51 protein-coding genes, 1 tRNA gene and 1 pseudogene (2 of these 53 running past the window's edge) are annotated in these 57671 nt (G+C 71.3%); 20 read left to right on the top strand and 33 right to left on the bottom strand.

The features are described from left to right. The 3 genes in view from ACQEUX_RS33320 to ACQEUX_RS33310 are tightly spaced (each overlapping or abutting the next) and all read left to right on the top strand, a layout consistent with a single transcriptional unit that may run on beyond the window. Window positions 1-105, top strand: the 3' end of a protein-coding gene (locus ACQEUX_RS33320; protein WP_433056864.1) for a MauE/DoxX family redox-associated membrane protein. 420 nt of this gene lie to the left of the window's left edge; only the last 105 of its 525 coding nucleotides appear in the window; the start codon falls outside the window, past its left edge; its stop codon occupies window positions 103-105. Then, window positions 98-814 carry a DsbA family protein gene (locus tag ACQEUX_RS33315; protein ID WP_433056862.1) on the top strand — a complete coding sequence of 239 codons (717 nt, stop codon included), beginning with the start codon at window positions 98-100 and terminating at the stop codon, window positions 812-814. The genes ACQEUX_RS33320 and ACQEUX_RS33315 overlap by 8 nt, the downstream gene beginning before the upstream one ends. Next, window positions 811-1890, top strand: a complete 1080-nt coding sequence (locus ACQEUX_RS33310; RefSeq protein WP_433056860.1) for a hypothetical protein — start codon at window positions 811-813, stop codon at window positions 1888-1890. Before ACQEUX_RS33315 ends, ACQEUX_RS33310 begins: the two co-directional genes overlap by 4 nt. An 88-nt stretch (window positions 1891-1978) precedes the next feature. Here the strand turns inward: ACQEUX_RS33310 and ACQEUX_RS33305 are convergent. The 4 genes and pseudogenes from ACQEUX_RS33305 to ACQEUX_RS33290 form a co-directional block, all read right to left on the bottom strand. Then, a pseudogene (locus ACQEUX_RS33305) lies at window positions 1979-2744 on the bottom strand (energy-coupling factor ABC transporter ATP-binding protein); the annotation flags it as partial. Continuing rightward, on the bottom strand, window positions 2741-3511 hold the full coding sequence (gene cbiQ / locus ACQEUX_RS33300) for a cobalt ECF transporter T component CbiQ (protein ID WP_433056858.1): 771 nt from the start codon (window positions 3509-3511) through the stop codon (window positions 2741-2743). The pseudogene ACQEUX_RS33305 and the gene cbiQ, both read right to left, overlap by 4 nt. A 16-nt stretch (window positions 3512-3527) precedes the next feature. Then, entirely contained in the window at window positions 3528-3971 is a 444-nt protein-coding gene (locus ACQEUX_RS33295) for a PDGLE domain-containing protein (protein ID WP_433056856.1), read from the bottom strand. Continuing rightward, window positions 3968-4684, bottom strand: coding sequence for an energy-coupling factor ABC transporter permease (locus tag ACQEUX_RS33290; protein WP_433056854.1), 717 nt, complete (start codon window positions 4682-4684; stop codon window positions 3968-3970). The genes ACQEUX_RS33295 and ACQEUX_RS33290 overlap by 4 nt, the downstream gene beginning before the upstream one ends. 204 nt (window positions 4685-4888) lie before the next feature. On the opposite strand from ACQEUX_RS33290, the gene bcp reads away from it, so the two are divergent. From bcp to ACQEUX_RS33275, 3 genes are all read left to right on the top strand, one after another. After that, entirely contained in the window at window positions 4889-5365 is a 477-nt protein-coding gene (gene bcp / locus ACQEUX_RS33285; protein WP_433056852.1) for a thioredoxin-dependent thiol peroxidase, read from the top strand. 87 nt (window positions 5366-5452) lie between these two features. Then, window positions 5453-5535, top strand: a tRNA-Leu gene (locus tag ACQEUX_RS33280). Between the two features lie 91 nt (window positions 5536-5626). Continuing rightward, window positions 5627-6154, top strand: coding sequence for an N-acetyltransferase family protein (locus ACQEUX_RS33275; RefSeq protein WP_433056850.1), 528 nt, complete (start codon window positions 5627-5629; stop codon window positions 6152-6154). A gap of 4 nt (window positions 6155-6158) precedes the next feature. Here ACQEUX_RS33275 and ACQEUX_RS33270 read toward each other — a convergent pair whose 3' ends face one another. The 3 genes from ACQEUX_RS33270 to ACQEUX_RS33260 form a co-directional block, all read right to left on the bottom strand. After that, window positions 6159-7148, bottom strand: a complete 990-nt coding sequence (locus ACQEUX_RS33270) for an expansin EXLX1 family cellulose-binding protein (RefSeq protein WP_433056848.1) — start codon at window positions 7146-7148, stop codon at window positions 6159-6161. 103 nt (window positions 7149-7251) lie between these two features. Beyond that, entirely contained in the window at window positions 7252-8070 is an 819-nt protein-coding gene (locus tag ACQEUX_RS33265) for an MOSC domain-containing protein (protein ID WP_433056846.1), read from the bottom strand. A 4-nt stretch (window positions 8071-8074) separates the two neighbouring features. Then, window positions 8075-8908 carry an O-methyltransferase gene (locus ACQEUX_RS33260; protein ID WP_433056844.1) on the bottom strand — a complete coding sequence of 278 codons (834 nt, stop codon included), beginning with the start codon at window positions 8906-8908 and terminating at the stop codon, window positions 8075-8077. Window positions 8909-9046: 138 nt separating this feature from the next. Between ACQEUX_RS33260 and ACQEUX_RS33255 the strand changes: the two genes are divergently transcribed. Continuing rightward, window positions 9047-10132, top strand: coding sequence for an LCP family protein (locus ACQEUX_RS33255; RefSeq protein ID WP_433056842.1), 1086 nt, complete (start codon window positions 9047-9049; stop codon window positions 10130-10132). Between the two features lie 138 nt (window positions 10133-10270). Here ACQEUX_RS33255 and ACQEUX_RS33250 read toward each other — a convergent pair whose 3' ends face one another. From ACQEUX_RS33250 to ACQEUX_RS33235, 4 genes are all read right to left on the bottom strand, one after another. Beyond that, the gene (locus tag ACQEUX_RS33250; protein WP_433056840.1) at window positions 10271-11725 is read right to left on the bottom strand and encodes a sugar transferase; all 1455 of its coding nucleotides are present in this window, start codon (window positions 11723-11725) and stop codon (window positions 10271-10273) included. Between the two features lie 202 nt (window positions 11726-11927). Then, on the bottom strand, window positions 11928-13094 hold the full coding sequence (locus ACQEUX_RS33245) for an endo-1,4-beta-xylanase (protein ID WP_433056838.1): 1167 nt from the start codon (window positions 13092-13094) through the stop codon (window positions 11928-11930). Beyond that, a complete protein-coding gene (locus ACQEUX_RS33240) occupies window positions 13091-14050 on the bottom strand; it encodes a glycosyltransferase family 2 protein (RefSeq protein ID WP_433056836.1) in 960 nt (319 codons plus the stop codon). The genes ACQEUX_RS33245 and ACQEUX_RS33240 overlap by 4 nt, the downstream gene beginning before the upstream one ends. 525 nt (window positions 14051-14575) lie before the next feature. Beyond that, a complete protein-coding gene (locus ACQEUX_RS33235) occupies window positions 14576-16576 on the bottom strand; it encodes a trypsin-like peptidase domain-containing protein (protein ID WP_433056834.1) in 2001 nt (666 codons plus the stop codon). Between the two features lie 130 nt (window positions 16577-16706). Between ACQEUX_RS33235 and ACQEUX_RS33230 the strand changes: the two genes are divergently transcribed. The 6 genes from ACQEUX_RS33230 to hutH are packed head-to-tail and all read left to right on the top strand — an operon-like array spanning window position 16707 to window position 24568. Then, window positions 16707-17558: a MurR/RpiR family transcriptional regulator gene (locus ACQEUX_RS33230; protein WP_433056832.1), complete on the top strand. Its 852-nt coding sequence runs from the start codon at window positions 16707-16709 to the stop codon at window positions 17556-17558. A 16-nt stretch (window positions 17559-17574) separates the two neighbouring features. Continuing rightward, the gene (gene hutU, locus ACQEUX_RS33225) at window positions 17575-19230 is read left to right on the top strand and encodes a urocanate hydratase (protein WP_433056830.1); all 1656 of its coding nucleotides are present in this window, start codon (window positions 17575-17577) and stop codon (window positions 19228-19230) included. 55 nt (window positions 19231-19285) lie between these two features. Continuing rightward, entirely contained in the window at window positions 19286-20488 is a 1203-nt protein-coding gene (locus tag ACQEUX_RS33220) for an allantoate amidohydrolase (RefSeq protein ID WP_433056828.1), read from the top strand. Next, on the top strand, window positions 20479-21846 hold the full coding sequence (locus ACQEUX_RS33215) for a formimidoylglutamate deiminase (RefSeq protein ID WP_433056826.1): 1368 nt from the start codon (window positions 20479-20481) through the stop codon (window positions 21844-21846). Before ACQEUX_RS33220 ends, ACQEUX_RS33215 begins: the two co-directional genes overlap by 10 nt. Before the next feature lie 2 nt (window positions 21847-21848). Further along, a complete protein-coding gene (gene hutI / locus ACQEUX_RS33210; RefSeq protein WP_433057315.1) occupies window positions 21849-23033 on the top strand; it encodes an imidazolonepropionase in 1185 nt (394 codons plus the stop codon). After that, entirely contained in the window at window positions 23030-24568 is a 1539-nt protein-coding gene (gene hutH, locus ACQEUX_RS33205; RefSeq protein WP_433056824.1) for a histidine ammonia-lyase, read from the top strand. Before hutI ends, hutH begins: the two co-directional genes overlap by 4 nt. Before the next feature lie 83 nt (window positions 24569-24651). Here hutH and ACQEUX_RS33200 read toward each other — a convergent pair whose 3' ends face one another. From ACQEUX_RS33200 to ACQEUX_RS33120, 17 genes are all read right to left on the bottom strand, one after another. Continuing rightward, a complete protein-coding gene (locus tag ACQEUX_RS33200) occupies window positions 24652-25806 on the bottom strand; it encodes a polysaccharide pyruvyl transferase family protein (RefSeq protein WP_433056822.1) in 1155 nt (384 codons plus the stop codon). Window positions 25807-25810: 4 nt separating this feature from the next. Continuing rightward, complete coding sequence (locus ACQEUX_RS33195) at window positions 25811-27166, bottom strand: oligosaccharide flippase family protein (RefSeq protein WP_433056820.1); 1356 nt, start codon at window positions 27164-27166, stop codon at window positions 25811-25813. 37 nt (window positions 27167-27203) lie between these two features. Further along, entirely contained in the window at window positions 27204-28160 is a 957-nt protein-coding gene (locus ACQEUX_RS33190; RefSeq protein ID WP_433056818.1) for a hypothetical protein, read from the bottom strand. Next, complete coding sequence (locus tag ACQEUX_RS33185; protein ID WP_433056816.1) at window positions 28157-29728, bottom strand: hypothetical protein; 1572 nt, start codon at window positions 29726-29728, stop codon at window positions 28157-28159. Before ACQEUX_RS33185 ends, ACQEUX_RS33190 begins: the two co-directional genes overlap by 4 nt. Window positions 29729-29775: 47 nt before the next feature. Continuing rightward, entirely contained in the window at window positions 29776-31836 is a 2061-nt protein-coding gene (locus ACQEUX_RS33180) for an acyltransferase family protein (RefSeq protein WP_433056814.1), read from the bottom strand. A gap of 119 nt (window positions 31837-31955) precedes the next feature. Beyond that, window positions 31956-33167: an alginate lyase family protein gene (locus ACQEUX_RS33175; RefSeq protein ID WP_433056812.1), complete on the bottom strand. Its 1212-nt coding sequence runs from the start codon at window positions 33165-33167 to the stop codon at window positions 31956-31958. 177 nt (window positions 33168-33344) lie between these two features. Next, window positions 33345-33965, bottom strand: a complete 621-nt coding sequence (gene rdgB / locus ACQEUX_RS33170; RefSeq protein ID WP_433056810.1) for an RdgB/HAM1 family non-canonical purine NTP pyrophosphatase — start codon at window positions 33963-33965, stop codon at window positions 33345-33347. Further along, the gene (rph, locus tag ACQEUX_RS33165; protein WP_433056808.1) at window positions 33962-34687 is read right to left on the bottom strand and encodes a ribonuclease PH; all 726 of its coding nucleotides are present in this window, start codon (window positions 34685-34687) and stop codon (window positions 33962-33964) included. Before rph ends, rdgB begins: the two co-directional genes overlap by 4 nt. 9 nt (window positions 34688-34696) lie before the next feature. After that, the gene (locus ACQEUX_RS33160; protein WP_433056806.1) at window positions 34697-35866 is read right to left on the bottom strand and encodes a glycosyltransferase; all 1170 of its coding nucleotides are present in this window, start codon (window positions 35864-35866) and stop codon (window positions 34697-34699) included. Next, window positions 35863-37008: a glycosyltransferase family 4 protein gene (locus ACQEUX_RS33155; protein ID WP_433056804.1), complete on the bottom strand. Its 1146-nt coding sequence runs from the start codon at window positions 37006-37008 to the stop codon at window positions 35863-35865. Before ACQEUX_RS33155 ends, ACQEUX_RS33160 begins: the two co-directional genes overlap by 4 nt. Window positions 37009-37119: 111 nt before the next feature. Then, window positions 37120-37863 (bottom strand): MBL fold metallo-hydrolase, encoded by a 744-nt coding sequence (locus ACQEUX_RS33150; protein ID WP_433056802.1) that lies wholly within the window; start codon window positions 37861-37863, stop codon window positions 37120-37122. A gap of 223 nt (window positions 37864-38086) precedes the next feature. Beyond that, complete coding sequence (locus tag ACQEUX_RS33145) at window positions 38087-39052, bottom strand: PLP-dependent cysteine synthase family protein (protein WP_433056800.1); 966 nt, start codon at window positions 39050-39052, stop codon at window positions 38087-38089. An 11-nt stretch (window positions 39053-39063) separates the two neighbouring features. Next, a complete protein-coding gene (locus tag ACQEUX_RS33140; protein ID WP_433056798.1) occupies window positions 39064-39399 on the bottom strand; it encodes a MoaD family protein in 336 nt (111 codons plus the stop codon). Window positions 39400-39465: 66 nt separating this feature from the next. Beyond that, window positions 39466-39954 carry a Mov34/MPN/PAD-1 family protein gene (locus tag ACQEUX_RS33135; protein ID WP_433056796.1) on the bottom strand — a complete coding sequence of 163 codons (489 nt, stop codon included), beginning with the start codon at window positions 39952-39954 and terminating at the stop codon, window positions 39466-39468. 52 nt (window positions 39955-40006) lie between these two features. Continuing rightward, window positions 40007-40501 carry a DUF2017 domain-containing protein gene (locus ACQEUX_RS33130; protein ID WP_433057313.1) on the bottom strand — a complete coding sequence of 165 codons (495 nt, stop codon included), beginning with the start codon at window positions 40499-40501 and terminating at the stop codon, window positions 40007-40009. A 61-nt stretch (window positions 40502-40562) separates the two neighbouring features. Next, window positions 40563-40853, bottom strand: coding sequence for an ATP-dependent Clp protease adapter ClpS (gene clpS, locus ACQEUX_RS33125; RefSeq protein ID WP_179782374.1), 291 nt, complete (start codon window positions 40851-40853; stop codon window positions 40563-40565). Between the two features lie 148 nt (window positions 40854-41001). After that, a complete protein-coding gene (locus ACQEUX_RS33120; protein ID WP_433056794.1) occupies window positions 41002-42552 on the bottom strand; it encodes a hypothetical protein in 1551 nt (516 codons plus the stop codon). Between the two features lie 197 nt (window positions 42553-42749). Between ACQEUX_RS33120 and ACQEUX_RS33115 the strand changes: the two genes are divergently transcribed. From ACQEUX_RS33115 to ACQEUX_RS33100, 4 genes are read left to right on the top strand one after another with little or no spacing between them, the layout of a single operon-like run. Further along, a complete protein-coding gene (locus tag ACQEUX_RS33115; RefSeq protein ID WP_433056792.1) occupies window positions 42750-45428 on the top strand; it encodes a LuxR C-terminal-related transcriptional regulator in 2679 nt (892 codons plus the stop codon). Window positions 45429-45444: 16 nt separating this feature from the next. Continuing rightward, on the top strand, window positions 45445-46731 hold the full coding sequence (locus ACQEUX_RS33110) for a nicotinate phosphoribosyltransferase (protein ID WP_433056790.1): 1287 nt from the start codon (window positions 45445-45447) through the stop codon (window positions 46729-46731). Window positions 46732-46777: 46 nt separating this feature from the next. Beyond that, the gene (locus ACQEUX_RS33105; protein WP_433056788.1) at window positions 46778-47359 is read left to right on the top strand and encodes an isochorismatase family protein; all 582 of its coding nucleotides are present in this window, start codon (window positions 46778-46780) and stop codon (window positions 47357-47359) included. A 40-nt stretch (window positions 47360-47399) separates the two neighbouring features. Continuing rightward, window positions 47400-48650 carry an MFS transporter gene (locus ACQEUX_RS33100; RefSeq protein ID WP_433056786.1) on the top strand — a complete coding sequence of 417 codons (1251 nt, stop codon included), beginning with the start codon at window positions 47400-47402 and terminating at the stop codon, window positions 48648-48650. Between the two features lie 349 nt (window positions 48651-48999). On the opposite strand, the gene ctaD is transcribed toward ACQEUX_RS33100, so the two are convergent. Both ctaD and ACQEUX_RS33090 read right to left on the bottom strand, forming a co-directional pair. Then, window positions 49000-50760, bottom strand: a complete 1761-nt coding sequence (ctaD, locus tag ACQEUX_RS33095; protein WP_433056784.1) for an aa3-type cytochrome oxidase subunit I — start codon at window positions 50758-50760, stop codon at window positions 49000-49002. A 130-nt stretch (window positions 50761-50890) separates the two neighbouring features. Beyond that, window positions 50891-51997, bottom strand: coding sequence for an FAD-dependent monooxygenase (locus ACQEUX_RS33090; RefSeq protein ID WP_433056782.1), 1107 nt, complete (start codon window positions 51995-51997; stop codon window positions 50891-50893). 304 nt (window positions 51998-52301) lie between these two features. Between ACQEUX_RS33090 and ACQEUX_RS33085 the strand changes: the two genes are divergently transcribed. Then, window positions 52302-53441, top strand: a complete 1140-nt coding sequence (locus ACQEUX_RS33085) for a GH12 family glycosyl hydrolase domain-containing protein (protein WP_433056780.1) — start codon at window positions 52302-52304, stop codon at window positions 53439-53441. Window positions 53442-53577: 136 nt separating this feature from the next. On the opposite strand, the gene ACQEUX_RS33080 is transcribed toward ACQEUX_RS33085, so the two are convergent. The 3 genes from ACQEUX_RS33080 to ACQEUX_RS33070 form a co-directional block, all read right to left on the bottom strand. After that, window positions 53578-54543 carry an N-acetylmuramoyl-L-alanine amidase gene (locus ACQEUX_RS33080; RefSeq protein WP_433056778.1) on the bottom strand — a complete coding sequence of 322 codons (966 nt, stop codon included), beginning with the start codon at window positions 54541-54543 and terminating at the stop codon, window positions 53578-53580. Then, a complete protein-coding gene (locus ACQEUX_RS33075; RefSeq protein WP_204943577.1) occupies window positions 54543-54695 on the bottom strand; it encodes a hypothetical protein in 153 nt (50 codons plus the stop codon). The genes ACQEUX_RS33080 and ACQEUX_RS33075 overlap by 1 nt, the downstream gene beginning before the upstream one ends. Before the next feature lie 126 nt (window positions 54696-54821). Continuing rightward, window positions 54822-55610, bottom strand: a complete 789-nt coding sequence (locus tag ACQEUX_RS33070; protein WP_433056776.1) for an aldo/keto reductase — start codon at window positions 55608-55610, stop codon at window positions 54822-54824. 95 nt (window positions 55611-55705) lie between these two features. On the opposite strand from ACQEUX_RS33070, the gene ACQEUX_RS33065 reads away from it, so the two are divergent. Together ACQEUX_RS33065 and ACQEUX_RS33060 are read left to right on the top strand one after the other, a co-directional pair. After that, window positions 55706-56755 carry a DNA polymerase ligase N-terminal domain-containing protein gene (locus tag ACQEUX_RS33065; RefSeq protein WP_433056774.1) on the top strand — a complete coding sequence of 350 codons (1050 nt, stop codon included), beginning with the start codon at window positions 55706-55708 and terminating at the stop codon, window positions 56753-56755. A 14-nt stretch (window positions 56756-56769) separates the two neighbouring features. Next, window positions 56770-57671, top strand: the 5' portion of a protein-coding gene (locus ACQEUX_RS33060) for a threonine synthase (RefSeq protein WP_433056772.1). The gene runs 289 nt beyond the window's last position; only the first 902 of its 1191 coding nucleotides appear in the window; the start codon lies at window positions 56770-56772; its stop codon lies off the right edge, out of view.

Below are 57671 nucleotides of genomic sequence, written 5' to 3'. Positions count from 1 at the left end.
GGATTCTTGGTACTGGCCGGATTTCTGCTGATCTGGCCCCGTACGCCCGTATCGGTGGACGGGTGGCTGTCCGGCGAACCCGCTGTGGAGGACGAGGATGAGTAGTCGCAAGGGGCAGCGGGACGCCGCCCGGGTGGTTCGCGAGCAGCTCGCCCGCGAGCGGCGGCGCAGACGCACGATCGGGGTCTCCGCCGCCGCGGTCGCCGTCCTGGTCATCGCCGGTGTGATCGGCTGGGTCGTCTGGTCCAACCAGCGGTCCGACGACTTCATCACCCCGCCCGGCGCGAACGCCGACGGCACCGGCATCGTCACCGGCGGCGGCCCGGTCACCGTCGACGTCTACGAGGACTTCATCTGCCCGGCCTGCAACCAGTTCGAGCAGACCAGCGGAGCGACCCTGGAGCAGCTGGCGGCCGAGAACAAGGCGAAGGTGGTCTACCACCCGGTGGCGTACCTCAACCGCTTCTCCACCACCGAGTACTCGACCCGGTCCTCGGCAGCCTCCGGCTGCGCCGCGGCGGAAGGCAAGTTCCGGGAGTACGCCAAGGCGCTCTTCGAGAAGCAGCCACCGGAGGGCAGCGCCGGGCTCAGCAACGACGAGCTGATCGACATCGGCGCCGGGGTGGGGCTCGACCGGGCCTCGTTCGGCGGCTGCGTCAAGGACGGCACGTACCAGACGTGGACCGAACACGTCACCGACGAGGCCAGCCGGAGCAACGTCACCGGCACGCCGACCATCCTGGTCAACGGCCAGCCCCTCGCCAACCCCACCCCGGAAGGTCTCACCGCGGCCGTGGCGGCGGCCGGAAAGTGATCCGTACCCTGCTGGCCCGTGCCGGCCTGGTCGCCGCCGCAGCCTGCGCGGCCACCCTGCTCACCGCGGCGCCCGCCGCCGCGCACGGCGCGGACGCACCGGACGGCACCGACTACCGCACCCGGACCACCGGGGTGGCACCGGCGCGACCGGGGCTGGAGGTACGCGTCGTCGAGGCGGGCGCCCGGCTGGAGTTGACCAACCGCACCGGCCGCGCCATCGAGGTGATCGGCTACTCCGGCGAGCCGTACCTGCGGGTCGGCCCGGACGGGGTCTTCGAGAACAGCCGTTCCCCCGCCACGTACCTGAACCGCACCCTCGCCGGGGACACCGCGCTCCCGGCCGAGGCCGACCCGGCAGCCCCGCCGTCCTGGCGGCGGATCGACGACGGGCCCACCGTGCGCTGGCACGACCAGCGCGCGCTGTGGCAGGAGTCGGCACCACCGGCGGAGGTACGCGCAGCGCCGGACCGCGAGCACCGGGTCCGGGACTGGACGGTCCCGCTGCGCGACGGCGCCGACCCGGTGGCGATCGGCGGCACGCTGGACTGGGTGCCGCCGCCGGACGCGTACACCTGGTGGGCGGTGACCATCGTGGGGCTCCTCGCGGTGGGCGCGCTCGGCCTGGTCGCCGCGGGCGCACCGGCCGGCGGTCGCGCGCTCGGTGCGCTGGGTGCGCTGCTGGTCGTCGGCGGCGCGGTCGCCGTGGTCTACCCGCTGGGGCGGGAGCTGGACGCCGGCGCCCAGGGCGTGGGCGGGGTGGTGGTCGGGCTGCTGTCCGGGCAGGTCTGGTCCCTGCTCACCGGCCTGGGCGCGATCGCCGCCGGTTGGTACGCGCTGACCCGCCGCCGCCCGGCCGCCGACTTCGTGGTGGCGCTGGCCGGAGCCTGTCTGGCGCTCTTCGCCGGTGCGGCGAACGCCGCCGTGTTCGCCCGGTCCATCGCCCCGGTGCCCTGGTCGCCCGGGGTCGCCCGCGTCATGGTGGCGTTGGTGCTGATCACCGGCACCGGCGCAACAGCCGCCGGGATCCTCCGCCTACACGCCGCCTCCCGGCTCGCGGCAGCACCAACCCCCTGACCCCCCCCCCCCCGCGATCTTGGACTTTACGCTGGAGAGATGCGGCTTTCGCGACAAAAGCGGGGACAGAAAGTGCAAGATCGCGAAGAGTGGGGCTAGGACGGCGGGGTGAAGCCGTAGGGGAGTTCCAGGCGGTGGCGGGCCAGCAGGTCTGCGTCGCGCAGGAGGGTGGGGGTGGGGGCGTCGGCGACGATCCGGCCACCGTCCAGGATCACCGAGCGTTCGCACAGCTCCGCCGCGTACGGCAGGTCGTGCGTGACCATCAGCAGAGTCACCGGCAGCTGGCGCAGGATCTCGGCCAGCTCACGGCGGGCCGCCGGGTCCAGGTTCGACGAGGGCTCGTCGAGCACCAGGATCTCCGGGTGCATGGCGAGTACGGTGGCCACCGCCACCCGACGGCGCTGCCCGAACGAGAGGTGCTGCGGCGCCCGATCACGGTGCTCGCTCATCCCCACCGCGGCGAGCGCCTCGTCCACCCGGGCCGCCAACTCCGCCCCGCGCAGACCCAGGTTCGCCGGCCCGAACGCCACGTCCTCCGCGACCGTGGGCAGGAACAGCTGGTCGTCCGGGTCCTGAAAGACGATGCCCACCCGGCGACGCACCTCGCCCAGCGTGGCCCGATCCGGCGTGACCGTCAGCCCACCGACGCTCACGCTGCCCTCGGTCGGGGTGAGGATGCCGTTGAGGTGCAGCACCAGCGTGGTCTTGCCGGCACCGTTGGGCCCGAGCAGCGCCACCCGATCGCCGCGCGGCACGTTCAGGTCCACCCCGTGCAGGGCGACGTGCCCATCCGGGTACGCGTACCGAACGCCACGAACGTCCAGCGAGACAGCGGTCTGCACGACACCGATCATGACAGCACGACGGCGGTGGCGGCGATGGAGGCCGCCAACACCGGCACGGTCGCCGCGACCAGCCACTGACCGACGGTCGCCGCACCGTCGCCCTGCCACACCGCGGGCATCCTCCCGGTGTAACCCCGGGACAGCATCGCCAGGTAGACCCGTTCGCCGCGTTCGAACGCGCGCAGGAACAGCGCCCCGATCCCGCCGGCGAAGCCGCGCACCTGCCACAGGAAGCGCGGGTCGTCACCCCGGGAGATCCGGGCCACCCGCATCCGCCGCGCCTCGCCGACCAGCACATCGAGGTAGCGCAGCATGAACGTGGCGATCTGGGTGAGCACCTGCGGGCAGTGCAGCCGGTCCAGCCCCACGATCAGATCCCGGGTGGTGGTGGTCGCCGCGAGCAGCAGCGAGGCGAGCACGCCCAGGGTGCCCTTGGCCAGGATGTTCCACGCGCCGTGCAGCCCGTCCTCGGACAGCCGCAGGCCCAGCACCTCGACCCGGTCGCCGCTGCCGAGGAACGGCAGCGCGACGGCGAACAGCACGAACGGCAGCTCGATCAGCGCCCGGCTGAGCAACCACCGTGGCCCCACCCGGGCCAGCGCCGCCACCGCGGCCACCAGCAGGGCGTACGCGCCGAAGGCCCAGAACGCCGTGCGGGGGGTGGCCACCACGGCGATGGTGAAGACCACCATCGCCACGATCTTGACCTCGGGCGGGAGCCGGTGCACCGGCGAGTCCGACTCGCGGTACAGCACATGCCCGTGACCGACACCCATTCCGCGTACCCCCTGCTCAGCTGGCCGCGTCGGCGCGGCGCCGGACGTCGTCGGACGGCGCGGGGTCGCCCCCGGCGGGCGTCGTCGCGTCACCGTCGGTCGGCACGTCACCGTCGGTCGGCGTGGTGCTCCGGCGGCGCAGCAGCCAGAAACCGCCGGCGCCGATCGCGAAGGTGACCAGCACCCCGAGCACCCCGGAGAGGCCGGTCGAGATGAAGCTGTTCCGCACCCCGCGCACCCCGTAGTCGGCGAGCGGGCTGTCGGCCAGCTCGTGATCCTGGGCCTGCTGCGCCGGGCAGCTGCCGCCGGTGATGGCGTGGTCGGCGTCGACGGTGCAGCCCTTGAGCAGGGAGGAGTCCAGCCCGTCCGGGTGTGACGAGGCGTAGTTGCTCACCACACCGGCGAGCAGCAGGGCGACCAGCAGGCCGCCGGCCAGGAAGGCCCAGGTGCGGTTCCTCATCGGACACCTCCGGCGACCGGGACGGCGGGGTTGGTGGGGGTGCGCAGTGAGCGCAGCGCGTACACCAGGTCGGGGCGCACCTTTGCGACGGTCAGCACGGTGGTCGCGGTGATCAGGCCCTCGCCGATGCCGATCAGCAGGTGGACAGCGGCCATCGTCCCGGCCAGGCCACCCAGGTTGTTACCCAGGTCGGTGGTGCCACCCAGCCAGTACTGCAGGACGAAGCCCTGCGACGCGACCACCACGCTGAGCATGGCCGCGACGAACGCGGTCACCGCCAGCCCGGCCGGCGTGCGGGGCAGCACCCGCAGCAGGATCGCGATCAGCAGGTACGCCGCAGCGGTGCCGAGCAGCGCCATGTTCGTGATGTTGAGGCCGAGCATCGCCACGCCGCCGTCACCGAAGATCAGTGCCTGCACGACCAGCACCACGGCCACACAGAGCGCGCCCACCCACGGGCCGACCAGCATGGCGGCGAGCGCGCCACCGAGCAGGTGGCCACTCACGCCGGCCGTGAAGATCGGAAAGTTGAGCATCTGCACGGCGAAGATGAACGCCGCCACCAGGCCCGCCATCGGGGCCAGCCGGTCGTCCAGGTCACGCCGGGCGCGCAGGACGCAGGCGGTGAGCGCGGCAAGAGCGAGCGCGGCGAAGATCGCCGCGACGGGACCATCGATGATCCCGTTCGAGATGTGCATCGCCAGTGTCTCCACGCGACCTCCCACGCGTCAGCGGGCCCGACCGGGCCGGCGTGGGTCAGCCTATTTCCCAGACCTCGTTATTGCCAGAGCTTGGCAACAAGGCATGGTCTTGATCACCTTCGCAGGTCGGACTCGGTGTCGACGCGGCTCTGCTGATCGACTCGCCTTGCGCGCCGCCAACGTTGGCATCGGCGCGCCCGGCGGTATCGTCGGGCCATGACCGCGCCCGACCGTCTCTCCCCCGGTGACCCCGCGCCCGAGTTCACCCTCACCACCGACACCGGCGACCAGCTCTCCCTCGCCGACCTGCGAGGCCGCAAGGTGGTCCTGTACGCCTACCCGGCCGCGATGACCCCTGGCTGCACGAAGCAGGCCTGCGACTTCCGCGACTCGCTCGCCTCCCTCCAGGCCGCCGGCTACGAGGTCGTCGGCATCTCGCCCGACAAGCCGGAGAAGCTGGCGAAGTTCCGCGAGCGCGACGCGATCACCTTCCCGCTGGTGTCGGACCTGGACAAGACGGTGCTGACCGCCTACGGCGCGTACGGCGAGAAGCAGCTGTACGGCAAGACCGTCACCGGCGTGATCCGCTCGACGTTCGTCATCGACGCCGACGGCAAGATCGAACGAGCGCTCTACAACGTCAAGGCCACCGGGCACGTCGCCAAGCTCCGCCGCGACCTCGGCCTGGACTGACTGTCGTACCGGGCGCACGATCTCGACCATCCTCAAGGGGCCGGGCTCAACAGCGTCGAAGCCGGACGCTCTAGACTCAGCGAGTTGGCGGGAGTGGCGTAACGGCAGCCGCGATAGGTTTAGGTCCTATTGTCCGAAAGGGCGTAGGGGTTCGAATCCCCTCTCCCGCACACGTCAACGGGAACCACGTGCCGGCGACCGACTGTCGGGCGCGTCACGGTCGCGGGTCGTTCGCCTGGTCGCCGGGTCAGGATGGCGAGCGTGAGTCTGCGCTTCGTCCTCGACCCCGACCTGACCCCGCAGCTGCGCGCCGAGATCGTCGACCTCTGGGCGGACGTCAGCAACGCGGGCGGCGCGGTCGGCTTCGTGCCGCCGGTCACCGCCGCCGACGTCCACGTCATCGCCGACCCGACGTTCGCCGGCATCGCCGACGGACCGGACCGGCTGCTGGTCGGATACTCCGGGGACCGGCTGGTGGCCCTGCTGATCTTCAGTGACAACCGTTTCCCGCTCAAGGCGCACTGGTGTGTGTTGAAGCGGGTGATGGTCCACCCGGACACCCAGGGCGCCGGCTACGGCGCGGCGCTGATGGGTGAGGCCGCCCGGTTGGGCCGGGAGTTCGGCCACGAGGCGCTGCACGTCACGGTGCGGGACGGGCTGGGGTTGGACAGGTTCTACCGCCGCCTCGGGTACCGGGAGATCGGCCGGTTGCCGGGCGCGTTGCGGGTGGCGCCCGATGACGACCGGGACGAGATCCTGATGTGGCTCGACCTGACGCCGGTCGACTGAGCGGTCAGCCCGCGCACCAACGGGCGTTCACCGCGGCCGTGCGGGCGGCCGGCGTGTCGGTGGCCGGCGCGCTCGCCCTCGCCACCTCGACCGGGCGGCGGGCCGGCGTCGGCGTACCGCTGGGTCGGTTGCCGGGCGGCCGGGCCGACGCGGACGGGCGCGGGACGGCCGCCACGGCGGTGCGCGCGTACATCCGGACCGCGCTGTTCTGCACCCGGCCGGGTGCCATCCGGATGCCGCCGACGGTGGCCCGGTTCCCGTACACGTCGCTGACCCGGACGCTGAAGGGGCCGGGCCCGGCGCCGGAGGCGATCAGCCAGTAGTTGTAGTCCTGCCGGGTGGCCGACCGCCACGGACCGCTGTCACCCTGCCGGACCTCGACGGAACGCAGCGGGTTGCCGTGGTTGCCGACGCGGACGGCGAACCACCACTGCGACGCGCCCTCCTTGATCCGGAAGGTGAGCGGACCGGGCAGGGGTGGGTTGACCACCGCGCGGTAGGTGACCGCGACGAGGCCCTGGACCGGGTCGGCGATCCGGGCGAACGCCTCGCGGGACAGATCGAGGTGCCCGGGCGCGCACTCGGGGCACTGATCCATGATCAGGACTCGGACGGTGCCCTTCGGGCCGGTCACGTCGAGGAATCCACCGCAGGCGGCACCGGCGGAGTACTCCGTCGGGCCCAGCGCGACGTAGAGCCGGTTGGCCGGGGCGGCCGGGTTCGAGCAGTTGCCGCCGGCGCCCTTCGAATCGTAGAAGGTCGCCTTGCCGCTGTGCGTGGTGTTGCCAACGGGCGGTGCGGCGGCGAGCGTCCGGCCCGCGGCGCAGGCCGGGGCGGAGCCGGACCGCAGGGTCAGCGTGAGCCCGAGCGCCGCCGCGAGGACGGTGACGCCGGTGGCGACCAGCCAGGGCATCGGGCCGGACGACGACGCCGGCCTGCCCTCGGGCACCTGGTCCAGGTCGATGTCGATGTCGACAGCGCTTCCGTCCGTCACGACGGCGATGCTGCCGGAACCGGGCGTGGGCGGACAAGCCGGCTAAGCCAAAGCTAAGACAGCATCGACGGACGGTGATCGGCGCGTCCCCGCAGCAGACCGGTCAGGGCTCGACGATGACCGCATCGCCCACGGCGATCGGTCCACTGTCGGCCGGCACCAGGTTCAGTCCGAAGAGGAGCTTCCGGTTGACGTTGCGATACCGCCCGAGGGTGCGCAGGGGCTCCTTCGTGCGTACCCCGGTTTCCTGGTCCGTTGTGGTCACCACGCAGCGGTCGCACGGCCCGGCGGCACGGAACAACAGGTCGCCGATGCGCAGCACCCGGCCGACCCAGTCGTCCTCGGCCCAGGCCGGCGCCCCGTCGACGACCAGATTGGGTCGGAACCGGGTCATCGGCACCGGCTCCTCACCCGCCTCGGCCAGCCAGTCGTTGAGGGCGTCGAGGGAGGCGGTGTTCGCCAGCAGCAGCGGATAGGCGTCGGCGAAGCTGACCTGGTCGCCGGTGTCGTACTCGCGGGACCCGGCGGCCAGGTGGCGGGCCGGCCGGGCCAGCCACACCAGTCGGACCGGCCGGCCGAGCAGCGCGCCGAGCCAGTCGTCGGCCGCGGGACCGGCCGGCAGCGCGGGGACCGGGAGCTTGCGGTTGCGGAAGGTGCGCACCGCGACCGGGGCGCCAACGGTCGGCTCGGCGACGTCGAGGTCGGGCCGCCCGTCGGCGCGCAGCGACAGGCCCCCGGGGCGCACGGTGGCGCGCAGGCCGACCAGCCGGGTGGTCTCCCGCTGGGTGACGCCGACACCGTCGGCGTCCACGACCATCCAGCGCCGGTCGCCGGCCAGGCCCCACGGCTGCACGAACGCGCCGTCGTGGTCGAGCCGGTGACAACCCTTGACCGGGTACGTGTGGATCGATGTCAGCCGCACCCGGCTACCATGCCACGCCGATGCCGTCCCCGGGGTACCAGTGGTTGGCGGGGCTCTCCCGGTAGGCGAGGAACCGCCGGCCGGTGCGCTCGGCGTGCTCGGCGAGCACGTTGGTGCTGGTGACGTTGTCGGTCAGCAGGATCGCGCCGGGGGCGAGCTTCGACTCGACGGCGTCGAACTCGCGCTTCTCGTGCGCGCGGCTGTGGTCGCTGTCGTGCAGGAACAGGTCGACCGGGCGGTCCAGTGCGCCGATCGAGGCGATCGAGTCGCCGATCACCAGGTCGACGACCTCCGACCAGGGTGCGACCCGGGCGAGGTAGCCGGCTTCGGGGTTGATGTCCAGCGAGGTGACCCGGCCCGGGTGCCCCTCCTGAGCGTTACGCAGCAGGGCGGCAGCCAGGACGACACTGCCAAGTCCCTTGTCGACACCGGTCTCGACTATGTGCTTCGGGCGGGTGGCGCGGACGATCGCGTACCAGCCGATCCGCCGCGCGTAGTGGACCTGCCTGTCGGCGAGACCACGGCGGGCGGCTCTTGCGGTGGCCCGCTCGATGTGCTGACGCAGCACCTGGTCGGACTCGATCTCGTCGAGCCACCCCCGGACCTGCTTGACCGGCCGGTCGCAGACCACACTGACAAACCAGGCCAGGTGATGACGACTGAGCTTGGTCAGCTCGTACGTGTAGTTGTGGTGTTCTCGGGAGGTGACCAGCCACCGGGCCGAGACGCGCAGCACCTTGGCGTCGTGGCGGGCGACCCGGGCGAGCCGCTTGGGAAATGCGGCGACGGGGGCGAGTGGGGTGCGGGCGATCGCCCGTCGGAGCTTCGTTGCGTCCACCGGAGCTTCTTATCAGGCCGACGCCCGTTGCGGCAGGGGAAGTTGCCGTCAATCTTCCTCGACCGATCAACCCGACGGCGGGCGACGCCGACCGGACGAGGGTATTCGGACCGAAAGCCGAGTCAGTAACATCGCGCCATGCCACGTCACAATGAGACCGCGCAACCCGGCGCGTACTACTCGACCGGGACCGCCGGCCAGCCACAGCGGGTGGACGACGGCGAGCCGGTCGACCCGCAGCCACCCCGACGACGCCGATGGCGGAGGATCCTGCTGATCAGCTTGCTCGTGGTGACCCTGGTAGGGGGCGGAGCGGCGATCGCCGGCGGCCTCTACCTGCGCTCCGTCGAGGGCGGCATCGAGCGCGTGGACGCGTTCGATGGCGTGCCGGAGGAGGGTCGCCCGCAGGCGGCGGTCGAGGGCGCGATGAACATCATGATCCTGGGCAGCGACTCGCGCGACCCCGAGAAGACCTCCGGCTCGCGGACCGACACGATCATCCTCGCCCACCTGCCGAAGGACCGGTCGAGCGCCCAACTGATCTCCATCCCCCGGGACACCTGGGTATCGGTGCCCCGATCCGCAGACGGCAACAACGGCGGCCGGGACGCCAAGATCAACGCTGCTTACGCCTGGGGCGGCGTGCCGCTGATGGTGCAGACCGTGGAGGGGTTCACCGGGGTGCGCGTGGACCACGTGGCGCTGATCGACTTCGCCGGGTTCAAGGAGATCATCGACGCACTGGGCGGCATCAGCATCAACTCGGAGAAGGAGTTCACCTCGATCCACCCGCCGTTCCGCACCTTCAGCAAGGGAATGCAACAGATGGACGGCGAGGCGGCGCTCGACTACTCGCGCCAGCGCAAGCAGTTCGCGGACGGTGACTTCGCCCGGATCCGGCACCAGCAGCAGGTGATCAAGGCGATCATCGACAAGGCCTCCTCGGGTGGTCTCCTCACCAATCCCGGCAAGCTGAACTCGTTCCTCAAGGCCACCTCGAACTCGGTATCGGTGGACAAGGAATTGTCGCTGCTGGAGACGGCCAACCAGATGCGTGGCGTCCGCGGCAGCAACCTGACCTTCGTCACCAGCCCCACCAAGGGCACCGGCCGGATCGGTTCGGAGAGTGTCGTCCTGGCCGACACGAACCGGGTCAAGTCGTTCTACGACGCGGTGCGCCGGGACGCGGTCCCAGATATCATCGCGGGCGCGAAGAAGCCGTAGGTCCCCCTCGCCCGCATAAACACCGTCCCCGGTCGCTCTGGCTGGCGACCGGGGACCAGGGCCGCACAGAGCGGCACCAGGAACGCCGACGGGCGGCGCCAGAAGGCGACCGCCCGTCGGCGTTTCAAGGTTTCAGGATCAGTACGCACCCCGGCGGGCCAGCACCACGCTAACCGTCTTCCACAGGATGCCGAGGTCGTACGCGAGCGACCAGTGATCCACGTAGTGCAGGTCCAGCCGAACCGCGTCGTCCCAGGTGAGATCCGAGCGGCCGGAAACCTGCCAGAGGCCAGTGATGCCCGGTCGTACCAGCAGCCGCCGGCGCACATCGCCGCGGTAGTCATCGTCCTCGGTGGGCAGCGGGCGCGGGCCCACCAGCGACATCTGCCCACGCAGCACGTTGATCAGCTGGGGCAGCTCATCCAGGGAAAGCGCCCGCAGGTGCCGGCCGATCGGAGTGACCCGAGGGTCGTCCTTCATCTTGAAGAGCAGGCCGTCGCTCTCGTTCTGATGCTGCAGGGCGGCCAGCCGCTGCTCGGCGTCAGTGTACATGGTCCGGAACTTCCAGACCTTGAACGCGCGGCCCTCGTGGCCGATCCGGGTCTGCCGGAACATCACTGGACCCGGGTCGCTGAACTTGATGGCCAGGGCGATGGCGAGCAGCACCGGACTCAGCAGCACCAGCCCGATCAGCGCGGTCACCCGGTCCAGAACACTCTTGACCAGCAGCGAAAGACCGGAGATGGTCGGCTCATCCACGTTGAGGAGCGGCAGCCCCTCGATCGGGCGGACGTGGATGCGCGGGCCGGTGACGTCGGTGACCTGCGGAACCACCACCAGATCCAGGCCAGTGCCCTCCAACTGCCAGGCCAGCTTACGCAGCTCGTACGACTCCAGACCGGCCGGGCCGCACACCGCGATGGTGTCCGCACCCAACTGGTGGACCAGCGGTACCAGGTCCCAGCCGACGTAGACCGGGAGCGGCGCGGTGACCCGCTCCCCCGGCCGCGGATGGTGTGGCAGATGAATGGCGACCGGACGCAACCCGGCACCCGGATTGCGCGTCACCACCTCGTGCAACGCGAGAGCGTCCGGCAGTCGGCCGACAAGCAGCACCTTCTGCGAGGCCCGCTGGCCGACGCGCCGGAGTCGACGAAGGACCGCCCGGGCCACGAACCGGGCCAGCAGCGTGTAGACCAACAGGCCGATGATGACGGCGGCGACCGTCGCCCGGGACAAGTCCTTCTTGAACCCGAGCGCCAGGAACGAGACCGTGGCGGCCATGACGACGTTGGCCCGGACCACCCGCTTGAGTTCGTCGGTGCCGTGCCCCAGCACGCGCCGATCGTAGGCACCGGCGGCGACGAGCAGAAGCAGCCAGCCGAGCGGTACGCCGACATTCGCCACCAGGGCGAACGAGCTGACACCTAGCACCCGTTGGTCCCAGAAGCCGGCGTCGGCCTCGTCCACCAGGGCGACGACGGTACGGCTGGCCGCCAACGCCGCGAGGACGTCGAGCAGGACCAGCCAGGCGACGTACCGTCGGCGCCACGCGGCCCGCGGCACCGAACGCCCGAAGGCCGACCGAGGCATGCCGTTCGAGGGTGGTGTGATGACTCCGAGATCGGCGTCGAATCGTGGTGCCCTCTGCGACGTGACGGCACTGAGGATCTGAGTGTTGGCGGACACGACCTTCCTTTCCACATGGCCCCCGTCGGGAGATCGCGACGATGCACCCTATGCGCCGACGCACTCTCCTGCCTAGTGGCGGTTTGGTCGCACCTGGAACGACTGATCAGCCTGTCGACGATTGGCCGTTTGCTTGAAGTTCCTGCATCAGCGCCTGATGGGCCGGCTTCGGCCTGAGGTTCTGATCAAACAGACAGGCGGCTCCGTAGCCGGGGAAGTGGGCGGCGATCCAGCTGCTGCCGTCGGAGAACCCCCAGAGCGTGAACGACTCACAGGTGGAGACTGCGAGGCACGCCTTGAGCACGTGCTGGTACAGCAGTGCCTGGGTGACCAACTTCTGCGGCGTCTCCGGCAGCTCGATCCGAACGTCGAGTTCGGTGATCGCGACCGAGACGCCGAGAGCGGCGAAGCGCCGCAGGTTACCGGTAATGTCGGTGGGCGGCCGGCCGGAGCGCAGGTGGGTCTGGAATCCCACACCGTGCACCGGCACCCCGTGCGCCCGGAGGTCGCGGACCAGGCGCAGCAGCGCGTCGGCTTTCCTGGCCCGGCTCTCCGTCCCATAGTCATTGATGAACAGCCGGGCGTCGGGGTCAGCCTCGTGTGCCCAGCGGAACGCCTCGGAGATGTAACTCGGCCCCAGTTTGCGCAGCCAGATGGTGTCCCGCAGCGTTCCGTCGTCGTTCAGCACCTCGTTGACGACATCCCAGGCCCAGACCTTGCCCCGGTACCGGGCGGCGACGGTGGTGACGTGCTCTCGCAGCAACGCCCGCAGGTCCTCGCTGGACCATGAGTCGGTGATCCAGGACGGAACGCTGGTGTGCCAGACGAGGGTGTGCCCGTACACGGTCTGACCGTGCGCCTGGGCGAACTCCACCAGTTGGTCCGCCGCCGTCCAGTCGTACTCGCCCTGGCGGGGCTCAAGGTTTGCCCACTTCATGGCATTCTCGGCGGTCACCGCGTTGAAATTGGCGGCTAGCGTCTCGCGGTACCGCTCGTCGGATTCGAGCAGCCGGCCGTTGACGGCCGAGCCGATTCGGACGTTCGGTGGTGCGAGGCCACGCAGTCCCGACCAGACTGGCGCGGCAGACGCCGAACTGGACGGTGCCACTGCCGGCTCTGCCGGGGTCGCCTCGTGCTGGGACTGGACGATGAGCACGGCCCCGACCGCGACCAGCACCACGGCGGCCAGCGCGACCAACCGGCCCCAGCCCAGCAGCTTCCGCTCCGCTGGCGGGGCCGGACCATCGGGCCACCATCCTGGTGGCCGACTCACCTTCCAATGGCGGTAATCAGCCACTTGCCGATCTCGCTGACCGCACGCACCCCGACGACGGTCAGGGCGAGTCCCGGGATCCGTGGTCTGCTGTACTTCCTGATCATTCTGTGCCAGGCGACAAGGCCGGCGAGGCGACGTCGGCTGATGCTGCCGCCGTGCCTTTGGAACAGGACCACCGGGTGGTCGAGGCGCTGCAGATGCACGCCGTTGCTGAGCGCACGCAGCACCAGCTCGACATCCACCTTGATCGGCATCTGCTCGTCATACCCGCCGAGTTGCAGCAGCAGTTGTCGGTCGATGGACATGCCCGAGTGCTTGAAGGGCAGCCGCGGTCGGGTCAGCACCGACCAGAGCATCCGGCGAGAGTTCGGGTAGGAGGGAAGCCTGATGACCTTCGCCGACGTCCCGACGCGCTCCTCGTAGTCCGTGTAGACCCAGCGTGCGCCGGTACGGGCGAGGAAGTCGTGGATCCGGGCCAGACCGTCCGGGCTGAGCTCGTCGTCCGAGTCGAGGACGGTAACGATCCTGCCGCGCGCTACGCGCAGCGCCGCGTTGCGTGCCGCGCTGATTCCGGTGGGCTTCTGCCGGACGACCCGGATCCGCCGGTCGTCGAGCAGGCCCACTTCGGCCAGACCTTCGCGGACGGGTACGACGGAACCGTCGTCCACCACGACGATCTCGAAGTCACCAAAGCTGCCGGTGAGCACGCTCTGGATGGATTTCGCCAGCAGCTGCGGCCGGTCACGGACGGCGATGCAGACGGAGAACGCGGGGGTCACCGGTTCCACCGCGCGCATCAACGGGAGGGTGGGCGCGTCGATGCTCGGCGTCACCGACAGGTTCGGCGACATGACGGCCGGCATCTTCGGCTCGGTCGGCGCGTCGATGTTCGAAAGTCGTGGGCCGTACCCGGGCACGGCGTGGCTGCCGGCCGAGTCGCGCAAGGAAGACATCGGGAAGGGGGGGTGGCCCGTCACGGACGGAAGCCGTTTCGCAGCCCACCCCGGCCACCGGGGCGGCCGAACTCGACCGCCTCACCAGTTGACGCAGCAGCTTGCCTCAGCACGTCCATACCTTCCGCCACCCCCATGAAAGCCACTATCTGCAGCGACATTTGTCGGCGACGCGTTCGTAGGACCGGACCGTTCCTTCGATCGACAACAATGAAGATCCATCGCGCAACAACTGGGAGTATAGCGATCGTCGAACCAGCACACCACTATCCGTCAGACCGCTGCATCAGCGACGACACTGCCGAGATTCCGCTGCTCAGGCCGCCGATCCGGGACGGATTGGACACTCCGCCAAGCCAGCGAACCGCGGGCCACCTTCCGGTGGAATCTACTTTGGCCGAACGTCGGATCTTTTCTGGCGGCATGGTTTGCTTTGTCATAGCTACAACAGCGCGAAACGACCATTGAGCGGCAAGGCACTGATAGGTCGTGGACGCGCATCCCATCCAGCCACCGGGGCGCCCGTCAGCCGCGCCGCCGACGGATGAGCACAACCGTCAGGACGACGAGGCCGACCACCAGCACGCCGACTGACCCGGCGAGCAGGGGGCTGATCTCCGCCGGCCGCTGCTGCGGCGCGCCTTCCAGTCGCTGGCGTTCGGCGGCGTTCTGCCGGTACACCTGCGCGAGGAGATTGGCCGGCGCCGCGCCTGCCACGGCGTCAAGTCGGGTGACCGCTGTCGACGGATCTCCCGCGAAGTACGCGTCGAGCCCGCTGCGGTACAGCCGATCGGTGTCACTGAGCTCGTTGCGGACCCCGGCCTCGGCGAGCAGGGTCGACAGCGCTGCGGACGGCACGACCACCCGGTTCGCCCGGTCCGGTCGGGCCTGGTCCTGGTCGAGCATGCCGACCACCCGACCGCCCGGATCGAGCACGATCCCTCCGTGGGAAACGCGGCCCACGTCGCCGTTGATCCGGTAGATGGTCGCCGACCCCCGTCGACCGGTGTCCGTGATGGCCACCGCCTTCGCGCGCGGTAGGTAGGTGGCGGTGTGGGAGTCGACGTCGTCGGTGCTGAACCCCACCACCAACAGCGACGAGCCGGCCGCCAGCTCGCTCGGACCGAGTTCCACCGCGGGAAGCTTGTCTCGGGCTAGTTTCACCAGCGCAGCGTTGCTCCCGTCGGCAGCCGTGGCCGCCACCACCTCACCCGGGATGGCCGGCCCGTCGGTGACGTTGCTACGGGCCGCGTTCAACTGCCCGAACAGCTGGACGCCAGGTTCGCTACCGGGATCGACGCCGGTGAAGCGGGTCTTCCCCAGGTTTGTCGTGACGTAGCCCTGCACCTGCGCGGCCGTCAGTTTCTTCTCCCGCACGAGTATGCGGGCGACGGCGTCCAGGGCGACCTGGCGGACACTCTCCTCGGCCGGCTTGACGCAGGAGGCGCTGGTGAGCACGTGCCCCGTCGAGGTGACGAGGAATCCGCTGCACCGGCGGTTGAAGGTGATCGGCGTCGGCCGTACGGGCCTGTTGGTGGCGCTGTCCCGTAGGTAGCCGGTGAAGACCGCCTCCAGGAAGACCAGCGAGGGCGAGGCCACCGCCAGGGCGCGCTCCTGCGGACTGTACGGCGCGAACTGCGTCCACGGCCTGAACACGGGGCTCGAGGGTGAGGCCGTCGGGAACGTGGCACCATCCCCGATACTGGGCGACGGGGCCTGCGAGGGGTCGTCGTCTCCCGACATCGTCCAGGCTGCGACGCCCCCACCCGCCCCGACGAGCACCAGGACGAGTGCGACCACGATGGCCCACGAACCGGTGCGGCGCTTCGGCGGCGAAGGCTGGATCCGGCGTACCGGTGCGGCGAACGGGTCGGGCTCCGGCGCCTGCCGTGGCACGGCTGGCAGCGGTACGGGGGCCTGCTGCGGTACGGACGTCGGGTGTGGCTCGCGCGCGGCCCCATCGGCCGGCTCGGCATCCGCGTCGAGCTCGGGGTCTGCGGCATCCGACGATGGAGCGACCGGATCGCCATACAGCGCCCATGGCGCGTGCGGGACACCCGACGTCGGCTGAGGCGTTGCGGAAACCGGCACGCTCGAGGTCGGCGCGGGCGGTCCGGAAACCGCGTCCGGCGCGCCAGAGACCGGATGCGGAACGGCGGAGACCGGCGGCGGGACCGCCGAGACGGGCCGCGGCGTGACGGGTGCCGGATCCGTGGGCACCGGCTGGTATTCCTGGCCGAGCGCACGGAACAACCGCTCCGCACCCGGTCCAGCCTCGGCCGGATAGGCCACCCACGGTTCTGCGGCGGAGAAATCGGCGTATACGAAGGTGAGGCCGCCCGGCGCCTGGGACATGCCGGTAGCGGTGCTGGCGAAGGCTTCCCGCCAGCCCGGAGTGTTGACGGCTGCGGCACCCAGCACGGCGACCGTGACAAACCGGCCCTGCTCGTCGACGGCGGCCCACGCCTTTCCGGCGGGGCAGGTGCCCAGCATGTGGGTGAACCTGTAGGGGCCGACCGGCTGCATGCGCACTCCTCTACTGAACCGCCGTGCGGATAGTACAGAGGGGTTGCGACCCTGGCCGCCCGATGGTCGTACGGTCGACAGAGGCTAGCGGTTCTTGCTTCCTGAAAGTTTTCATGCATAGAGTCACCGCGTGAATGAAGGAGCTGTCGGGGCACCCGCTGACCGGGTGCTCGGCCTGTTCCAGGGGGTGCGGCTCACCCCCACCCAGCGCCGGATCGCGCACTGCCTCGTGCAGCACGCCCCCGCCGTGGCGTACCTGTCCGCCGCCGAGGTCGCCGAGCTGGCCGGGGTCAGCCAGCCGTCGGTCACCCGGTTCGCCGTCGCGCTCGGGCACGACGGCTACCCGGCACTGCGCCGCCGACTGCGCGACCTCACCACCGCGACGCCGGGCGGGTCGACGGACGCCGGCAACGAGATCCAGCAGGCGGTACGCGCGGAGATGGGCAACCTGGACCGGCTGGCCGGTCAGCTCGCCGACCGGGACCGGATCGCCGAGACAGGGCGGCTGCTCGCGGAGAGCCGCCCACTGCCGGTGCTCGGCCTGCGCGCCGCGGCGCCGCTGGCCGCGTACTTCGCCTACTTCGCCGCCAAGGTGCACCCGGACGTGCGGGTGCTCGACGACGGGGGCAGCCTGCTCACCGACCGCCTGGAGCAGGCGGCCGAGGCCGGGGCGTCCGCCGTGCTCGCCTTCGTGTTGCCCCGCTACCCCCGGGAGACCCTGGACGCGCTGCGCGACGCCCGCCATGCCGGGCTGACCGTGGTGGCGATCACCGATTCGCCGGTCAGCCCGGCCACCGAGCACGCCGACGTGGTGCTCCCCGCCGCGGTCGGCGCGCAGCTCGTCTTCGATCTGCACACCGCCCCGATGACCCTGGCCATGGTGCTGTTGCAGGCGATCTGCGATGCCGCGCCGGCCGACACCCAGCGCCGACTGGAGGCGTTCGAAGCCTCCGCGGCCCGCCGACAGTTGTTCCTCGGATGACCGGAGGAGACCAGAGATGACCCAGCCCGTCCGCGCCGCACGGGGCAGCCAGCTCACCACCCGCGGGTGGCCGCAGGAGGCCGCCCTGCGGATGTTGATGAACAACCTCGACCCCGAGGTGGCCGAACGCCCCGACGACCTGGTGGTCTACGGCGGCACCGGCAAGGCGGCGCGGGACTGGCCGTCGTACCACGCGTTGGTCCGCACACTGACCGACCTGCGCGAGGACGAGACGATGCTGGTGCAGTCGGGCCGCCCGGTCGGCGTCATGCGTACCCACGAGTGGGCGCCCCGGGTGCTGCTGGCCAACTCGAACCTGGTCGGCGACTGGGCGACCTGGCCGGAGTTCCGCCGGTTGGAGCAGCTCGGCCTGACCATGTACGGGCAGATGACCGCCGGCTCGTGGATCTACATCGGCACCCAGGGCATCCTCCAGGGCACCTACGAGACGTTCGCCGCGGTTGCCGCGAAGCGGTTCGGAAGCACGCTCGCGGGGACGCTGACGCTGACCGCCGGGTGCGGCGGGATGGGCGGCGCGCAGCCGCTCGCGGTCACCATGAACGACGGCGTCTGCCTGATCGTGGACGTGGACCGCACCCGGCTCGACCGTCGGGTGCACGACCGTTACCTGGACGAGGTCGCCGACTCCCTGGACGACGCGGTCGCGCGGGTGCTCACCGCGAAGCGGGACCGCCGGGCACTGAGCGTCGGGGTGGTCGGCAACGCGGCCGAGATCTTCCCGGAGCTGCTCAGCCGCGGCGTCGAGATCGACATCGTGACCGACCAGACCAGCGCGCACGACCCACTGGCGTACCTGCCGGTGGGGGTGGAGCTGGCCGACGCCCGTGACTACGCGGCGGCGAAGCCGGCCGAGTTCACCGACCGGGCGCGGGCGTCGATGGCGAAGCACGTCGAGGCGATGGTCGGCTTCCTCGACGCCGGCGCCGAGGTGTTCGACTACGGCAACTCGATCCGGGGCGAGGCACAGCTCGGCGGGTACGAGCGCGCCTTCGACTTTCCCGGCTTCGTGCCCGCGTACATCCGGCCGTTGTTCTCCGAGGGCAAGGGCCCGTTCCGGTGGGCGGCGCTCTCCGGCGACCCGGCCGACATCGCCGCCACCGACCGGGCCATCCTGGAGCTGTTCCCGGAGAACGAGTCGCTGGCCCGCTGGATCCGGCTGGCCGGTGAGCGGGTCGCCTTCCAGGGCCTGCCGGCCCGGATCTGCTGGCTCGGCTACGGCGAACGGGACAGGGCGGGCGTGCGGTTCAACGAGATGGTCGCCTCCGGCGAGCTCTCCGCCCCGGTCGTCATCGGTCGGGACCACCTGGACGCCGGCAGTGTCGCCAGCCCGTACCGGGAGACCGAGGCGATGGCGGACGGCTCCGACGCGATCGCCGACTGGCCGCTGCTCAACGCCCTGGTCAACACGGCCAGCGGCGCGTCCTGGGTGTCCATCCACCACGGCGGCGGCGTGGGCATCGGCCGGTCGATCCACGCCGGGCAGGTCTGCGTGGCCGACGGCACGGCCCTCGCCGGGCAGAAGATCGAGCGGGTGCTCACCAACGACCCGGCGATGGGCGTCATCCGGCACGTCGACGCCGGCTACGACATCGCCCGCGAGGTCGCGACGCGTACCGGCGTGCGCGTGCCGATGAGCGAGGGGCCGGCGTGAGCGCGAGGAGTGCAGCGCAGCGGAGCCCCGCAGTCGCGAACAAAAGAGGCGCCGCGTGACCGACGACCTCGCCGCCCGGTTCCGGAAGCTGTGGGACGAGATCGCGCCGGTCGGGCGCGACGCCGACAGCGGCGGCTACCTGCGGTACGCGTTGACCGAACCCGAGTCGGCGCTGCGACGCTGGTTCCGTGCGCAGGCCGGCGAACGCGGCCTGCCGGTCAGCGAGGACGGCAACGGCAACCTCTTCGCGCACTGGGGTGACCCGGAGGCCACGGACGCGGTGCTCACCGGCAGCCACTTCGACTCGGTGCCGCACGGCGGGGCGTACGACGGGCCGCTCGGCATCGTCAGCGCGTTCCTCGCCGTGGACGAGTTGCGGGCTGCCGGCGTCACCCCGGTCCGGCCGCTGGTCCTGGCCGCGTTCGTCGAGGAGGAGGGTGCCCGCTTCGGCGTACCGTGCCTGGGGTCGCGGCTGCTCACCGGGGCGCTGCCGGCCGAGCGCGCGGCCGGGCTGCGCGACGCGGCCGGGGTGAGCTTCGCCGAGGCGCTCGGCGACCGGCCGGCGGGTGCCCGCCCGGACCTGCTGGGCCGGTTCGGCACCTTCGTGGAGCTGCACGTCGAGCAGGGCCGCGCGCTCGTCGACGCGGACGCCCCGGTCGGGGTGGCCAGTGCGATCTGGCCGCACGGTCGGTGGCGCTTCGACGTCGTCGGCGAGGGCAACCACGCGGGCACCACCCGGATGGCCGACCGGCGCGACCCGATGCTCACCTACGCGTTCACGGTGCTGGCGGCCAACAAGGAGGCCCGGCTGCGTGGGGCGCACGCCACCGTGGGCCGGGTCGCCGTCGAACCCAACGCCACCAACGCCATCCCGTCGAGGGTGACCGGCTGGCTGGACGCCCGGGCCGCCGACCCGGAGACGCTGACCGGACTGGTCGACGCGGTACGCGGCAAGCTCGCCGAGCGGGCCCGCCGCGACGGTACGACGGTGACCGTCACCGAGGAGTCGGCCACCCCGCTGGTGGCCTTCGACGGCGGGCTGGCCAAACGGTTGGCCACGCTGCTCGACGCGCCGGTGCTGCCCACCGGCGCGGGCCACGACGCCGGGGTGCTCGCCGCGCACCTGCCCACCGCGATGCTCTTCGTGCGCAACCCGACCGGGGTGTCGCACTCCCCCGCCGAGGCCGCGACCGACGCCGACTGTGCCGCCGGGGCACGCGCGCTGGCCGGGGTGCTGGAGGAGCTGACATGCCGGTGACACCGACCCGCTGGCTCGCCGAGCACGCCTGGCTGCCCGAGCACGCCGAACCCACGCCAGACGTGCTCATCGAGGTCGAGGACGGCCGGATCACGGCGCTCACGCCGCTGGTCGGGGCCGGAGGCCCGGCCGCCGGGGTCGAGGTGCTGCGGGACGCCACCCGCCTGCCCGGTCTGACCCTGCCCGGGTTGTCCAACGTGCACTCGCACGCCTTCCACCGGGCGCTGCGCGGGCGTACCCACGGCGGTCGGGGCGACTTCTGGAGCTGGCGGGACCAGATGTACGCGGTGGCGGACCGACTGGACCCGGACACCTACCTCGCCCTGGCCCGGGCGGTCTACGCCGAGATGGCGCTGAGCGGGATCACCTGTGTGGGCGAGTTCCACTACCTGCACCACCGGCCCGACGGCGGCGCCTACGACGACCCGAACGCGATGGGCGCGGCACTGGTGGAGGCCGCGGCGCACGCCGGGATCCGGCTCACCCTGCTGGACGCCTGCTACCTGAGCGCCGGCGTGGACGGCCGGCCCCTCACCGGGCCGCAGCGGCGCTTCGGCGACGGCGACGCGGCCCGGTGGGCCGAGCGGGCGGCGGCGTTGCGGCCGACCGACCCGCACGCCCGGGTCGGCGCGGCCGTGCACTCGGTGCGGGCGGTCCCCGCCGACCAGCTCGGCACGGTGGCGGCCTGGGCGCGGGACCGGCAGGCGCCACTGCACGTGCACCTCTCCGAGCAGCCCGCCGAGAACGACGAGTGCCGGGCCGTGCACGGGCGGGCGCCCACCGCCCTGCTCGCCGAGCACGGCGTGCTCGGCCCGGACACCACGGCCGTGCACGCCACCCACCCCACCAGCGCCGACCTGACGTTGCTCGCCGACAGCCGCACCGGGGTGTGCCTCTGCCCGACCACCGAGCGGGACCTCGCCGACGGGATCGGCCCAGCCAGGCTGATGGCCGACGCGGGGATCCGGTTGAGTCTGGGCAGCGACAGCCACGCCGTGATCGACCTCTTCGAGGAGGCCAGGGCGGTGGAGCTGGACGAGCGGCTGCGCACCCGTCGCCGCGGCCACTTCGCGCCGGTCGACCTGCTGACGGCGGCGAGCGCCGCCGGGCACGCCGCGTTGGGCTGGACCGACGCCGGGCGGATCGCCGTCGGCGCCCGCGCCGACCTGGTCACGGTACGGCTGGACAGCGCCCGCACCGCCGGGGTGCCGCCGGTGGGCGCGTTCTTCGCCGCGTCCGCCGCGGATGTCGACCACGTGCTGGTGGACGGCCGGGTGGTGGTGGCCGAGGGCCGGCACCTGAGCGTGGACGTGCCGGCCGAGTTGTCCGCCGCCATCGAGGCGGTGACACCCGCATGAGTATGAGCAGTCTGCTGGTCGACAACATCGGGGAGCTGGTCACCAACGGTGCCGGCGAGGGCCCGCTGGGCATCCGCCGGAACGCGGCCGTGTTGGTCGAGGAGGGCCGGGTGGCCTGGGTCGGGCCGTCCGCGTACGCGCCGGCCGCCGACCGACGCGTCGACGCCGGTGGGGCCGCCGTGCTGCCCGGCTTCGTGGACAGCCACGCCCACCTGGTCTTCGCCGGGGACCGCGCCGCCGAGTTCGCCGCCCGGATGGCGGGTCAGCCCTACACCGGTGGCGGCATCCGGACCACGGTCGGCGCGACCCGGGCCGCGACCGACGACGAGCTGCGGGCCACCGTGCGCCGGCTGCGCGGGGAGGCGCTGCGCCAGGGCACCACCACCATCGAGATCAAGAGTGGGTACGGGCTGACCGTCGCCGACGAGGCGCGCTCCCTGCGAATCGCGGGCGAGACCAGCACGGAGACCACCTTCCTGGGCGCGCACGTGGTGCCCGCCGAGTACGCCGACCGCCCCGACGACTACGTCGGGCTGGTCTGCGGTCCGATGCTGGCCGCCGCCGCGCCGTACGCGAAGTGGATCGACGTGTTCTGCGAGCGGGGCGCCTTCGACGTCGACCACGCCCGCGCCATCCTGGCCTGCGGGCAGGCCGCCGGGCTGGGCGTACGGGTGCACGCCAACCAGCTCGGCCCCGGCCCGGGCGTCCAGCTCGGGGTGGAGCTGGGCGCAGCCAGCGTCGACCACTGCACCCACCTGAGCGACGCCGACGTGGCCGCGCTGGTCGGCACGGCCCACAGCGACGGGTCGGGGACGCGCACGGTGGCGACCCTGCTGCCCGGTGCCGAGTTCTCCACCCGGTCGCCCTACCCGGACGCCCGCCGGCTACTCGACGCCGGTGTCACCGTGGCCCTGGCGACCGACTGCAACCCCGGCTCGTCGTACACCTCGTCGATGCCGTTCTGCGTGGCCCTCGCGGTCCGCGAGATGCGGATGACCCCGGCGGAGGCGGTCTGGGCCGCGACCGCCGGCGGCGCGCGGGCGCTGCGCCGCGACGACATCGGTGTCCTCACCCCCGGCGCGCGGGCCGACCTCGTCGTCCTGGACGCGCCGTCCTACCTGCACCTGGCCTACCGGCCCGGTGTCCCACTGATCCGCAAGGTTCTGCTCAACGGAGTTCCGCAATGACGAACGTGACCATCCAGCCCACCGGAATCTCCGCCGACGACGTGCTCGCGGTGGCCCGCGGCACCGCCACGGTGGTCCTCGACCCGGCCACGCGGGAGGCGATGGCGACCAGCCGCGCGATCGTGGACGGCATCGAGGCCGCCGGGCGGCCCGTGTACGGCGTGTCGACCGGGTTCGGGGCGCTGGCCAACACCTTCGTCGCGCCGGAGCGGCGGGCCGAGCTGCAACACGCGCTGATCCGCTCGCACGCCGCCGGGGTGGGCGCCCCGATGCCCCGCGAGGTGGTCCGGGCCATGATGCTGCTGCGGGTCCGGTCGCTGGCCCTGGGCCGCTCCGGGGTCCGCCCGCTGGTCGCCGAGGCGCTGGTCGACCTGCTCAACCACGACATCACCCCGTGGGTGCCGGAGCACGGCTCGCTGGGCGCGTCCGGGGACCTGGCACCACTGGCGCACTGCGCGCTGGTGCTGCTCGGTGAGGGCTGGGTGCTCGACCCGTCCGGCGAGCGGCGCGACGCCGCCGACGTGTTGGCCGCCGCCGGGCTCAAGCCGATCCAGCTGGCCGCCAAGGAGGGGTTGGCGCTGATCAACGGCACCGACGGCATGCTCGGGATGCTGCTGCTGGCCATCCACGACGCGGCGCACCTGTTCGCCATGGCCGACGTGACGGCCGCGCTGGCCATCGAGGCGATGCTCGGCTCGGAACGGCCGTTCCTGCCCGAGCTGCACGCGATCCGGCCGCACCCCGGGCAGGCGGCGTCGGCGGCGAACATCTACCGGCTGTTGCAGGACTCCCGGGTGATGGACTCGCACCGCGACGACCTGGCGCACGCCGTGCAGGACGCGTACTCGATGCGCTGCGCGCCGCAGGTGGCCGGCGCGGCCCGCGACACCCTGGACTTCGTCCGCACGGTCGCCGGCCGGGAGCTGGTGTCCGTGGTGGACAACCCGGTGGTGCTGCCCGACGGCCGGGTCGAGTCGACGGGTAACTTCCACGGCGCGCCGTTGGGCTTCGCCGCTGACTTCCTGGCCATCGCCGCCGCCGAGGTGGGCGCGATCGCCGAGCGGCGGGTGGACCGGCTGCTGGACGTCACCCGCTCCCGGGAGCTGCCGGCGTTCCTCTCCCCCGACGCCGGGGTCAACTCCGGGCTGATGATCGCCCAGTACACGGCGGCCGGCATCGTCGCGGAGAACCGCCGGCTCGCCGCGCCCGCGTCGGTGGACTCGCTGCCCACCAGCGGCATGCAGGAGGACCACGTCTCGATGGGCTGGGCGGCGGCGAAGAAGCTCCGGACCGTCCTGGACAACCTGACCAGCCTGCTCGCGGTGGAGCTGCTGGCCGGCGTACGCGGCCTTCAGCTGCGCGCCCCGCTGGAGCCGTCACCGGCCGGGCGTGCCGCCGTCGCCGCGCTCGGCGGGGCGGCCGGCGAGCCCGGCCCGGACGTGTTCCTCGCTCCGGTGATGGAGGCGGCCCGGGCCGTCCTCGCCGGGCCGGAGCTACGCGCCGCCATCGAACGAGAGATCGGCTCGCTGGGCTGACCTCCGTCAGGTCGCTGTCGTCCGCCGCGGGTCAGGCGGCGGGCGGCAGCACCTTGGTCGGCCCGCCCGGCCGACCCCAACGTTCAGCCGGCGACGGCCCAGGGCGCTCGGGTGAAGTTCAGCTCGGCACGGTGGGCGAACTCCGTCAGGTCCAGCCGGGGCCGTTCGCCGCTGGAGAGAAGGTCGGCGAGCACCTTGTGGACCTCTGCCGGGTCCTCCGGCTGCGCCGGCAGCCGCCGGGTGACCGGCTGGCCGATCTCGTCCAGGAAGTCCGCACACTTGCGGTGGTACGGCACGAGGACGAACGGAACATCAGCGACATAGGAGAAAATTCCGCCGTGCATTCGCATGTGCAGGCCGATGTCGCACGTCCGCATCTCGCTCCAAACCGCCCGGACGCCGTCGTCAGCGGTGACCGTCCGCAGATCGCAGCGTCCTTCCAGGGCGGCCCGGAGCCGCTCGCTGGGCCCGACGTCTCCACGGACCGGGTGGGTATTGAAGACGAAGATCGTCACGTCGACGGGTTCGGCGTCGACGAAGGAGCGGATGCCGGCGATCAGCGCCTGCTCCCGCCGCCGCTGCTCCGGCTCGGGCAGGTCGCTGTCGGACCCGAGCAGCGTGACGCCGAGCCGGGCCCGGCCCGGTGCCCTCGGCACCGGCGCGGGCGCGACGTCGCCGAGCGCCGCGGGCAGGAGGCCGGCGAGGTCACCAGCGGGGACGACGAGGCCCGGATAGCCGATATCGCGGAGCCGCTCGACGGACGCGGCGTCGCGCACCCCGACATATTCGACATGCCGGAACACCTCGGCGAGCCGCTGCTGAGCGGCGGACGAGAGGAACGGTCCGACGGACACCCCGACCGCCGCGATGGGACGCTTCGACACCCTCGACCAGGCGGCGAAAACCTTCTTCTCACTGAACGGACCCATGTCGCGGAACACCGAGCCGCCGCCGAAGAGCAGCATGGTCGCGCCGCCGAGCAAACTGGCCTTGTTGAGCAGCTTCCCGGCCCGTCGCACCGGATCGAGCGACTCGAAGAGGGCCTGGCTCATCCCGGCACGGTCCGCCGGCAGGTCCACCAGCGGTGGCGCGGCGAACGTCGGCGCCTCCGTCCCCCAGTAGCGGGCCAGGGCCCAGTCGACGATGACGCAGAACGCGTTGTCCCCCACGTTCTGCATGCCGTAATACCCCACCACCAGGGGTCGGCGGGCCGCGCTCGACCTTCGGTCCACACTCACCGTGTCATCCCTTCGTCAGACGCCGACGGATCTCGGCCCAGGTCGGGAGCTGAGCTCCCGCCACCACGTTGCGTTTCACAGACGACCAGAACAGGACCAGAAGGATCGCCTCCGACAAGACCGTGGCCAAGGCCGCGCCGATCACGCCGAACGGCGGGATCGCGAGGGCCAACGTGCCAAGAAAGACGACCGAGCCCAGGCCCTGGTAGAGAACCTTCCTGCGGAGCAGCCCACCGCTGGTGAGCAACGACGCGACACTGGCCGAACCGAAGCGGAGCGGGATCGCGAGCGCGAGCAGCGCCATCACCGGGACGGACTCGTGGTATTCGGCGCCGAAGAGCAGCGGGATGGCGTACCGGCCGCCGACGGCGACGACGATACCGATCAGCAGGCCGAGCGCGATCATCCCCACCGTGCCGGCGCGGTAAGCGACGAGGACCGCCTCCCGGTCGGAGCGTGACCACCGGTGCAGCTTCGCCAGGAAGTACTGCTGGTAGACCACGCGGGGCAGCAGGTAGATCGCCGTCAACAGCGTCATCGGTACGGCGAAGACAGCAGCAGCCTGGACACTGAGGAACTCGGCGCTGACGACGACGCCCAGGTTCATGCCGAGCAGGTAGAAGAGACTGCCGAGCATGAAGGGCGCAGCGCCGCCGAGCAGGTGGCGCAACCGAGGCGGATGTCCTGGTCGCATGCCGCCCGGCGGGTAGCCCTCCAACGGTCCGCGTCCGCGGGCGAACGGAGCGATGACCACCGCGCTGAGCACGACCGTCAGCACAGCTACAAGGCCGTACCCGGTCGCCGCGGCCAGCGCTGAGAGCCCGGCGACCACGGTGAGTAAAGCGACGAGGAGTCGTCCGGCGTGCGGGACGAGTTGCAGCACGGCCAGCGGGCCGTAGCCACCGCGCAGTTGGAGCACTGAGACCGACAACGCCATGCCGGCCTGCGCGAGGATGACCGGCGCCAAAAGGATCCGCAGGCCGCTGATGACCTGATCGTCCCCATCCAGCAGGGCCCAGGTCACCATCACCGCGATCTGAAGGCCGGAACAGGCGAGCACCAGCGCGATCGACGGCCGCACCCAACGCACCGCCCGTGGTCCCTCACGTCCGAATCGCTGCAACCAGAACTCGGCGATGCCAAAGAGCGCGACCGGGCCGGCGAGGGTCATCAGTGACAGGACGGACATGAAGGCGCCGAACTGGGCCTGCGGCATGCTACGGGCCAGCAGTACCTGCGTCACGAACGCGATCAGGGTGAGCCCGACCTGGCTGATGCCGAGCAGACCGAGTTGTCGCAGCCGACGGACGAGCCCGCGCGAGCGGCGAGGGGGTGCGGGCCTGGTCTCGATCAGCGTCATCGGTCGACGGCCCGCTGACGTATCCGAAGGGAAGATCTCATCGGACCACCTCGGCCACGACGGCCGACCGCACCTGCTCAAGCTCGACCGCCGTGCGCCGGACCCACGCCTCCCGCACTGCGGCGATCCGCCCAGGCATGGCGGGGTCCGGCCGGACCGCCGTCCGTACCCCGGCGGCCAACGCAGCGGACTGGTTGGCGACCAGCGTGGCGAAACCGCCGAAGAGGTTCGTCGTGGTGTTGGTACGGGACAGCACCAGCGGCCTGCCAGCGCTCAACGCCTCGCACGCGCCACTAGGCTGGCAGGCATCCCGGTCGGTCAGCACGACCACGGCGCGGGCTCCGGCGAGCGCCGCCTCGTAGTCGGGGAGATCCAGGAAGCCCAGGCTGATCAGGTTGGGCAGGGCCGCAGCGCGCTGGCGCAGTGGCTCGGGCAGGCGGTGCAGAGGCGCGGTGGTAGCGAAGGTGATCTCGGCTGCCTCCTCGATCGCGTCGAAGAGCACATCCATCGGTTCGTCGGCGGCCGCGGAGGCCACCACAAAGACCCAGTCCCGCGGTGCGGCGGGCGCGATGGGTCGCAGCGGGTCGTGCACGACCAGGGTCCGCAGACCGGGGAACGCCTCACGGGCGAGGATGTCGGCTTCGTGGTTGTGGGTCAGCACGAGCCGCGCGCCGCGCAGGATCCGCTCAGTGCCGGGCACTTTGCGCCACCACGACTGGAACTGCCCGTTGTGCGCGTCCACGACGTACGGGACCTTGGCCCGGTGCGGAGCCAGCGCGGACAGGTGCGGCTGGGCCTGCGCGACGACGAAGGACGGCCGCCGGGACCGGATCAGGGCTAGGTCCTCGCGGCTGTGGGCGAGGTAGTCGGAGGGGCGCAGCACCTTCGACGTCGCCCGGTGCGGACGCCACACCAACTCGGCGCCGAGCGCCTCGGCGAGCACGTCGGAGCGCCGTTGATAACGCTTCCAGGAAATGAACATGGGGGGATTCATGAAGGGTCACCATTTCTGACTGCGCCGGGTGTCACGGCGCCGCGTGGATACACCGCGACGACCAAGATGTGCGAGAACAGGAACAGCCACATGAAGTACGAATAGGAAGTCGGCTTCTGGGTCACTGCAAAAACGGCCGCAGTGAAGTAGAGCACGACGAGCGCCCACTGCCCCTCGAAGGTGAGTAGTTCGCTGGTCGTCCGCCACAGGACGGTGCAGACGACCGCCATGCATGCCAGGCCGAGCGTGCCCCACACCACGAACACCCGGATTGGATCACTGTGGGTGTTCCATGGCTCGTAGCCCAGCCCGAAGAGCCAGACGTCCAGCGGCGCGTCCCGCCACGCATGGGAGAGCTGGACCCAGATTTCGCCCCGACCACGCATGAAGTCCTTGGAGTCGGGGTTGAGCGAGCCGATCTGCGTGACCAGGAACCGTGCCCGGGCCCACAGGAATGGACCCCATCGAATGAGCAGGACAACCAAGCCCGCTACCAGCAGCAGGGCCCCCGGGAGGGTGACCCGCAGGGGCAGCCGGCGGATCCACCGCAGCAGCGCTGGAAGACGTCGCAGCTCCATGGCCGCGACGAGAATCCCGACGCAGAGGATGGTCAGCCGGTGCGTAGTGACCACCGCGGTGCCGACCATGAGCGCGAGGAGAGCGAACCGAAACACCGGCTTGAGTCGCAGCCGGTCTCCGGCGACGTACAGGATGAAGACCGCGAAGATCAGCAGTCGGCCAAGTGACGCCGGGTGGAAGTAGCCACCGGAGGCGCGGCCGATGTTGCCACCGGGCAGCTTGAAGAAGAAGGTGTAGTCCACGACGCCCGCGACCTGGAGCCAGGCGATCACGGAGTGCGCCACGGCACCGAGCAGCACCAGTTGCAGCACCCAGCGGATCCGGTCCATGGCGAACCACCCGGGCTTGACGTACATCACCGCGATCAGCGTGATCGGCGCAAAACCGACGGCCAACTGAGCCGCCTGAGTCAGCGTTCCCTTGGCCGGCGGGACGTAGGGGCCGAAGATGTCCCGGAGGCCGGTCACCGCGAAATGGTCGATGAACCCATCCCGAGCGGGAATGGCGAGCAGACTGACCACCGACAGCACGCCCAGGGTCAGTAACGCGACCAGCGCGAGGATCATCCTCGCCGGGAGCCTGCGGGTCATCGCGAGGACGAGGACAAAGGCGACGAACATGAGAACCGCACCTGCGGTGCTCGCCACGAAGCCCAGATCAACGGTGTCCTGGGCGGTCTTCTCGCCGGGAATGTCGAACAAGGGCTTCAGGCCGATGAGGGCCAGCGCGGCTGCGACCAGGAACCACGTCGGCAGCTCCAAGCGGCGTCGCCGTTCGGGGATGCGGATCGGATCCGGCTCGGCGCGCAGGGACACCGGGCGGCTCATCCGGACGCGACCATTGGTCGTGGCTCGGGCCACCGCTCCTGCCCGAGGTAGCTGTGCACGTCGCGATCCTCCCCGCAGCGTCCTGTCGCCCGGCACTATACGCCAGTCGAGAACCGCTGAAGATCGCGTCCACCGCGCCGGACGGAGCCCAAAATCCGCCACCTAGAACGCCCGATGCTTTGGTGGGGGGAGCATCCGAAACGCCCGGTTCACGGCGTGAGGCTCGCGTCGATGCGCTGGATGAGGTACTCGCCAAGGGTCCGCGCGTAGGTCGCGGAAAGGTGGTGCGGGTCCCGGTAGACGATGACGTTCCCGATCACCAGCGGGCACTGGGTCGCGGTGCAGTAGAGGTCGGTGAGATCGACGGTGTGTACGTCCCCGCCGATACGTTTCGCGGCATCTTGGAGATCATCACCGGTCCGGAAGGCGGCGCGCCGGTCGATCGCGCATCGCTTCGGATCACCGCCATTCGCTGCGTCGTTCACCAGGCAGTCCAGGTCGTTCGCACCGAGCGTGGGATTGTCCACCACCACGACGATCTCGGATCCGCGCTTGAGCACCGGGCGCCATGCCTCGACGTACCTGCGGGTCCGTCCGTCGGTGACGTGCCGGTCCTGGCTTCCGCTCCGTTTGCCGGCCAGGATGATCAGGTCGTACTTCGGGCCCGTGCCCAGCCGCTCCGCCATGGCCTGCCGCCGCGCGTAGCACTCGTCCAACCTGTCCGACTCGCCGACGGCGGTCCAGATGCAGCCGCGGGCGACATAGGTGTCCAGCGCCCAGTTCCGGGCCTCCAGTTGACCCTCGAGGGCCGGGATCAGCATCGCGGCATGCGAGTCCCCGACGAGCGCGACCTTCGTTGCGTCGGGGCGCTGGGAGCCCAGGCGACATGAGGTGAGCTCGGCGCCCGGCTTCTGGTCGTAGCACCGGTACGCCGACGCCGTGTCCTTGGTCAGGTTCGACAGTTCGGGAAACAGTTCCTCGCCCAGGTCATCGTTGCCACAACGGTCTGCCATGATCCTGGCGCTCGCCCCGAGGCACGGGGTCTGTGCGGCCAGCAGGTGGTCGAGTCGGTTGCTGTTCGTCTGGCTGCTGCTGTCCAGCCATCGGTTTCCGACCATGACGGTGGCCAGGACCAGCGCCATCGCCACGGCGCCGGCCGCGTACTGCCGCCACAGCCGACCGCCACCCAGGGAGGCCCCGGACCGCACCGGATCCTCGACGAACCGCTTGGTCGCTGCGGCGACCACCAGGACGGCCGCGATGACGAGCAGCTTCACCGGCCAGGTCATCTTTTCGCCGGTGGCGAGTCCGAAGATCACTATTGGCGGCCAGTGCCACAGATAGATGGAGTAGGACCAGTCGCCGAGCTTCTGCACCGGCGCCCACGCCATCAGTCCGAGGGGAGACCAACGGGCAGTGGGTGCCCCGGCCCAGATCACGCAGACCGCGCCCATTACCGGCAGCGCTGCCGCGTAACCGGGGAAGGGAGTGGTGGTTGTCAGCAGGAACGCTGCCATCCCGATCAGCGCCAGCCCCAGCCAGGAGACGATCGCCCGACGGCGCTCACCGGCCGCCCGCCCGAGCTCCGGAACGGTCGCCAACAGGGCACCGGCGCCAAATTCCCATGCCCTGGTCGGCGTGATGAAGTAGGCGGCGGAACTGTTGGCGGACGTCTCGTAGATCGAGTATGCCAACGAGGAGAGGACTACGACGGCGAGCGTGGCGCGAACCGCCGCAGTCGTACCGAAGCTCCGGACACGGCCTGCCACCGCGACGGCGATCACGATCAACAAAGGCCAGACCAGGTAAAACTGTTCCTCGGTCGAGAGCGACCAGTAGTGCTGGACCGGCGAGCTGATGTTCTCCGCCGCGAGGTAGTCCACGGCGTCGTGGGCCAGCTGCCAGTTCTCGAAATAGAGCGTCGCCGCGGCGATCTCGCGGAAAATCTGCGGCCAATGCAGCGTGGGTACCCAGAAAACGGTGGCAGCGGCGGTGACGATGAGCACGAGCAGGGAGGCAGGCAGCAGGCGCCGGATCCGGCGGGCCCAGAAGGTGCCCAGCCGGACGGTGCCAAACCGCTGCACGTCCTTCAGCAGATGCGCGGTGATGAGGAAACCACTGATCGCGAAGAAGACGTCGACGCCCACGTAGCCGCCGGGGATCCGGTGGGGCCAGAAGTGGAACAACAACACCAGCAGGACGGCAAGCGCCCGCAATGCCTGGATCTCCGGGCGTAGCGCCCCGCGACGGCCGTCCGTCGAGTCTGTCACTGTTCCTCGCTACTACCGGCTGGAAGGGGACGCCTGTCGGCCCTACCGCCGCAGCCCGGCGGCGCGGGCCATCGTATAGCGCCACTCGTCGCAGTGCGTCCCGGGTGGCAGTGGTTGGATCAGCGTGGATTCCCGGCATGCGTCAGGGTTTCCGAGGCGAAGAAGAAGCCTGGGCTTGCGGGGCGCAGGCCCACGACCAGGTCCCTGGTCCGAGGCAGGCTGAACCCCATCCTCGTCGAATAGTGGTTATAGGCGATCTCGGGTGACGGCGAGAGCCCGAGCTCAAGCTGTCCACCGCAGAGCCACGGCGGTACCGGATCACCGAGCTCGTACCCAGCGTGGAGCTCCATCGCCGCGGTAAGCCGCTCGCGTGCCTCGTCATACAGATCGAGCCCTTGGATCCAGGCGGTCTCGGCGACGTGCGCCGCTGCGGCGAGGCCCCAACCGGTGTGCAGGAAGTCGCGGCAGGTTTCCTGCGCGAGCCCGTTCACAAACGTGGTCTGCCCTCCCCAGTATTCGACGAGCTGCGGCTTGGTGAACGGTTCGCGGGGCGGCGCCTTCGGCACCGGGCCGTCGCTGCGCAGGTAGACGTACGCACGCAGCCGCAGCCGCCAGGTGTCGACTGCCTTCAGGAAGGTGGCCCGGTCATCGAGGAACACCGAGATGCCGACCGCCGCGTCCAACATGATCAGGCCCCAGTTGCCGTCCCGATTCCGGTTGACCCCGCCCATCACCAGTGGCAGGTACACGTTCCGGAACATTCGCTCCGCGCGGGCAAGCCGATCCGGCCGCCAATCGGTGTAGGTGTGCTTGATCAGTTCCGCCGCTCGTACGAACGATGCTCCCGACCAACCTGCCTGCAGTGGCGCATTGGTGTTGGTGTGTCGTTTCAGGACACCAGACCAGGCGTCAAGGATCTCGATCGACTTCTCGGCATGTCGGCGATCCCGGGTGAAGAACCACAGCAGGGCGTGCGTGTAGGCGGCGACGGCATCCTCGGTTTCCTGGGTGCATCCGCGGTCGGGACTCGAATAGAAGCCGCAGTCCACAGTCGGGACTGGTCTCGCCTGCCAGGACAACTGCCCGTAGCGACTGCGCTGGGTGGCGAGCCACGCCGAATGCCAGGGCTCCTCGCCGGCCAGGATCTTGCCGGCGACGAAGTTCAGCTGATCGCTGGTCACCAGCACGCCCGGATGGACGAAGTTACTCCCGCTGTCGCGGGAAGGGCTCACGAACGGCATCGGCGTGATCGACCTTTCCGCCCACACGCCCGCCGACGTCCCCTTGATCGGCGTCGTCGTCCCCAAGGTGACCACGAGAACGGTGCTCACCACGAGCGCCGCACCAGCGGTCAACGCGACGAGCCCGAGACGCCTACCGGCCCATGCCATCCGTCTCCCCCAGACCGGTCCATCCACGAGGCGTGCTGGAACTCTTCAAGACTGGCACGCCGATCCTCGAACCGTAATGCCGCCGAAGTGATGCCCACCCGGGCGCTCCGCTAAGCCTCAGGCGGCGGCGGGCGGCAGCACCTTGGCGATCAACTTCGCCAGCTCGCGCAGCGCCTTGCCGCGATGGCTGATCGCGTCCTTCTCCGCCGGGGTCAGCTCGGCGTTGGTCCGGTCCTGCCCGTCGCCGAGGAAGATCGGGTCGTAGCCGAACCCGCCATCACCGCGCGGAGCGCGCAGCACCCGGCCGGACTGCCGACCGTCGACGAGATGCTCCTTGCCGCCGGGCAGCACCAGCGCCACCGTGCAGACGAACGAGGCCGCCCGCTGCTCGTCCGGCACGTCGGCGATCTGATCCAGCACCAGCTGAAGGTTGGCCCGGTCGTCGCCGTGCTGGCCCGACCAGCGGGCGCTGAACACACCCGGCATCCCGTTGAGCGCGTCCACCGCGAGCCCGGAGTCGTCGGCGATGGTCGGCAGCCCGCTCTGACGGCACCCCTCCCGCGCCTTGATGAGCGCGTTCTCGCCGAAGGTCAGGCCGGTCTCCGGCAGCTCCGCGTACTGCTCGACGTCGTCCAGCCCGAGCAGGGCGATCCGGTGCGCGCCGAGCGCCCCGTCCAGGATCCGCTGGAGTTCCACGAGCTTCTTACGGTTGCGGGTGGCCAGCAGGACCTTGTTCATGAGAGAGCCTTCCGCTGGGCTTCGGCCAGATCCGCGCACCCGGCGACGGCCAGGTCGAGCAGGCTGTCGAGCTGGTCGCGGGCGAACACGCCCGCCTCGCCGGTGCCCTGCACCTCGACGAAGTCACCCGCACCGGTGCACACCACGTTCATGTCCACCTCGGCGGCGACGTCCTCCTCGTAGCAGAGGTCGAGCCGCGCCTCACCGGCGATGATCCCCACGCTGACCGCGGCCACCGACCGGTGCATCACCTTCTCCGGCTTGCCGGCCAACGCCTTGCGGGCGGCCAGCCAGCCCACCGCGTCGTGCAACGCGACGTAGGCGCCGGTGATCGCGGCGGTCCGGGTGCCGCCGTCGGCCTGGAGCACGTCGCAGTCGAGCACCACCGAGTTCTCGCCGAGCGCCTTGAGGTCGATGCTGGCCCGCAGGCTCCGCCCGATCAGCCGGGAGATCTCGTGTGTGCGTCCACCGACCCGGCCCTTGACGCTCTCCCGGTCGGAGCGGGTGTTGGTGGCCCGGGGCAGCATCGCGTACTCGGCTGTCACCCAGCCGAGCCCGGAGCCCTTGCGCCAGCGGGGCACCCCCTCGGTGACGCTCGCCGTGCAGAGCACCCGGGTGCCGCCGAACTCGACGAGCACCGAGCCCTCCGGATGCGTGCTCCAGCCTCGGGTCAGGGTCACCGGTCGAAGTTGATCGGGCCCTCGCCCGTCAGGTCGCGCCATGCCTGCACCCTATGCGGTGCGATGACCCACCTCGCTCGGGGTGCCCCGGGAGACGTTCGCGGCGTGCACCCGGAGGAATCCAGCGACCGCCGCGGGCCACCCGAACTCCTCGGCCCGGGCCCGGGCGGCCCGCCTCCGCTCCGCCTCCGGCCGGGCCGCCAGGCGGGTCACCGCCGCGGCCATCGACTCCCCCGAGCCGTACGCGGCCAGCCCCGCCGAGCCGACCACCTCGGGCAGCGCGCTGGCCTCGTTGACCACCACCGGAGTGCCACCGGCCAGCGCCTCCAGCCCGGCGAGGCCGAAGGTCTCCACCGGGCCGGGTGCCAGCACCACGTCCGCGCTGGCCAGCAACGCGGCCACCGCGGCACGGTCCGGCAGGAAGCCGGTGAACGTGACCGGCAGCCCCGCCGCCCGACGGGCCAGCGCACCGCGCAGCGGGCCGTCACCGGCCATCACCAACACCGCCGGGACGCCCCTCCGACGCAGCTCAGCGAGGGCCTGCACGGCCAACTCCGGCCGCTTCTCCGGGGACAGCCGGGCGCAGTGCACCAGCAACAACTCGCTGTCATCGGCGTACCGCTCGCGCACCAACGGGTCGGCGCGGTCCGGGTGGAAGGTGTCCAGGTCCACCCCGAGCGGCACCAGGTCCACGTTGCCGGCGCCGATCCGGTCGAACTCCTCGGCCGCCCACCTGGTCGTGCAGACGATCCGGTCGTACGCCCGGCTGGTCGCCCGGTTGAGCCGGTCGGCGGTCGGCCGGCGCAGCGCGTCCGGCACACCCCACTGACCGAGCAACCCGGTCAGCGACTCGTGCGACACCATCACCGACGGCACCCCGTGCGCCCGTGCCCACCGTCCCGTCCACCGCAGTGAGGACCGGTCGGAGACCTCCAACCGGTCGGGCTCCAGGTCGGCGAGCAGCCGGGCCAACCGGCGCCGACCGGCCAGCAGCCGGTAGCCGCCGCTGCCGGGCATCTCCGGGCCGGGCAGGGTGACCACCCGCCCCCACGGGTACGAGTCGTCGGCGGCCCTCTGGCCGGGTATCACCAGCACCGGATCGTGTCCGGCCGCCCGGTAGCCCTCGCCAAGGTGTCGCAGCGCGGTGCGCAGGCCACCGGAGCGTGCCGTCACGAAGTTGGCGAGCCGCACGATCCGCAGCCCATCGGCAGCCCTGGTCACGACGCGGCCGGCAGGCCAACGGTGGCGGCCACGGCGCGTACCGCGTGGTAGTGCCCGATCAGCTCGTCGCCGACGGCCGCCCAGCTACGGCGACTGACCGCGATCCGGGCCGCCAGCCCGTAGACCCGCCGCCGGTCGGCGTCGCCGGCCAGGTCGGCTACGGCGGTGGCCAGCGCCTCGCCGTCGCTCGGCGCCACCAGCAGCCCGGTCACACCATGGTCGATCAGGTCGACCGGGCCACCGCTGGCCGGCGCCACGACCGGCACCCCGGACGCCAACGCCTCCTGGATGGTCTGGCCGAACGTCTCGTGCGGTCCGGTGTGCACGAACAGGTCCAGGCTGGCGTACAGCCGGGCCAGGTCCTCGCCGTGCTGCACGCCCAGGAAGGTCACCCCGGGCAGTTCCCGGGCCAACTGGCGGCGGGCCGGGCCGTCGCCGGCCACCACCACCCGCACACCGGGCAGCCGCGAGGTCGCCGCCAACAACTCCACCCGCTTCTCCGGGGCGAGCCGGCCGACGTAGCCGACCAGCAGCTCGCCGCCGGGTGCGAGCCGGTCCCGCAGCGCTGCACAACGCTTGGCCGGATCGAAACGGATGGCGTCCACACCACGGCGCCACAGCCAGATCCGCTGCACCCCGTTGGCGATCAGGTCGGCGGCGGCACGGGTGGACGGGGCGAGAGTGCGGTGCGCCGAGTTGTGGATCTCCCGGATCCGGCGCCAGGCCGCCGCCTCGCCCCAGCTCACCCGGTACGCCCGCGCGTACGCGGCCACGTCGGTCTGGTAGACCGCGACCGTGGGCAGCCCGTGCCGGCTGGCCAGCGTGGCCGCCCGTGCGCCGAGGACGAACGGGCTCGCCAGGTGGACCACGTCCGGTGCCGCCGACAACAGCGCCCCGGTCAACCGGGTGGTGGTCGGCACACCCAGCCGGAAGCCCTGGTACCGGGGCAGCGGCACGCTGGGGATGCGCACCACGGGGTAGGGCAACCGCTCGATGCCCTGCCGGGCGGCACCGGGCGGGGCGGGCGCGATGACCACCGGCTCGTGGCCCTGGTCAAGCAGGTGCTCGGCCGTCCGCACCACGGAGTGCGCGACGCCGTTCACGTCCGGTGGGAACGACTCGGTCACGATGGCGATCCGCATGCCCACACCGTGCGGGTGCCACGGGTGCGCCAGACGACCGTCCGCTGACCGGCCGGCGAACAGTACGGCACAACACCGCGCCCCGGCCCGCCCCAACCGGGACGTGGTGGGTCAGACGTCGTAGCTGGCGCCGGGGCGGACCACGTCGATGGGTCCGGTGTACGCGGCGGCGGCGGACTCCAACGTGTGCGCCTCGCTGCCCCAGGCCGCCACCAGATGGGTGAGCAGCAGTCGTCCCACCACGGCCTTGGTCGCCGTCTCACCGGCCTCCCGGCCGGTCAGGTGCAGATCCGGCGGATTGTCCACACCGTCGAGGTAGCTGGCCTCGCAGAGGAAGACGTCAGCATTCTGGGCCAGCCGCAGCAACGCGTCGCAGGGCGCCGTGTCCGACGAGTAGCACAGCGACCGACCGCCGTGCTCCAGCCGCACGCCGTACGTCTCGACGGGGTGGTTGACCCGGTCGACGGTGACCGTGAACGGACCGATCGGGAAGGTGCCGGGCTGCAGGGCGTAGAACTGGTAGACGTCTTCCACCGTGCCGTCGTCGCCGTACGCGGCGCTGAGCCGGTCCGGGGCGCCGGAGGGCGCGTACACCGGCAGCGCCGGGTAGGGGCCGTCCGGGGCGTACCGACGGACCACCACGTACGTGACGGCGTCGAGGATGTGATCGCAGTGCAGGTGGGTCAGCAGGATCGCGTCCGGGGCGTGCAGCCCCGCGTACCGCTGGAGGCTGGACAGCGACCCTGAGCCGAAGTCGACCAGGAGCCGGAAGCCGTCGGCCTCGACGAGGTAGGCCGAGCACGGCGACTCGGGGCCGGGAAAACTGCCGGCGCAGCCAAGAACGGTCAGTCGCATCGAGTTGTCTCGCTGTCACTGTCAGTAGTATCCATGCCGGCCGCCGCCCCAGCCATGATCTCTACCGACGCGCACGTCACGCTGCGCAGCCTACGCCGGGGTACCCGGCAGCAAGAATCATCCAACGGAAGTTGTCACGAACGTGACACCCGCTCACGGTACCGCGGGCAGCGTACGGGCCGTCGACACACGTCGACGGCCCGTACGGGAAGACCATTTTCGGTCAGGCCCAGAGCTGCCCCTCCAGGGCGTCCTCGGCATCGGCCAGCGTGCCGCCGTACGCGCCGGTGGACAGGTACTTCCAGCCGCCGTCGCAGACCACGAAGGCCACGTCGGCTCGGCGGCCGGCACGGACCGCCTCGTGCGCCACCGCGAGCGCGGCGTGCAGGATGGCACCGGTGGAGAAGCCGGCGAAGATGCCCTCCACCTCCACGAGTTGGCGGGTGCGCAGCACCGCGTCCCGGGTGCCGACCGAGAAACGCCGGGAGAGCACCGAGGCGTCGTAGAGCTCCGGCACGTACCCCTCGTCGATGTTGCGCAGGCCGTAGACCAACTCGCCATAGCGCGGCTCGGCGGCCACGATCTGAATGCCGTCGACCTTCTCCCGCAGGTAGCGCCCGGTGCCCATCAGGGTGCCGGTGGTGCCCAGCCCGGCCACGAAGTGCGTGATGGTGGGCAGGTCGTGCAGCAACTCCGGCCCGGTCGTCTCGTAGTGCGCCCGCGCGTTCGCCTCGTTGCCGTACTGGTAGAGCATCACCCAGTCGGGGTGCTCGGCCGAGATCTGCTTGGCGGTGGCGACCGCCTGGTTGGAGCCACCCGCCGCCGGCGAAAAGATGATCTCGGCCCCGTACATCCGGAGCAACTGGACCCGCTCGGTGGAGACGTTCTCCGGCATCACGCAGACCAGCCGGTAGCCGCGCAGCTTGGCCACCATCGCCAACGAGATGCCGGTGTTGCCACTGGTCGGCTCGAGGATGGTGTCACCCGTCCGGAGTCGACCGGCCTCCTCCGCCGCGCGGACCATGAACAGCGCCGCGCGGTCCTTGATGCTGCCGGTGGGGTTCCGGTCCTCCAGCTTGGCCCAGAGCCGCACCGGCGGGGCACCGTCGGGCACCGTCGGTGAGAGCCGGGGCAGGCCGACCAGCGGCGTGCCCCCACAGGCGTCGAGCAGGCTTTCGTACCGCGCCATGGCGGCCGACCTCAGCGAGCCGCGACGGCGGCGCTGTGCGAGCTGATCGCCGCGGCGGCGGCGAAGCCGAACGCGCCGCCGGCCACGGCCGGCAGGATCGTGACACTGTCGCCGTCGGAGACCTTGGCGTCCAGCGCGCCGAGGAAACGGACGTCCTCGTCGTTGACGTAGACGTTGACGAAGCGGTGCAGGGTGCCAGCCTCGGTGATCAACCGGTCGCGCAGGCCGCCGTGCCGGGAGTCCAGGTCGGTGAGCAGGTCGGCGAGGGTGTCGCCGGTGCCGTCGACGACCTTGGCGCCGCCGGTGTAGCTGCGCAGGATGGTGGGGATGCGAACTTCAATGGCCATGATGTCGAGCTCCTCGATCAGGTGTGCCTACGGTGACGGGACGAGACGGGTGCGGACGCTGACGGGTCAGCGGCCGGAACACTCGTAGTCGACCGTCGCCGGGCTCTGCCCGAACATGTAGGACTGGACGGCGTGCGGGTCGACAACGGCCTCCACGACCCGGACCGGCTCCTCGGTGACCACGCCGTCGACGATCCGGAAGGACCGGATCTCCTCCGAGTCGGGCTCGCGGGTCGAGACGAGCAGGTAATGCGCGCCCGGCTCACCAGCGAAGGACACATCTGTCCGCGACGGGTACGCCTCGGTGGCGGTGTGCGAGTGATAGATGACCACGGGCTCCTCGTCCCGGTCGTCCATCTCCCGCCACACCCGCAGGTGCTCCATCGAGTCGAACTCGTAGAAGGTCATCGATCGCGCGGCGTTGTCCATCGGGATGTGCCGGGTCGGGGTGTCGCTGCCGACGGGGCCAGCGACCACACCGCACGCCTCGTCGGGGTGGTCCCGGCGCGCGTGGGCGACGATCGCGTCGATGATCGACCGGTCGATGCTCAGCACGAGCACCAGCCTAACGCCTGGAGCGCACGGGCCGAAGTGGTGCGGGTCACGGTTAATCGATCAAGGCGTTGAGCAGCGACTCCTGCAGATACCCGAGGTAGGCGTAGACCGAAAGCTGGAACACCCGGCTGGAGGCCGGGTCCTCAGCGACCGCGTCGTCCAACTCCTCACCCAGGTCCGTGCCGTCCTTGATCTCCAGCCGGACGCCCATCGCCAGCCGGGCGTCGTTCAGTGCCCGCAACCACGCCTCCGCCGCCTCGGCGTCCAGCCGCACCTCACCACCGGCGTCGTCGGGGAGCGCGGCGAGGATCGCCCCCGCCTGATCGATCTTCGCGGTCTTCAGGTCGCCCTCGGTGTATCGGCGGAACTCGGCGGTGCCGGAAGCATCCTGCGGGTAGACCGCCGGAAAGAGCCGACCAACGACCGGGTCGGTGTGGTCGAAGCCATCGGTGAGCAGGCCGACCACCTCTGAGGCGACCTTGCGCAACACCCGCACCTCGTCGACGGCGAAGGTGGCGACGTAGCGGCCGGCCTGGCGGCGGAACATGCTCACGATGCCTGCCCCGTTCGCGACCGCGGAGATCGCGGAACCAGCTCACTCCTCGCGCTCACGAGCGGTCCACCGTCGCCCACAGCCCGTACGCGTGCAGCTGCGACGCGTCGTGCTCCATCCGCTCCCGGGCACCGGTGGAAACCACGGCTCGACCCTTGTGGTGCACGTCCAGCATCAGCTGCTCGGCCCTCTCCCGGCTGTAGCCGAAAAGCTTCTGGAAGACCCAGGTCACGTACGTCATCAGATTGACCGGGTCGTCCCACACGATCGTCACCCACTGCCGGTCGGACGCCGGCACCTCGTCAGTGGCCGGCGTCTCGACCGGTGCAACCTGCGGAGCCGCCATGCCCCCCATCGTGCCACCGGTTTCCCGGAACCGAGGAACCGGAACGCCGGCCCGGCGTGGATCGCCCACCCCGGGTGCCCCTGACCCGTCCCGGACGTCATCGGACGCGCGGTGCGGGGCGGACCCGGACCGGGGGACGACCACGCGGTCAGGCGAGCAGGATGCCGTGATCGACTGCATCGGAGAGAACCGCGCCCAGCGAGAGGCGGATCACCTCGAACCGTCGGGAGACCTCCCGGGACAACCCCAGCTCAACCTCCCGCAGCGCCCGCTGGGACCAGGCCCGTGCCGCGTTGTGGTCGTCGTTGCCCGGCGTACGCCATTGCTGCCAGCACCCGCCGGAGAGCGCCACCGCGACCGGCGGGAGGACCTCGTGGCGGGACGCCGTCGGATAGTTGGCGAGGGCGTCGATCGCCTCCAGGCCGGTCAACGCGGCCACCCCGGCGGTGCTCGTGATCAGCAGCACCTTGTCCAGCTCATGGCCGGGTCGGTGATCGGCCAGGCCGTACTGCATGGCGGTGGCGATGCGCCGACGGACGCCTTCGACCGGCGGCGCGCCGAGCACCCGGGCCGCGACGTCGGCCACGATGCCCCGCACCGCCTGGTCGCACTGCGCGGTGGCCAACAGCGACAACGCCGCCATCTCCCGGTCCAGGAGGTCCGGCAGGCCGGCGCAGCCGACGCCGAACACGATCTCCTGAACTGCCCGCAGGTGGATGTTCGCCAACTCCAGTGCGAGGTGCTGGCGGATCCGCTGCGCACACGAGCGCGTCTGCCGGTCGAGCCGCTCGGACCAGTCACCCGGGTCGGCGGCCACGGCAACCCGGCCATGCTGGCCCGGCAGCACCGGCGGGTCGACGCTGGCCCGCTGCAACCCCTCACGCGACGACCAGCCCACCAGCGCTCGGCGCAGGTCGGCGGCGGAGTCGGCGTCGTCGACCGGGAACCACCGCGCGCCGGCCAGCGCGGGCACCGCCGCCAGCAGCGCGGCCCGGTGTGCCGCCACGGTCACCGCGACCGCGTCCATCTCTGTCGCGCCGCCGCCGACCGGCGGGACGGACGCCCCCGCGTCCTCCGTAGTCGCCGGGACGTCGGCCAGCGGGGCCCAACCCGCCGCGCCAGGGGTGACCGCGAAAACGACCTCCACCGGAGTCGGGGCGACCTCGGCGAGCAGGTTCAGCTCAGCGGCCGTGAACGCCTGGTCGGCGGCGATCACGAAAAGCAACGCGCCGGCCCGGCCCACCGCGTCGAGCAGCACCCGGTTGCCGGCCACGCCGAGGGTGGCGGTGTCCGGGATGTCGATCAGAGTGAAGTGCCGCAGCAGTGGCTCGGGCACGCTCAGCTCGACCCGCCGGGGCGGACGGGCCAACGCCGGGCCGGCGGCGTCCCGGTCGGCGCGGTACGAGTGCGGCTGGCGGTAGCCCGGCACGAATGCCGCCCGGGTGGACACCTTGGCGTTGCGCACGACCAACCAGCTGCCGGCCGGCACGGTGAGCATCACCGGGTCGAGCTCGAGCAGGGTGGCGAGCACGGCACGCCGCTCGGCACCGGCCGGGCCGACGGCGACCACGCCGAGCGGTTCCTCCGGGGCGGGGCCGGTCACGCCCACCCGGGTGGGCAGGGGGCCGCAACCGGGCACATCGGTTGGGCCGGTCATGTCGTCCGGTGCGTCGACCGAGGGGAGAGGGCCCTGCTTCATCAGGTGGCCTCCCGTTGCAGGTGACCGGGGTCCCGGTCGTGCGGAAAATCCGGCGAAGGAAACCGGATGCCGGAAGAGTACGGGCGGGCCGACGGCCGGGCGGAACATCTCGAATACTCACCGGTAATTGTGCGGTTACTCAACTTCGTTGGGTGACGGTGCGGGCGCGGACGGCTTTCGATCGATATGCTGCGCGGATGAGTCCATGGAAGTTCGTCGGCCGGACCGACGAGCTGAACCGCCTGCTGGCGGCGGTGACCGGCGAGGCGGGCCGAGGGCTCTTCTTCAGCGGCAGCGCGGGCATCGGCAAGAGCCGGTTGCTGCGCGAGGGCGTCAACACGTTGCCCACCGACCGGTTCGCGATCTGGTCCATCGCGGCGAGCGCCACCACCGCCGCGCTGCCGTTCGGCGGGCTGGTGCAGGTCCTTCCCACCGAGCAACCCCAGGGCCTCTCCCCCGCCGGCATCCTGCGTTGGGCGCTCAACCTGTTGCAGCAGCAGGCTGCCGGCCGGCGGATCGTGCTCGCCATCGACGACGCCCACCTGCTCGATCCACCCTCGGCGGCGCTCGTGCACCTGGTCGCCCGCGCGGAGAATGCCACTGTGGTCGGCACCCTGCGCGACGGCGAGCAGATCCCGCTGCCGATCCGGGCACTCTGGACCGACGACCTGGTCGAGCACGTCGAGCTGACCCCGATGCCACAGGCGGAGACCGCTGGCCTGCTGGCGGCGATGCTGGGCGGCCCGGTCGACGCCGGTTCCGCCGACCGGCTCGGCCAGCTGTCGGCAGGCAACCCGTTGCTCCTGCGGGAGCTGGTGCACGCCGCCAACGGCAGCGCGGAGTTGAAGCGCACCTACGGGATCTGGAAGTGGACCGGGCGACTGGAGCTGGCACCCAACCTGACCGACCTGATCGACACCCGGGTCGGGAAGCTCACCGACGGCGTCCGCGCGGTCGTCGAGCTGGTGGCGTTCGGCGAACCACTCGGCCTGCACCTGTTGAAACAGGCCGCCGAGCAGGCAGACGTGGAGACGGCCGAGGAACGTGGGCTGATCACCGTGGTCCAGCACGACCGGCGGACCAACGTCCGGTTGGCCCACCCGCTCTACGGCGAGGTGATGCGCCGCCGCTGCCCGGTCAGCCGCACCCGCCGGCTCCAGGCACACCTCGCGGAGCTGCTCGAGCAGGTCGGCAAGCGCCGTCGCGACGACCTGCTGCGGGTCGCGGTCTGGCGACTCGACTCGGGCACCGCACAGGATCCGGCCTTGCTGGTGGACGCCGCGGTGCAGGCGTTCACCCGCTACGACGTGCCGTTGGCGACCCGCCTGGCGCGTGCCGCGCTGGACGCCGACGGTGGTTCCGACGCGGCGGAGCTGCTGGCCACCATCCTGATGTTCGCCGACCGACCCGACGAGGCGATCGACGTCCTCGACGCGGTGACCCCCGAGCCCGGCGACGAGCGGCGACTCTGCCGCTGGCTGACCGTGCGGGGGATGGTCAGCTACTGGGGGCTGAGCCGAGAGTCCACAGTGGAGGAGATCGCGAGCCGGGTCGAGCAGCTCAGCGACTCTGCCGACCGGGCCCGGGTGCACGCCTTCGAGGCGATCATGCGGCTGCACCGACTGGACACGACCGCTGCCGTGCGGCTCAGCCAGCGCGTCCTGGACCGACCGGCGGCCGGCGTCGCCGCCCGCGAACTGGCCCGCTGCACCATCGCGTACGTCCAGGCCGCGCAGGGCCAGCTGACCCACAGCGGCACGGCCATCGCCCAGGTGCACTCCGCCGCAGCCAACTGGCGCAACGACATGCCGTACCTGCAGTTGGCCCTGGAGCTCGCCCGGGGCACCAAGCTCATGCTCACCGGCGACCTGGCCGGGATCGACGCGATCGTGGCCGACGAGTTCGCCGACCTCGCCGGGGCCGGTGACTTCCGGCTCGGCACCGGCTACCTGGCCATCCTCCAGGCGTACGCGGCCCGGCTGCGCGGGCAGAGCGACGCGGCCATGCGGGCCTCCCTGGGTGCCTGCGCGGTGCTGGCCACCAGCCGGGTCTACGCCGGTCTGGCCCAGGCCGAGCGCGCCCAGTCGGCGGCGCTGCGCGGTGACGCCGCGCAGGCGGCCGCGGCGATGGCCGAAGCGGACCGCACCCACGCACCGGGCATGGCGGTGCTCTACCCGTGGTTGGAGCAGGCCCGGGGAGCGGCGCTCGCCGCGTCGGGCGACCTCCCGGGTGCGGTCAAGCAGCTCAGCGACCTGGTGGACCGGCTGCGCTCGGACGGCTTCGCCGGGCACGAGGTGCACGTCCTGCACGATCTCGTCCGGCTGGAGCAGGCCGGCATGGCGGTCGGTCCCACGTGCTTCGATGGCGGCCGGCGCACCGTCGCGCAGCGCCTCGCCGAGCTTTCCGAGCGGGTCGACGGGGTGCTGCCGCCGCTGCTGGCCCGGCACGCCCGCGCCGCGGTGACCGACTCCACCACGGACCTGCTCGCGGTCGCCGACGACTACGCCGCGCTGGAGCTGACCGTGTACGCGGCCGAGGCCACCTCCCAGGCCGTGCGGCGGTTGCGCGAGCAGCACTCGACGGCGGCCAGCGAGGCCCGGGAGCGCCTGGCCGGGCTACTCGGGCGCTGCGACCTGATCCGGACACCGGCGCTGCAGGCGGGTGCACCGGTGCTCACCGAACGGGAGTGGCAGGTGGCCCGCCTCGCCGCGCACGGTGCGCCCAGCCGGGCCATCGCGGAGCGGCTCTACCTCTCGGCGCGCACGGTGGAGAACCACCTCCAGCGGATCTACGCCAAGCTCGGCGTGACCGGCCGGGCCGAGTTGTGGGCCGCGCTGCGCTCGATCCCGGGCCACGACGGTGGCGACGCGGGCTGAACCTTAGGCTGGGGTGGTGAGCACCCACCGCCCCGCGCTGCTGACCGACCACTACGAGCTGACCATGGTCAGCGCGGCGCTGAAGGACGGCACCGCCGACCGCCGGTGCGTCTTCGAGGTGTTCAGCCGCCGGTTGCCGACCGGTCGCCGGTACGGCGTGGTCGCCGGCACGGCCCGGCTGATCGAGCTGATCCGCGACTTCCGGTTCGACGCCGCAGAGGTGGACTTCCTGCGCCGAACCGGCGTCGTGGACGAGACGGCGGCGGCGTGGCTCACCGACTACCGCTTCACCGGCGACATCGACGGGTACGCCGAGGGCGAGCTGTTCTTCCCCGGTTCGCCCATCCTCACCGTCTCCGGCGGCTTCGCCGAGTGTGTGGTGCTGGAGACGCTGGTGCTCTCGGTGCTCAACCATGACAGCGCGGTGGCAGCCGCGGCAGCTCGGATGGTGACCGCGGCGCGTGGCCGGACGCTGATCGAGATGGGGTCGCGTCGGGCACACGAGGAGGCGGCGGTGGCCGCGGCGCGGGCCGCGTACCTGGCCGGGTTCCGGTTCACGTCCAACCTCGCCGCCGGTGCGCGGTACGGCATCCCGACGGCGGGCACGGCCGCGCACGCGTTCACCCTGCTGCACGACGACGAGCGGGCGGCGTTCGCCTCGCAGGTCGCCACGCTGGGCAAGGACACCACGCTGCTGGTCGACACGTACGACATCAGCCAGGGCATCCGCAACGCGATCGCGGTGGCCGGGCCGGAGCTGCGGGCGGTACGGATCGACTCGGGCGACCTGGCCGTCATCGCGCAGCAGTCCCGGGAGTTGCTCGACTCGTTGGGTGCCACCGAGACCAAGATCATCGTTTCGGGTGACCTGGACGAGTACTCGATCGCCGCGCTGGCCGCCGAACCGGTGGACATGTACGGCGCCGGCACGGCCGTGGTCACCGGCTCCGGAGCGCCGACCGTCGGGTTGGTCTACAAGCTCGTCGAGGTCGAGGGACGGCCGGTGGTGAAGCGCTCCGAGCACAAGGCGACCATCGGCGGCCGGAAGGTCGCGGTCCGCCGGCACAAGCCGACCGGCACCGCCACCGAGGAGATCATCGTCCCGCAGGGCGTACCGGACCGGCAGCCCAACGACCGCATGCTCCAGCACTCGTTCGTGGTCGCCGGCGAGCTGGCGTCGCTGCCCACCCTCGACGAGTCACGGGAGCACCTGCGCGAATGCCTGATCTCCATTCCGTGGGAGGGGCTGAAGCTCTCGGCCGGCGACCCGGCTGTACCAGTCACCGTCGTACCCGCCGACTGAACTCATCGAGACCGCCGCACATCGACCATGAGGAGAGGGAAACCCGATGGCCAACGCGCTGATCATCGTGGACGTGCAGAACGATTTCTGCGAGGGCGGCTCGCTGGCCGTCGCCGGCGGCGCGGGGGTGGCCGCGGGCATCTCCCGGCTGCTGGCCTCCGAGCCGGACCGGTGGGCGCACGTGGTCGCCACCAAGGACTACCACGTCGACCCGGGCGCGCACTTCGGCGATCCGCCGGACTTCGTGGATTCCTGGCCACGACACTGCGTGGTGGGCACCAGCGGTTCGGAGTTCCACCCTGAGCTGGACACCGGTCGGGTCGAGGCGATCTTCCACAAGGGCGAGCACGCGGCGGCGTACTCCGGGTTCGAGGGGCATGCCGACGACGGCGAGTGCCTGGCCGACTGGCTGCGCCGGCACGACGTGGACCGGGTCGACCTGGTCGGCATCGCCACCGACCACTGCGTCCGGGCGACCGCGCTGGACGCCGCCCGGGAGGGTTTCACCACCACCGTGCTGCTCGAGTTGACCGCCGCCGTCGCCCCGTCGACCACCGACGCGGCACTACGGGCGATGGACGGCGCCGGGGTGACCCTGCACGGTGAGCCTGTGATCAGGGCCGCATGACGCGATAAAAGGTTGGCCATCGGCCCGGCGCCGGTCGAGGATGTCGCCGGAGGTACGGACCAACGTGAACATGAAGCCTTACCGGCAGGCGCTCGCCCTGCCCGGCCTACGGTCGCTGCTGCTGGTCGCGGTCCTCGCCCGTATTCCGCTCACCGCGACCGGGGTGACGCTGACCTTCCACGTGGTGCTCGACCTCGATCGGGGCTACGGAGCCGCTGGCCTGGTGGGCGCGGCTGTCACCGTGGGTGCGGCGATCGGCGGGCCGCTGCTCGGCCGACTGGTGGACCGGCGTGGCCTGCGCCCGGTCCTGGTGCTGACCGGGATCGCCGAGGCGATCTTCTGGTCCGCCGCGCCTTCACTGCCGTACCACCTGCTGCTGCCGGCCGCCTTCGTGGCCGGCTCCCTGGCCCTGCCCATCTTCTCCGTGGTCCGTCAGTCGATCGCCGCGCTGGTTCCGGAGGACCAACGCCGCCCGGCGTACGCGCTGGACTCGATGTCGGTGGAGCTGTCCTTCATGATCGGCCCGGCGTTGGCTGTGGCCCTGGTCACCGCGATCTCCGCGCAGACCACCATGTACCTGGTCGGCGGCGGCATCGTCGCCGCCGGGATCGGCCTGTGGCTGGTCAACCCACCGATCCGCGGTGCCGCCGAGTCCACCGGGCCACAGCGTCGGGTGTCTCGCCGGGAGTGGCTGACACCCCGACTGCTCGCCGTGCTGGCGCTCAGCGCCGCCGCGACCCTGGTGCTCGGCGGCACCGACGTGGCGGTGGTCGCCGTACTGCGGGCCAGCGGCGAGGTCGGCTGGACCGGCGCGGTGCTGGCCATCTGGGCGGTGGCCTCGCTGGCCGGCGGCTTCGCCTACGGAGCCGTCCACCGCTCGTTCTCCCCACTGGCGCTGACCGCCGCCCTCGCCCTGTGCACCATCCCGGTCGGGCTGGGCGGTGCGCACTGGTGGCTGCTGTGCCTGGCGCTGATCCCAGCCGGCGCGCTCTGCGCGCCGACCATCGCGGCCTCCTCCGACGCGGTCAGCCGCCTGGTCCCAGCCGAGGTACGCGGTGAGGCGATGGGCCTGCACGGGTCGGCGGTCACCGTCGGCATCGCGGTCGGCGCGCCACTCGCCGGCGCGGTGATCGACGCCAGCGCGCCGCTCTGGGGCTTCGTGGTGACCGGTGCGCTCGGCGCACTGGTCACCCTGGTGGTGCTTCCGATCGAGCTGCGCCGCCGCCGCAAGGACGACGGCCCCGCCCTACCCGCGCCCGTCGAGGCGGACCTCACCCCCGCCACCCGCTGACGGCTGACCGCTCGGCCGCCGAGCCGGGCTTGGTGACCAGCCAGGGCCGGAGGGCGAGCAGAGCAGCCTGGCCCGGGCCCGGGCCATGTCTCCGGAGAGCGTGATACCTGTGGGTCATTTTGATGACCCACAGGTATCACCGCCATCGGTACATGTGCCGACCGGCTCGCCCCCATGACGGTTGCCGCGCCGTCGACGCGCCATCCCACAGGGTCAGCCGGTCGATGGGCGGGCACCTGCCTGGGACCAGGCCCGATCGACGTCGAACCGGGCAGCCACCGGACACGGCGACGGGCGCCGCTCCCGGTGGTCCCGGAGGCGGCGCCCGTCGTACTGCTGAGCTGGAGCGTCAGTGCCGATCGATGTCGCTTGCGGTGTCCTCGCGGTAGCTGGCTCCACCGTCCGACTCGCTGGTGAGCGGCTTGGCACCGCCCTCCGGCGGCCCGGCCAGGCTCTGGCCGCCAGCAGCCAGCTCCGGGAACTTCGCGTCGAACGCCGGCCGCTCGGAGCGGATCCGGGGCATCCGGTCGAAGTTGCGCAGCGGCGGCGGGCTGCTCGTCGCCCACTCCAGCGAGTTGCCGTGACCCCAGGGGTCGTTCACCTCGACCACCGGGCCGGTCTTGTACGACTTCCAGCAGTTGTAGATGAACGGCAGCGTGGAGATACCGGTGATGAACGCGCCGATCGTGGAGATCATGTTCAGCGTGGTGAAGCCGTCGCTGGGCAGGTAGTCGGCGTACCGGCGGGGCATGCCCTCGTTGCCGAGCCAGTGCTGCACCAGGAACGTGGTGTGGAAGCCGATCATGGTGAGCCAGAAGTGCACCTTGCCCAGCCGCTCGTCGAGCATCCGGCCGAACATCTTCGGGAACCAGAAGTAGATGCCGGCGAAGACCGCGAACACGATGGTGCCGAAGAGCACGTAGTGGAAGTGCGCCACCACGAAGTACGAGTCGGACACGTGGAAGTCGATCGGCGGGCTGGCCAGCAGCACACCGGTGAGACCACCGAAGAGGAAGGTGACCAGGAAGCCGACCGCCCAGAGCATGGGCGTCTCGAAGCTGATCTGGCCCCGCCACATGGTGCCGATCCAGTTGAAGAACTTCATGCCGGTGGGCACGGCGATCAGGTAGCTCAGGAAGCTGAAGAACGGCAGCAGCACCTGGCCCGTGGCGAACATGTGGTGCGCCCAGACGCTCATCGAGAGCGCGGCGATCGCGACGGTCGCGGCGACCAGACCCTTGTAGCCGAAGATCGGCTTGCGGGAGAAGACCGGGATGACCTCGCTGATGATGCCGAAGAACGGCAGCGCGACGATGTAGACCTCGGGGTGCCCGAAGAACCAGAACAGGTGCTGCCAGAGCATCGGCCCACCGGTCGCCGGGTCGTACACGTGGGCGCCGAGGATGCGGTCCGCGGCCAGCGCGAAGAGCGCGGCGGCCAGCAGCGGGAAGACCAGGATCACCAGCAGGCTGGTGACCAGGATGTTCCAGGTGAAGATCGGCATCCGGAACATGGTCATGCCGGGCGCGCGCAGCGTCAGCACGGTGGTGATCATGTTCACCGCGCCGAGGATGGTGCCCAGGCCGGAGATGGCCAAGCCCATGATCCACATGTTGGCGCCGACGCCGGGCGAGTGCTCGACGCTGCTCAGCGGCGCGTACGCGAACCAGCCGAAGTCGGCGGCACCACCGGGGGTGATGAAGCCGGCGGTCGCCATCGTGCCGCCGAACAGGTACAGCCAGTAGGCGAAGCTGTTCAGCCGCGGGAAGGAGACGTCGGGTGCGCCGATCTGGATCGGCACGATGTAGTTCGCGAACGCGAACACGATCGGCGTCGCGAAGAACAGCAGCATGATCGTGCCGTGCATGGTGAAGAGCTGGTTGTACTGCTCGGGCGACAGGAACTGCAGCCCCGGTCGGGCCAGCTCAGCCCGCATGATCAGGGCCATCAGGCCACCGATCATGAAGAACGCGAACGCGGTGATCATGTACATGATCCCGATTTGCTTCGCGTCCGTGGTTCGCAGCAGCCGCGCGATGGCCGACCCCTTGACCGGCTCCCGGACCGGCCAGGGCCGGGTCACGACCGGCTTGGGTGCGACGGTGGTCACGAGTGGCCTCCGGTTCTCGGTTGTCCCGCTCGGCACACGCTGGTTATCGGCGGGCCGTCATCCGCAAGGAGGATAGTCCCCGGCAGGTCGCAGCGCCGCATGGGGTGGCGTGACACGATCTACAACGGGCCTACAGCGGGCCGAGCAGGAGTCGGTAGTGCTCCCCGAAGATCCGGCCGCCGCGTCCGCGCAGCAGCGGGTCCCGCAGCGCCGGCGGCACGTCCCTGGTGCGGTTGCGGTCCCGGGTCCGGTCCCGCACCCAGCGGGTACGCGGACGGCGACGACTCTCGTACGCCACGAGGGCCGCCTCCACGCTGCCCGCCGCGCGCAGCGACTCGGCCAGCACCACGGCATCCTCCAGGGCCATGGCCGCGCCCTGGGACAGCGTCGGCGCGGTGGCGTGCGCGGCGTCGCCGACCAGCAGCACCCGTCCCCGGTGCCAGCGACCCAACTCCACCTCGTCGGTGGTGCCGACGTGCACCTCGTCGAGTGCCGCCAACACCTCGGGCACCAGGCCCTGGTAGTCGGCGAAGAGCTCACGCAACCGGGCCAGCGGGTCGGCGGGCTCCTCGGTGCCCGCCTCGTCGGCGTAGAGGTGCAGCCGTCCGGCGCCGATCGGCACCATCAGGAACCCGGAGCGCTGGCCGAGCAGGGCGGTCCACTCGGTGACCGGTGGGCCGTCGCGCAGCACGGCCCGGTAGACCACCTGCCCGACCGGGCGCGGCGGGCCGCCGAGCGCGGCCAGCGCGCGCACCGAGGAACGCGGGCCGTCAGCGCCGATGACCAGGTCGTACTCCGTGGTGGTGCCGTCGGTGAAGGTGACGCCCACGGCACCTGGGAGCAGGTCCAGGGTGCGGACCTCCGCGCCGTGCCGGACGGCGCCGCCCGCGCCGCTGAGCAGCACCCGGTGCAGGTCGGCCCGGGGCAGCGCCCGGCACTCGCCGACGCCAGCCCAGAGGGCGTCGAGGTCGACCTCACAGAGTTGCGCGCCGGCGGCGTCGAAGAACCGCTGCCGGCGGATCACCTGCCCGAGCGGGCGGACCGGGTTGTGCAGGTCGAGCCGGTGCAGCGCGCGGGCGGCGTTGCCGGGTAGGTAGAGGCCGGTCTCGGTGGACTCCCCCGGTGGCAGCTTGTCGGTGACATCCGGCCGGAAGCCCGCCACGCGCAGCGCCCGGGCCACGGCCAAACCGGCGATGCCCGCGCCGACGACGAGGATGCGCAGGGGGGAGCCACCCATGGTGGTGTACGCCTCCGGAGGGGGAGCGGCACGCGTTGGAGGCAACACGCTACTCGGAGCGATCGGTGCACACCAGAGCCCGATCGGCCTGCCCGGGTCCCCTCGTCGGCGGCGCGCGCCGCTTAGCTGGTCGTCCGTGGATACCCATCCGGCGGTGGATGGCAATCCTCACAATTCACCAGTTTGACGCGGACGGTTGCGCAAGGGTTTCAGACATGTAAATGTGTCGTTGAGCGTGGGAGCGCTCCCGCACCTGCCCCGACCCCATCCCGGCGCCCGGCACGCGCCGCAGTCAAGGAGCGTCATGAAACGTCCACTTCGGGCCTTGCTCGCGACCGGCCTGCTGCTCGGCGGCTCGCTCGTCGCCGTGGCCCTCGGCGGTAACGCCTCCGCCGACACCCAGATCTGCGAACAGTACGGCTCCACCGTGATCCAGAGCCGGTACGTGGTGCAGAACAACCGTTGGGGCACCACCGCCCAGCAGTGCATCAACGTCACCAGCACCGGCTTCGAGATCACCACCCAGAACGGCAGCGCCCCCACCAACGGGGCGCCCACCGCGTACCCCTCGATCTTCCTGGGTTGTCACTACACCAACTGCTCCCCCGGCACGAACCTGCCGATCCAGGTGAGCCAGATCAGCAGCGCCACCAGCAGCATCAGCTACCGGTACGTCAGCGGCGCCACCTACAACGCGTCGTACGACATCTGGCTGGACCCGACGCCCAAGCGGGACGGCGTGGCCCAGATGGAGATCATGATCTGGCTCAACCGGCAGGGCCAGATCCAGCCCATCGGCTCGGTGGTCGGCACGACGACCCTGGCCGGCCGGACCTGGGAGGTCTGGCGGGGCAGCAACGGCTCCAACAACGTCATCTCGTACGTCGCGCCGTCGGCGATCTCCAGCCTGAACTTCAGCGTGCTGGACTTCATCAACGACGTCCGTAACCGGGGCGCGATCACCAACTCCTGGTACCTGACCAGCATCCAGGCCGGCTTCGAGCCGTGGCAGGGCGGTGTCGGCCTGGCGGTGACCTCGTTCTCGGCCGCCGTCAACGGTGGCGGCACGCCACCCACCACCCCGCCGCCCACCACGCCCCCGCCGACCACCCCGCCGCCGGGTGGCGCGGGTTGCGCGGTGAAGTACACGCCCAACTCGTGGAACAACGGCTTCACCGCCGACGTGCAGATCACCAACACCGGATCCAGCGCGCTGAACGGCTGGACGCTGACCTACAACCTGCCCAGCGGGCAGCAGGTCACCAACGCCTGGAACGCCACGGTGAGCCAGAGCGGGTCCACGGTGACCGCCCGAAACGTCGGCCACAACGGGTCGGTCGCACCCGGCGGCACGGCCAGCTTCGGGTACCAGGGCACGTTGAGCGGGTCGTACTCGTCCCCGACCAGCTTCTCGCTCAACGGGGCCACCTGCACGCGCACCTGACCGCACGACAGGCGGGGGCGTGACCATCCGGTCACGCCCCCTTGCCGAGATCCCCTCGGGTTCCTTGATTTCGGGGCATCCCGTGCTTGAGAACACCCCGACTTCACCGAAGTCGAGTCGATCAAGCCAAAGCCGGTCAGACCCGGGTGAGGCGTACGGCGTCGGCGATGACGAGGCCGGTGGCGTTGCTCCACCGGCTCACGCCCACCCGGTTGGCGTCACCGGCCGGCAGCGTGAACGTGCCGAGGATGCGCCACTGCCCGCCGGTGGCGCGTTGGTCGACGTGGACGGTCTGGTTGCCGGCGCTGGTGGCGACGATGTACGGGGCCGCGCTGTTGTAGCCGGAGTTCGCCGGCCACCAGGCCTCGACCCGGTAGGTGGCGGTGGCCGGGACGTTGAACCGGTACCACGCGACGTCGCTGGCGGCGACCGGGTCCGCGTACCGGTAGTCGGTGCCGTACCGCTGCCCCGAGTACGACGACACGCCCCAGTTGGCGCTGGCGGTGAACCGACCGGCGGTGGTGTTGTCCACGGTGGAGGACCAGGCCGTGCCGCCGCCGGCCATCTTCGCCGCCACGTCGGCGCGCATCACGTTCAGGTCGATGAAGGACGGGTCGATCTTGCCGGTGGTGCTGGTTTCCCGGTGCCCCCGGGCGTAGCTGCTGTCCCGGCCGAGCCGGGCGAGCACGGCGGCGGTGGCGGCGATCGACGCGTTGTACTGCGCTGCCGTCATCTCCTGGCTGACGCCGTTGTAGTCGATCTCCCACCCGATCATGAGGGTGTTGCCGTCCCCCGACGGGATCGGCCCGCTGCCGCCGCTGACCCCGGCGTGGTTGCAGCGACCGGCGGAGATGACGTGGAAGACACCGTGGTAGTCGACGAGCGCCTGACAGAGCGGGCCGGGCAGGTCGGACCGGCCGTTGATGCAGATGCCGAGCGCCGGGTGCGGGTTGCTGGCGCTGGAGGTCGAGGCGGTGTGGTGCCAGAGCACCCCGATGGGGTCGAAGGAGCCCGGGCGCATCCGGTTGAGCCAGTCGCCCTCGACGACGACCTGGACGCCGGCCCCGCGCAGGACGTCCACCAGCCAGGGGATCGTCGCCATCAGGCGTCCTGGAGCAGATCAGCGAGGCACTCGGCCTTCGGTGCGGCGCTCGCCGGGGTGGGTCGGGCGACGACGGTCAGCGCGGCGGCCACCAGGGCCGGGATGCCGAGCACCCCGCGGCGGCGCAGACGGATGGATGGTGATCGGGCCATGGCGATCCTCCAGCGACGGCGGGTTCGAACGGATCGACGAACGTAATGACGGGCACGCTATACCGTCATGAGCGTCGATGTCGATACCCTTCAGTTCTCAACCGCACACTGAAGGAATTCGCCGTTTCAGGCGTCGCCGAGCGCGTCGATGTCGCGCATCTCCTCCGCCGTCAGGGAAAAGTGGAAGACGTCGAAGTTGGCCGCGATCCGCTCCGGGGTCACCGACTTCGGGATCACCACGATCTCGTGATCGATGTGCCAACGCAGCACCACCTGCGCCGGGGAGACGCCGTGCGCGGTGGCGATCCTGGTCAGCACCGGATCGCTGAGGTCGCTGGTCTTGAACGGGCTGTACCCCTCCAGCATCACGCCCCGGTCCCGGTGCTCGGCGTGCCGCTGCCGGTCGTACAGCGCCGGGCTCCACCGGATCTGGTTGACCGCCGGGTTCTCCTCGGTCGACTGGATCAGCTCGTCGATCTCCCCGGTGCTGTAGTTGCTGACCCCGACCGCCCGGGTGAGGTTCTCGTCCTGGGCCGCCAACAGCTCCCGCCACAGCGGGATGCTGTCCGTCGGCGACGACGGCGGCCAGTGGATCAACCAGAGGTCCACCTGGTCGACGCCGAGCGCCTCCAGGCTGGCCTCCAGCGTCGCGCGCTCCCGGCCCACCCGGTCCGGCGGAAGCTTGGTGGTGATGAAGACGTCCTCCCGGCGCACCCCACTCTCCCGCACCGCCCGGCCGACCTCCCGCTCGTTGCCGTACAGGGTGGCCGTGTCGAGGTGCCGGTAGCCGGTGTCGAGCGCGGCCAGCACCGACTCGTAACCGGCCTGGCCGGTGGCCTGCCAGGTGCCGAAGCCGAGCAGGGGCATCCGGACGTCCCCGGGGAGGAGGGCGGCGGGCTGGTCGGTGAGGTCCATGAGGTCCGTTCTACCCCGCCACGGGCCCGGCCGCCGAGCGAACCGGACACCTCGGCATCCAGCGCGCTGGTCCGGTTTGCCGGAGAATGCGGGGTGTGACGGACCGGCTGGAGGAGTACCGGCGACGGCGGGATGCCGCCCGTACGCCCGAGCCGGTGCCGGAGCGGAGCCCCGCGGCGGCCAGCACCGACGGCGACTCCGCACGCTTCGTCATCCAGCAGCACCACGCCCGCAGCCTGCACTGGGACCTGCGCCTGGAGCACGACGGGGTGCTCGCGTCCTGGGCGGTGCCGCGTGGCCTGCCCCGCGACCCGGGCCGGAACCACCTCGCCGTGCACACCGAGGACCACCCCATGGAATATCTCGACTTCTCCGGCGAGATCCCCGCGGGCGAGTACGGCGGCGGCCGGATGGTCATCCACGACCGGGGCACCTACCGGCGCGAGAAGTGGCGCGACGACGAGGTGATCGTGACGCTCTCCGGTGACCGGACCGCCGGCCGCTACGTCCTCTTCGCGACCGGAGGACGGGACTGGATGGTCCGCCGCACCGACCCGGCTCCGCCAGGCTGGACGCCGATGCCCGACCTGGTCCGCCCGATGCACGCCACGCCCGCCGCCGGGCTCCCCCGTGACCGCGCCGCGTGGGGGTACGAGCTGCGCTGGGACGGGGTCCGGGCGATGGCGTACGTCTCCGGCGGGCGGTTGCGGCTGCTCTCCGAGACCGACGAGGAGATCACCGGCGGGTATCCGTGGCTGCGCGCGATGGCCGAGGCGCTAGCGCCCACCGAGGCGGTGCTCGACGGTGTGCTGGTCCGCATCGACGGTGCCGGCCGCGTCCGCCCGGTCCGTCCGACCAGCGGCAGCCGAGTCCCCGCAGGTGCCCAGTACCTCGTCGTCGACCTGCTCTGGCTCGAGGGCGTGAGCAGCGTCGACGTGCCGTACGCGCAACGCCGGGAACTGCTCGATGGGCTGGCCTTGGCCGGCACGCACTGGCAGACTCCGCCGTGGTTCCCGGGCGCGGGCGACGAGGCCCTGCGTGCGGGGCGGGAACAGGGCCTGCCGGGTGTGGTCGCCAAACGGCTGGACTCGGTCTACGAGCCGGGGCGGCGCAGCCGGCGCTGGCTGAGCATCGACGCGGTCTGACGGCGAGGAGCGACGTGTACCTGACCCACCTGGACTGCCCACGCTGTGGCCGGGAGTACCCGGCCGAGGTGTTGCAGAACCTCTGCGAGTGCGGCTCCCCTCTGCTGGCCCGCTACGACCTCCCGGCCGTGGCGAAGGCGGTCACCCCCGAACGCTTCCCGCTGCGCCCGGCGGACCTGTGGCGCTACCGGGAGCTGCTGCCGGTCGGCGACCCACGGCACGTCACGACGCTCGGTGAGGGCTGGACGCCGCTGCTGCGCGCCCCGGCGTACGGCGCCGAGATCGGCATCGCGGACCTGATGGTCAAGGACGAGGGGTTGATCCCGACTGGTTCGTTCAAGGCGCGTGGCGCGGCGGTCGGCGTGAGCCGGGCCCGTGAGCTGGGCGTCCAGCGGATCGCGATGCCCACCAACGGCAACGCCGGGTCGGCCTGGGCCACGTACGCCGCGCGGGCCGGGATGGGTGCGACCATCGTCATGCCGCTGGAGGCGCCGAGCATCTGCCGGCGCGAGTGCGTCGCCGCCGGGGCCGACCTGCGACTGATCGACGGGCTGATCAGCGACGCCGGTCGGCGGGTGGCCGAGTTGGTCGCGGAGTCGAACGGGGCCATCTTCGACGCCGGCACGCTGCGCGAGCCCTACCGGCTCGAGGGCAAGAAGACGATGGGGTACGAGATCGTCGAGCAGCTCGGCTGGCAGGTGCCCGACGTGATCATCTACCCGACAGGCGGCGGGGTCGGCCTGATCGGCATCCACAAGGCGCTGCACGAGCTGCGCGAGCTGGGTTGGATCGGCGACAAGCTGCCTCGGCTGGTGGCGGTGCAGTCGACCGGCTGCGCGCCGATCGTGCGAGCGTTCGCGGCTGGCGACGATCGGGCCGAGCCGTGGGCGGACGCGCACACGGTGGCGTTCGGGAT

Origin of the sequence: Micromonospora sp. CA-259024 (genome assembly GCF_050936255.1) — a bacterium.
Lineage (GTDB): Bacteria > Actinomycetota > Actinomycetes > Mycobacteriales > Micromonosporaceae > Micromonospora.
Note: the sequence above shows the minus strand (reverse complement) of the source record. Positions and strands in the feature narration are given on the sequence as shown.

Bases quoted from the DNA above. Each gene is read 5' to 3' on its own strand.
- rph (WP_433056808.1), bottom strand. From the start codon at position 34,687: ATGGCGCGACCTGACGGGCGAGGGCCCGATCAACTTCGACCGGTGACC.
- ACQEUX_RS33190 (WP_433056818.1), bottom strand. From the start codon at position 28,160: ATGAATCCCCCCATGTTCATTTCCTGGAAGCGTTATCAACGGCGCTCC.
- ACQEUX_RS33145 (WP_433056800.1), bottom strand. From the start codon at position 39,052: ATGGCGCGGTACGAAAGCCTGCTCGACGCCTGTGGGGGCACGCCGCTG.
- ACQEUX_RS33120 (WP_433056794.1), bottom strand. From the start codon at position 42,552: ATGAAGCAGGGCCCTCTCCCCTCGGTCGACGCACCGGACGACATGACC.
- ACQEUX_RS33155 (WP_433056804.1), bottom strand. From the start codon at position 37,008: ATGCGGATCGCCATCGTGACCGAGTCGTTCCCACCGGACGTGAACGGC.
- ACQEUX_RS33070 (WP_433056776.1), bottom strand. From the start codon at position 55,610: ATGGACCTCACCGACCAGCCCGCCGCCCTCCTCCCCGGGGACGTCCGG.
- ACQEUX_RS33315 (WP_433056862.1), top strand. From the start codon at position 98: ATGAGTAGTCGCAAGGGGCAGCGGGACGCCGCCCGGGTGGTTCGCGAG.
- ACQEUX_RS33100 (WP_433056786.1), top strand. From the start codon at position 47,400: ATGTCGCCGGAGGTACGGACCAACGTGAACATGAAGCCTTACCGGCAG.
- hutI (WP_433057315.1), top strand. From the start codon at position 21,849: ATGAGCAGTCTGCTGGTCGACAACATCGGGGAGCTGGTCACCAACGGT.
- ACQEUX_RS33255 (WP_433056842.1), top strand. From the start codon at position 9,047: ATGCCACGTCACAATGAGACCGCGCAACCCGGCGCGTACTACTCGACC.
- ACQEUX_RS33085 (WP_433056780.1), top strand. From the start codon at position 52,302: ATGAAACGTCCACTTCGGGCCTTGCTCGCGACCGGCCTGCTGCTCGGC.
- ACQEUX_RS33295 (WP_433056856.1), bottom strand. From the start codon at position 3,971: ATGAGGAACCGCACCTGGGCCTTCCTGGCCGGCGGCCTGCTGGTCGCC.
- ACQEUX_RS33140 (WP_433056798.1), bottom strand. From the start codon at position 39,399: ATGGCCATTGAAGTTCGCATCCCCACCATCCTGCGCAGCTACACCGGC.
- ACQEUX_RS33215 (WP_433056826.1), top strand. From the start codon at position 20,479: ATGCCGGTGACACCGACCCGCTGGCTCGCCGAGCACGCCTGGCTGCCC.
- ACQEUX_RS33240 (WP_433056836.1), bottom strand. From the start codon at position 14,050: ATGTCTTCCTTGCGCGACTCGGCCGGCAGCCACGCCGTGCCCGGGTAC.
- ACQEUX_RS33150 (WP_433056802.1), bottom strand. From the start codon at position 37,863: ATGCGACTGACCGTTCTTGGCTGCGCCGGCAGTTTTCCCGGCCCCGAG.
- clpS (WP_179782374.1), bottom strand. From the start codon at position 40,853: ATGGCGGCTCCGCAGGTTGCACCGGTCGAGACGCCGGCCACTGACGAG.
- ACQEUX_RS33130 (WP_433057313.1), bottom strand. From the start codon at position 40,501: ATGTTCCGCCGCCAGGCCGGCCGCTACGTCGCCACCTTCGCCGTCGAC.
- ACQEUX_RS33115 (WP_433056792.1), top strand. From the start codon at position 42,750: ATGAGTCCATGGAAGTTCGTCGGCCGGACCGACGAGCTGAACCGCCTG.
- ACQEUX_RS33080 (WP_433056778.1), bottom strand. From the start codon at position 54,543: ATGGCGACGATCCCCTGGCTGGTGGACGTCCTGCGCGGGGCCGGCGTC.
- ACQEUX_RS33250 (WP_433056840.1), bottom strand. From the start codon at position 11,725: ATGCCTCGGTCGGCCTTCGGGCGTTCGGTGCCGCGGGCCGCGTGGCGC.
- ACQEUX_RS33090 (WP_433056782.1), bottom strand. From the start codon at position 51,997: ATGGGTGGCTCCCCCCTGCGCATCCTCGTCGTCGGCGCGGGCATCGCC.
- ACQEUX_RS33075 (WP_204943577.1), bottom strand. From the start codon at position 54,695: ATGGCCCGATCACCATCCATCCGTCTGCGCCGCCGCGGGGTGCTCGGC.
- hutU (WP_433056830.1), top strand. From the start codon at position 17,575: ATGACCCAGCCCGTCCGCGCCGCACGGGGCAGCCAGCTCACCACCCGC.
- cbiQ (WP_433056858.1), bottom strand. From the start codon at position 3,511: ATGGGTGTCGGTCACGGGCATGTGCTGTACCGCGAGTCGGACTCGCCG.
- bcp (WP_433056852.1), top strand. From the start codon at position 4,889: ATGACCGCGCCCGACCGTCTCTCCCCCGGTGACCCCGCGCCCGAGTTC.
- rdgB (WP_433056810.1), bottom strand. From the start codon at position 33,965: ATGAACAAGGTCCTGCTGGCCACCCGCAACCGTAAGAAGCTCGTGGAA.
- ACQEUX_RS33235 (WP_433056834.1), bottom strand. From the start codon at position 16,576: ATGCAGCCGGTCGGCCCCTACAGGTTCACCCACATGCTGGGCACCTGC.
- ACQEUX_RS33105 (WP_433056788.1), top strand. From the start codon at position 46,778: ATGGCCAACGCGCTGATCATCGTGGACGTGCAGAACGATTTCTGCGAG.
- ACQEUX_RS33195 (WP_433056820.1), bottom strand. From the start codon at position 27,166: ATGACGCTGATCGAGACCAGGCCCGCACCCCCTCGCCGCTCGCGCGGG.
- hutH (WP_433056824.1), top strand. From the start codon at position 23,030: ATGACGAACGTGACCATCCAGCCCACCGGAATCTCCGCCGACGACGTG.